Below are 56,824 nucleotides of genomic sequence, written 5' to 3' on the forward strand. Positions count from 1 at the left end.
TGAGTGATAAGCTGCTGCTGCGCCGACGAGCGGTCATTGAATCTGTAATTGACCAGCTTAAGAACATTTCTCAGATTGAGCATTCCCGCCATCGCTCCCCCGTCAACTGCCTGTTAAACTTAGTCTGTGGCTTGATCGCCTACTGCCACCAACCCAAGAAGCCCTCCCTGCTCATTGACACTGCTCTGCCTGCGTTTGCTTAAGCCGAATTGACGTTACTTTAAGCTCTTGGATATTCCACAGTCCCCAGCTCGGTAGACCTGTGTACTTTAGTCCCTGAATGCGATCGCGCACTGCCACGAGCGCAATTTCGTGTATCAGGTGAATTACGGGTAGCTGTTCTTGGACGATGCGCTGGAAGTTGCCGTAAATTTCCTGGCGCTTGGATTCGTCTAGTTCTCGTGCTCCAGCAGTAAAGAGGCGATCGATTTCCAGTTCCCAGTCGTTGGGTTGCCAACCTGTAATTTGGGGTTCACCCGGCTGTGGCCCAAGATTAAACATGTGCGATCCCCCTTTGCTCGTCCACAGGTTTGCACCGCTGTGGGGGTCAATTCCGCCTGTAAAGCCAATCATGAAACATTCCCAATCGCGGGTTGTAGTGACTCTGGTAATCAGCGTGTTGAAACTGATGGGGCGAAAATCAACCTGAATGCCGATCTGAGCCAAATCTGCACGGATTTGAGAACCGATCGCCTCTCGAATTTCGTTACCTGAATTGGTCAGAAATGAAAAGCGAACACGATTGCCGTCTGCATCAAAGAGCTGTCCCTCAGCGTTAAAGCTGAAGCCAACGGATTGAAGCAGTTGTCTGGCTTTGTCCAGGTCATAGTCGTAAACTTTCAGCCCTTGCTCTGGCGACAGGTAATAGGGACTTTGAACGGAAATAGGCGAGTCTTGCGGTTTGCTGATGCCGCGAAAGATGTTGTTGATCATGCGCGGGCGATTGATGGCGTGGGCGATCGCCTGCCGAAACTCCAGCGTGTTAAACCAGCGTGACTTAATCGGGTCAACCAAAGGCTGTCCCTGAGCATTCTTACCGCGATTCAGGTTGAAGGTGATGAACGTTGTGCCAGACCATTCGCCTCCCGTATAAACCGTGAACTTGCCTCGCTCTTCCTCACGTTTCAGCAACTCAAAATACTCAGGTCGCAGCGGTCGCACATCCCCAATCGCATCCAGATCGCCAGAGCGAAAGCTAAGCAGTTGCGTGTCGGTAGACTCCATAAACTGCCAGACAATTCGGTCGATGTAGGGCAACTGCTGCCCCGCTGCATCTTTTTCCCAGTAGTAGGGATTACGTTCAAAAGTCAGGCGTTCTCCAGGCGTGTAGCGCTCCATCTTGTAAGGGCCATTCACCACCACCTTAGTGGGGTCAGTATTAGTCGCCCAGGTTGAGGTAAACAAAGAATTGCCCTGCGAATCTAAGGTTTCGACCGATCCTTGCAGGGTGTGTTTTGGCAGAATTACAACCCCCGTTGGCGGTCCGTTCAATGCCCGCAGCAATGGTGCATACGGTTCTGGCAGCAAGAATTCAACCTGGCGATCGCTTAGCTTTTGCACCTGAGGAAATTCACCGTTTGCCCCAATTCTCAGGTCGTCTTTGTTGTCAGTTGGAATTTTCTCATTCAAGATCACATCCTGAATGGTAAACACCACATCGTCTGCCGTGAGCGGTTCACCGTCTGACCACCGCAGCCCTTCCCGCAGCGTGAATACGACCCGTCGTCCGTCTTCAGAAATTTCCCAGGACTCTGCCAGATCTGGCTTTACTTCCCCTGTTTCTCCATCTTCCGTAGTCAGCCCGCGAAAGCTAAACAGAAAAATACTGGGAAATTCCTGGTTTAGCATTGGGTTGAAGGTAGCTGGGTCTTGCAGCGAAGTCAGCACAATCTGAGAAAGGCTGCTGGCTTTAGTTTCGGCAATCAGACTGCGGCAGCCACTCAGCAGCAGAGCGATGAGCAGGACGAGGGGAAGCGATCGCCCCAGCCAATGCCGTACAGCGATCGTGAAGTGGAGAAGGAAAGAGTGGGGAAAACGCATACAACCGAGTAAATGACACTTGAAAGTAAAGCAGAGCAGTGAATTAAAGCAATTAATCAGGTTGCATTGCTTCTGCAAACCATCACATTGCTTTTGCACCTATTACACTACGTCTGTATGGCATCACACTGCTTCTGTGTAACATCGCCTTGCTTCTGTAAGTCATCACATTGCTTCTGCGAGCTTTACATTGCTTCTGTAAGTCATCACATTGCTTCTGTAGGCGATTGCATTAGGATTGCAGCGGCGATCGCCGCTTCTTTTGTTAGCTGTTCCCTGGGTATGGGCAGGTTGATGCTTTCGTTACCAAAAGTGCATCTTATGGTGTCGTCCCAGAATGTCCTGAGCTACCATCGGCATTAAGAGTACGTTGGATCGAATATGGCTGAACCTAATCTGACTCCAGAAGACGTGTCCACCGAAGAGTTAACCTTCGAGCAGGCGATCGCCCTTACTCAATCCCTTCTAACGCAAATGGAGCAGGGCAAACTGTCAGAGGCAGAAACTAGAGAGGCGATTGCCGCCCTAGTGGGCAGCATGAATGGGGCACGCGGATTCTTTGTCACCTATTTGTCAGATGAACGGGCGATCGCTGACCACCCTGCAGAAGCGGTGATGCAGGCATTGCAAACGTCGCCAGAGATCGTGGCAGACCTGCTGGTGAAAAATTTGGCAATGTCGTCCGCAATGGCGATTACTCATCGGCGTAACGGCAATGAGGAGATGGCGCAGGGGTCGGATCGGGTGCGATCGCGCACTGCTTACCTGATCGAGAAACTTCAGTTGGCGGCCATCATCGAGAAAGCGCAAAAGCTGCACGAAAGCGCCTCTACTGGGTTGGGCGAATACAAAGCCTTTTTGGATCGCTGGGGCTACGACGCTGAGCAGCGTCAGGTAATTCAGCAGAGCATGGAAGGGGCGATCGGCTTGGCGACGGATGATTCTGTCAGCGAGTAAATGCCCGCTAGAATGATCCAGTTCAGTACATTGATGCGGGCATCGTAAAACGTCACGTCAAACAGGGCAAAGGCAACGCAGCCCCAAAATGCAAATAGATAGCCGAGCATCAGGGGGCGATCGCTAGCCGCTAGTTGCTTTGTCACCAACAGGTGCACTGCCCGAAAACAAACGTAGCCAACTACAACCGTTAAACCAACCATCACCAACAATCCAGCTTCAGAAGCTAGCAATAACCAAAAGTTGTGTGGATGAAAGATTTTGTCAAAGACCGGATCAATAATGCGAGCGGGATAAAGGAATTTGTAATTTCCTAAGCCCCATCCCAACAGCGGACGTTCCCTAATCAATTCCAGCGCAATTTGCCAAACTCCGACTCTTGGATCATCCGTTAGCCCTTCCAGGGAAACAGCCCGACCGCCAATTCCCACAAGCGCAGCAGCGACCACCACTGCCAACAGGCTCAAAAGTCCGCTGATTAAAACCGTTCGATTCGCTTTGACAAAAAGGCTGAAGACTACAAGCTGAGAAATTGCAATCAGCATTCCGTTGCGTGAACCGGAACTAAAAATACCTAATAGATTCAGATAAACTGCCGCATAGACGAGCCAACCAGGTGGATAAAGCCGCTGCAATTTTCTGGAGCGATCGGCAACTCCTCTCTGTTGCACCGATTGCAGCAAAATCAATCCTAAACCCAGCCCTAAAATTAAAACTAAGTAGCTCGCTAAAGCATTGGGATGCTCAAACATAACCATCGCTCTGCCTTTATGTGGTGCAGAACGAAGCCAATCAATAAATTGCCATCGCTGAATAGAACCTGGAATATAGGGCGATTTGATCAGATATTCAACAAAAGCAACAATATTAACTGGAATAGAAGTAATTACTAAATCTATTGCAAGCTGCTCTAACTTTCCTGAACCCTTGAATAGAAAGGGAAGAAAAGCAAAAAAGACAAAAAAAGGCAAAAAGTTAGTCAGTTGTAGAAAAGCTTCCTCTCTACTAAAAGCAAATGCAGAACTTAAAATCATCAGCCCGCTAACAGCCAGCAAACTAATACAAATTGGGGATCTCAAAACGGTCTTGTAGAAATTTCTAATCAGAAAAACAAGAACGAAGAACAATCCCAAAAAACTCAGGTAACTGACATAGGGCAAACCAATAAAACTGAATCGCGCAACTTTTTGATAAAACCGAAAGGCTTGACTCTCGACCATTGACCCCTCAGTAGGCTCCTTCCCCAAATGCGACGACCCAAATTGTGCGAACTAAAATATAAACGTCTAGCCAGACCGACCAGTTTCGCACGTAATAGGCATCTAGATTGACTCGTTCTTCATAGGTGATGTTGTTGCGCCCGGAGACTTGCCAGAGTCCAGTCAGCCCAGGCGAAACCTTGGTGTAAAGAGCAAACTTGTCTCCATACCGCCAGATCTCTTCATCTACAATGGGGCGTGGCCCGACCAGACTCATTTCACCGCGCAAGATGTTCCAGAGTTGGGGCAGTTCATCCAGGCTAGTGCGCCGCAAAAAGCGACCGACTCGCGTAACCCTAGGATCATCCATCAGCTTGTGATTTTTTTCCCACGATTCTTTTAGCTCAGGATGCTGTTCTAAATGCTCTTGCAGCACTTTGTCAGCATTTTGTACCATCGAGCGAAACTTCCAGGCTTTGAAATAACGCCCTCCCTGCCCAATGCGAACCTGCCCATAGAAGATCGGTCCAGGCGAATCAAGTCGAATCAGCAGAGCAATTAGACCAATGAACGGCAAAATTAACAATCCGCCAATCAGAGTAGAAATCAGGTCCATCAAAAACTTGGCAAAGCGAGGACCAGGCAAGAGCAATTGCTGACGGACCTCTAGCCCCAATACGCCGCCCAGATCTTTGGCGGCAACCCAGAGACTAGAAAAGCCAAACAGGTCGGGAATGATCAGCAGATGGGCGAAGGTATGTCCGTAGCGTTCTAGCAGGTTCAACAGCCTGCCGCGTGGAACTCCAGGCATCGCCACGATCGCATAGGGAATTTGACGCGACTTAGCCAAAATGGGGGCTAACTCCAAGCCACCTACAACAGGCACATCGTGCAGCGATCCTTGCTTGTTAGGGTCGTCGTCCAGTACCAAAACAGGCTTTAGCCCAATTCCAGGACGACGCTTAAGCGTACGAATGACCAGATCTCCGGTTTTACCTGCCCCCAACACGAGAACAGGATAGCCCCACCATTTTTTGCCTGCAAAACAGTGGCGGACGAGAGCGCGATTTAACTGCACCAGCACCAGAGAAAGCGCCCAGGCCATTAGAAAAACGCCTCTAGAGTAAACTTCTCCTTCGCGAAACAGGAAAATAGCTGCCCCTAGTGCTAAATAGATCAGGGTAGTCGTCATGCTGGTCCAGCGCAGTTCGTCTACTGGACTGATAGCAACGCCAGGATAAAGCCCAACGGTGGCGTAAGCAAAAATAAATAAACCCAGGACGGGGTAAAGCTGAAGGTAGAGATTGGGGTGAAATCTGCCGTCAAAAAATAGCCGCAAGTAGATACTGAGCAGACCTGCAGCGCCTAGCGCCATCAGGTCTGAACTAATCATGAATAGGATGGTAGGCAACGAGCGCGTGGATATACTTAAAGCCGAAATAGTAGGCTGTAAGGTACGGTTAAGCTGCATTTCGATTTTTCTCCTCACGCTAATACTCTATGGCATCCCCCCGTCTAAATTTCGTCCATTTTTGGTCAATAAATTGAATGAGCTGTTGGCGAAAGCGTTCTGGAGAAAATCGCGCTGCATTTTGGCACAGTTCATCCGGGCTAAAGCAGTAAATTCCTGATTCAAATTTCTGAACGGCTTCAACTAAGCTGCCCACCGTCTGGTCAGGGAAAAAGATGCCAGTTTTGCCTGCAATCACGCTTTCAGTCACTCCTCCCTTGCCATAGGCAATGACGGGTGCTCCAGCGGCTTGTGCCTCGACGGGGGCGATGCCAAAGTCTTCAGCAGCGGCAAAAACAAAGGCTTTGCAGCGGGACATGTGGTCAGCGACGACAGTATCCGGCTGGTGTCCTAAAAGCTGAATGTTAGGGGTGACGAGGCGTTCAATTTTGGGGCGATCGCCCCCATCCCCAATTACTACCAGCGGCAGTCCTAATCGAGCAAACGCCTCTACAACTAGATCCACTCGTTTGTAAGGAACAAATCGGGACAAAATCAGGTAGAAATCATCGCGCTGATACTTGGGCTGAAACCGATCAACCGCAACAGGCGGATAGATCACCTCAGCCGGACGACGGTAAGTCTTCCAAACGCGACGGGCAACGTAGCGGGAGTTTGCCAGGAAATAATCAACCCGGTTAGCGGTCGCCAGATCCCATAGCCGCAGGTAGTGCAGCACCAAATGGGTAAAAAATGCACCTGCTCCGCGCTCTAGCTTGCTGCCTTTAAGGTACTGCTGCTGCAAATCCCATGCGTAGCGGATGGGGGTATGCACGTAGCTGATGTGAAGTTGGTCGGCGCGGGTCATCACGCCTTTAGCGACAGCATGACTGCTTGACAGCACTAAATCATAGTCTGACAGATCAAACTGTTCGATCGCCAGCGGCATGAACGGTAAATAACGGCGAAATTTCGTCTTGGCAAAAGGCAAACGTTGCAGGAAAGACGTTTGCACAGGTTTGTGGTGAATGAACGATCGCAACTCAGGCGGCAAAAACTCAACCAGGCTAAATAGATCTGCTTCCGGGTAGAGAGCCAGCATTTGTTCGACGACTCGCTCTGACCCAGCGTAAGTGACTAGCCACTCGTGAACGATCGCCGTTTTCATGGTTTATCGGATTTAATCTGAAGTCTTAGACTGCGTTCAGTTAGATTGAGTTGCAGTATATCGTGCGATCGCCCCTCCCCATTCCCGAACCCAAATCCAAAATCCAAAGTCCAAAATGGCATACCGCTTAAGTGCAGGATTTGGAGGATTTGAACGGAACATGGAATCGAAGCGATCGCTACCTGTTGTGGTCTACACTGCCGAGAGTAGCCTCGGACACCCCAAGCAGCTTCTCCACCTTTAGCGACGGCGATCGCCCGTCCCCTTTCCCATTCCACGACCCACCATGTTCGGCGCGACCACCCATTGCTGGTTCATCTACATTGAGAAGCCAGATTAAAAGGAATTAGTGTACGTGAACTGCTGCAAAAGTGCACCCAAAAGCGCATCGATCAATTACTGAAGCGTTAGAGCAGTCTCGTTCACTCTCGTTACTAGGCGCTGCCTGGTAATGCACATGAGGAAGCTCTGCCTCTCGCACTTCTCACGAATTTGATTTGCAGATGTTGCAGATATGGGTAAGGGCGCACCGCAATAGGGGCACACTGCAGTGTGCCCCTACAGAAATTGGTAGGTCGCGAAACCTGTCTAGATCAGTGTTAGAAATCCTACTTCTGTTCTAACTTAAGGGACTAGCACTATATAACTTCTGTCTTTTTGAGCGCAATTTTGCAATTTGAGCGAGCCGCCAAAAGGCATGGTCTACATAATCTGGCAGAACTTTCAACAGGCTGCGATAGCGAAAAGGTTGCGTCACACATTGATATCCCAACCGTTGCAGATTGCCCTGATTCAAGCTTTCTAGAGCTTCCAATTCCGTTAGGCTTAGCTCATTTTGCCAGCTATTCAAGCGCCCTTTACTGATGGGTTGAAATGTTTTGGCATTCCAACCGTTTTCACCCGTTGGCACCAACTTTTCCTTCGCGTTTTTCTCGTAATATCGCATCATAGATTCGTCAAAATCTACTCCAAGCCACGAACAAACTGCCCTAAGTTCCTGCTCTGGGTTCTCAATTAACCGCTCATATAGCACGGTGTGAAAACTTGGGTCATTCTTATGCTTCTCAGATAGATCAACCACTTTACGCCACTGCTTTGTGACTGAGAGAACGTTTGCTTGACAAGACCCTTGCCAGTTGTCGAAAGATTTTTCAGTTCGTTTGAGTGAACCATAAGTTCCTCGAACATCTCTAATGATCAGAAGCAGTTTTGCGTTTGGAAAGTATTTTTGAATTTGCTCGGTGTAATAGACGTGAACTGGGTTTTTGTCTCCCCAAAAGCGAGCATCAGAACCGATTTGCTCAAGATAAGTGCGATAAACGGTGGCAATAGCAGTTGCGTAATTTAATGCAGGAAACTGGCTTAAGTTTTGGCGCAGCAACTCTGGATCTAGCTTCCAATCAGCGAAGGATTCAACCTTATAAAGGTCAGCGAGAAACGAGTCGAGGCGATCGCTAATATCCTCTAAATGACCGTATTTCGGCTCTAATCTAACAAAAAACAGACATTCAGATGGAACACAGAATTGAGGATGAGCAGTCAACATCAGACGCAAAAGCGTCGTTCCAGAGCGTCCCATCCCAAAGATGAAAACAGGGCGTTCTTTCAAGAGTCCTATCTGCATGTGCTATTTCTCATGAAAATGAACAGCTTCGTCCAGAATGAGATAGCCCTTTGCTTAAAGCCCCTTTCTTTAGATAGAGACTCTTATTTAGATAGAGATTTCTCATGCTCTCTTTATCTCCCTCTATCTCTTGTTATCTTCCTCAATCTTGATAGAGATAATGGGAATTAGGCTATCCCTTGTTATCCCCCTCAATCTTGATAGAGATAGTAGGAATTAAGCCAATTGGATTTTCAAACATCCTCAAGCTTTTTAATTTCCACCATTTAACCTAAATACCTGAATAAATCCGATCGCCAATTGAATTAATGGCCAACCGACCAGACAAATCAGCGTTGCGCTACGAGTCTTAAGGTTCAATCCTTCGCGCACAGCAACAATCACAGCTAACAGACTCCAAACTGATAAAACCAATTCAATGGGTCGCCCTAACAGGGGAATCAGCGTCAAAAAGTTCAAGACTTGAGGTGCGTAAGCAAAGCCAATCGGGCTTAGCAATTCTCTATAGCCCGGTGTGTTGCGGTAAAACCAACGCCCTAATTTCCAGATTGTGAATGTCCAGAAATAGTAGCCCACCAAAATTGCAGCACCCTGAAGCAGCAAAATCAGTGCCATCAGCGGTAGCGTCGTGCGGCTAATTAGCAAAATGACCAAACTGCCTAGCAGTTGAGACAGCACAGCAAGCAGCACAACGGTGAGGGCTAGCCGATGGGCATGAGGAATGTGGTGAGCGTTGTCGTAGAACCCAGCCCTTAACGTCAAAGCTCTCCAAAGCGTTCTGCCTAACCCTGTTTTGGTGGTTTGGATACTCACAATCTGTTCTTATGGCAAGAGATAGATGTTATTGATGCAGTGCTGTAATTAAATAGCTACTGCTATGGCTGACCGAATTTCGGTGTGGTGGGCGATCGCCCTAATTTCCTGTATTTCATTAAAGGCTGAAAAGACTGAACATGCTTAAGCTGGTTGGGCAAATTTTGCTCTGGTTGCGAGGCGGAAGTCTAAAACTGTTGGTCATTGCTGGAATAATTCTGCTGGTGTGGGGAGTGTTTGCCCCAGTTGGCACATTGATTTGGTGGGTGCAGCAGGGAGCCAAGTTTGCAGGGCTTGGGAAAGATGTCCCTGCTTTGCCAGAAGGCGATCGCCCAACCCCTGAACCGTCTGCCGCTTCAACCAACTGCTACATCGTCTTTCTCACTGGGGTAGGAGACTTTTCAGCAAACCAGCTTACTCCTGGTGAAGAGCTATTTCTCGATCAGCTAGTTCAAGCGCACCCCAATTGCGTCGCCGTGCGAGATGTTTTTCCCTACTCAGCAGCTAACGAAAGCTTGGGTGGCAACCGATTGCTTGCACCCCTCTGGAGGTTTGCCCAGGAAGCAGACGGCTGGTTGGAAAACCTGAACATTCTGATCAAAATTCGCAACCTCTGGCGGTTTGCCATTTCTGTAGATGATCGCTACGGGATTGCCTACAACCAGGGAATCGCGTCGGCGATCGTAGAGCGAATGTCAGCCGAAAGCCCGATCTCTGCGTCATCAGAGCCAATCACCGTTATCCTAATCGGCACAAGTGGAGGCGCGCAGGTCGCGCTGGGAGCATCACAGTATTTAGACCAATGGTTAAACGCGGAAATTTCAATGGTTTCAATCGGAGGCGTTTTTTCTGGGACAGATGGCTTCAAATCCGTCGATCAAATGTATCACTTGTACGGTCAGCGCGACTGGATTGAAGATTTGGGCGCAATTCTCTTTGCCTCTCGCTGGCCCTCAACAGTCGGTTCTCCTTTTAATCAAGCCAAACGAGAAGGTGATTATGCTGCTCAAGTCATTGGCTCTCAAGCTCATGACGGCAACGAGGGCTATTTTGGCTTAGCGCCTCAGCCTGACGGCACGACTCCCCTTGATGCAACGATAGAAGCGGTGAACCAACTACCAATTTGGCCCTAGCCTTTGCTCTCAGGTTGTTTCTATACGTCCCGCAAAAAGACAACCCTTGAAACACTCTTAGCGTCGAGTCCGAGGGGAACGGCGTTTGCGCCCAAATAAACGGGGTCTAAAGCCATTTTGACGCTGATCCTGATTTTGTTGGTTGCCAACACCCAGACGGAACTGACTAAACCGCTCTCTAATCAATCGAGCAGACACGCTTTCCGAACCTTTGGGTTGTTCACCCGGTTTCCTTTCAGCTATTTCCTTGGATTGCAAACCCCAGGCAATAATGCCTGCGGCTAACCCTGCCAGCGCACCTAAAAAAATGCTGAGTATGACTGAATAGCCCAACAGAGCAAAGGTCAGCAAAAACAGCATCCAGACTTTTAGCCCAGTAGAAAATCCATCATTGGTGGTCGTTTTTGACATTGCCCCTCCTCTTATCGCCCTTGTCAACAGTATGACGGATGGGAATTGTGATGAGGCAGTTCTTTATCGAGTGCAACATATGGCGCAGGTTCCTCAAGTTGGGAGAAGAAAAGGGGTAGGGCTCAGCCTTACCCCTTTTCTTCTCCTAACCTATATGGCTACAGATATATATTGGTCATGGGATACAGGTCATTCGTCACTAGTTACTAGTCATGCGGCAACCTCGGCGAATTTTGGTTACTGGAGGGGCTGGGTTTATTGGGTCTAATTTTGTGCATTATTGGTGCAAAAAGTATCCAGGCGATCGCCTCCTCGTCCTTGATGCGCTCACCTATGCAGGTAATCGCCAAAACCTGGCTGATTTGGAAGGGGTGGCAAACCTGCGATTTGTCCAGGGTAATATTTGCGATCGCGCCCTGGTCGATCGATTGCTTCAGGAAGAGGCGATCGATACCATTACTCACTTTGCTGCTGAATCTCATGTCGATCGCTCCATTCTCGCACCCGCAAACTTCATTCAAACTAACCTGGTAGGCACATTCACCTTACTCGAAGCCTTTCGACAGCATTGGGAAACGAGGGGGAAACGGGAGGGCGATTACCCCGAGGGGGTAACTGCTTCGCATCGCTTCCTCCAAGTTTCAACCGACGAAGTGTATGGCAGTCTTGGTGCCAATGATCCGTCCTTTACTGAAACTACTGCCTACGCTCCTAATAGCCCCTACTCCGCTTCTAAAGCAGGCAGCGATCATCTGGTCAGAGCCTACTATCGCACCTATGGCTTACCTACCCTGACCACTCACTGTTCAAACAACTACGGCCCTTATCACTTTCCCGAAAAGTTAATCCCGTTGATGTGTATCCACATCCTGCTGGGTAAACCTCTCCCCGTCTATGGTGATGGCAGCAACATTCGAGACTGGCTGCATGTAGAGGATCACTGTCAGGCATTAGATCTCGTCCTTCATCAAGGACGTGTTGGCGAAACCTACAACATCGGAGGGGATAATCAAGTGAGCAACATTGACTTGGTGCAAACCCTTTGTGATGTGATGGATGAATTGGCTCCTGAACTGCCCGTTCGTCCGGCTCGCCGACTCATCACCTTTGTGAAAGATCGACCCGGACACGATCAGCGCTATGCCCTTGATATCCACAAAATCAAAAGTGAGTTGGGCTGGATACCCACCATAACTTTTACAGCAGGGCTGCGACAAACGGCCCAATGGTACTTAGACCATCCAGATTGGTGGCAACCTTTACTGTCAGCTAGAAAAACAGTAATTCAATAGTATTTCCCTACAAAGGGAGACAGTCCAAAAAATCAAGCCAAAACCCTGTAAATATAGATTTTGTGTACTCAAGCCAACCTGTCTGGTGACTACAAGCATTTAGAGCTAACTTTACCTATCAACCGCCGCAGATGACCTTTGAATTTCAACAAATAACTCCTCAATGGTCGGCGTGCATGGGCGTTGTTAGACTGCGATCGCTTACTTCAAGCATGAGCATGGTGCGTTTCCAGAAATCTATCGGTGGAGTAGCAGGAGTTGTATTAAGGAACGCACCCTACAAGATCGGCGATCGCACTAACGGCGACATTCACTGGCTGCCAAGATTCTCTTAATCCTATCCGACCGATCTCAACGGTCCGGTGCAATGAAGGGTTAGGGTGCGACAATTCACCAAGCTACATTTGGTCATACCCTGAGATGCCCCTTTTCTTACGAAACTGTACTGGATGCAGTAAGTATTCATATAACTCCGGATCTTCGTTAATGTCTGTAAAACCCTTAATAATTTTGATGTTTGGAAGTGCAGCAACAACAGCTTCGAGGACAGCGTTAGCCTCACGGTTGAAAGCATTGCATACCTGTTGCTGCCAAAGAGAAGGGAGCATCTGATACACAGGATTAAGGTATGAAGAGTACCAAATACCAAGGTTTGCAACTTTCTGTATAAGCTCCTCAGATAAACCGAGATTTTTCATGTCTTCAAGATTTAAATAATAATTCTGTTCTTTATCAATCAACTCACAAGAATAGTCATAGAGAGAAAACGTCAAGGTTTTGTGTTCTTTCATGCAGCTTCTGGTTCTAAATAGAGGTATCAAAGTTTTAATCCTCTAGACTATTCTTCTGATCAAGACACAGCAGCCTAACAGTGCGCTTGAGCGGCTGCAAACTGATTCTATAGAGCTAGTCCTAGAAGATTGGCTGCCGGACTAATCAATTCTCGGCAATCTCCAGCTCGTGAATGTTCCATAATGCGCCACCGAGAGCAGAGAATTTAACGTTTTGGATGCGATCGCGCACTGCTGTCAGCGTTAAAGGATTCACCAAATAGATAAACGGCAGATATTGCTGAGTGATAATCTGGCTCTCTGCATAAATGGCTCGACGCTCTGCTTCATCAACGGTTTGCGCTCCGCGAATATAAAGCTGCTCGATTTGCTTCTCCCAATCGGCTACGACTCGCCCTTCAATCGGGAGTTGTCCGGATTGGGCAGCCTGATTAAAACGGTGCGATCGCCCTTCTGTTAACCAAACATTTGCACCGCCGTTTGGCTCTACGCCACCTGTCAAACCTAGCAAGTAACATTCCCAGTTGAGGTCGCTGTTGAGTTTATTTAGCAGAGTGTTAAAGGCAAGCGGAGCAAAGTCTACCTGAATTCCAATGCGGCTGAGGTCTTGCTTAATCTGTGCTCCCATTGCTTCCCGCACTTTATTGCCAGAATTAGTAATCATCGTGAAGCGAACGCGATTTCCCTCAGCATCGAGTAACTGTCCCTCAGCGTTGTATTGAAATCCAGCGTTGAGCAACAGTTCTCTAGATTTGTCCAGGTTGTAATCGTAGACGGGTAGCCCTTCCTCAGATGAGATGAAGTAGGGACTTTGAACCGAGATCGGTGAGTCTTGAAGCTGCCCCAAGCCTTGAAAGGTGTTGTTGATCATCTTTTGGCGATCGATCGCATAGGCAATCGCCTGCCGAAACTCAACGGTGTTAAACCAGCGAGATTTGATTGGGTCAACCAGCGGAACTCCATTGCGTTTTCCCTGGTTGAGGTTAAAGGCAAAGAAGCTCGTTCCAGGAGCAGGGCCACCTTCATAAATCGTGAAGTCGCCTCGTCGTTCTTCTCGCTTGAGCAAAGAAAAGTAGTCGGGTTGAAGACCCAGCAGATCCAGCCCACCAGAACGAAACTGGACAAGCGAATTGTCGGTTGATTCAACAATCTGCCAGACGATACGCTCGATGTAAGGTTGCGGATTGCTCTGGCTGTCTCGTCGCCAATAGTTTGGGTTGCGTCGAAAGATGATGCGCTGGCTGGTGATGTAGCTGGCAATTTGATAAGGACCACTGCCCACAAGCTCAGCCAGCTCGGTATCCGTGCCCAAAGCAGAGATAAACAGCGGCTCCCCTTCAGAGTTTTTAGTGGTCACCAGTTCCCGTAGCGAGTGGGCAGGCAAGATATACAAACTCATACTGCGTAGCAGCGGCGCAAAAGGTTCGGGGGATGTGACTTCAACGCGCCGCTGGTCAAGCTTCTGTACAGTTGGCAAGACTCCTGCTTGTCCAATTCTCAACACATCTCGAATCGAGGTAGGAATGTCTTCGTTGAAGTAAAGTTCGTTGTAGGTGAATACTACGTCGTCAGCGGTGAGCGGTGCTCCATCTGACCATTGCAGCCCTTCGCGTAAGGTGAAGACAATGCGCTGAGCGTCTTCAGACACTTCCCAGCTTTCTGCCAATGCAGGCTCAATTTCACCCGTTAAACCGTTTTCGGTGATTAGTCCTTCGTAAATAAAGCCAAAAACGCTGGGAGATTCAGTGCTGATCAGGTAATTGAAGGTTTTAGGTTCGCTCAGCAGGCTAATCAGGAGTTGGGGAACCTGGGCTGCTTCGGTTCTAAAATGCGCTAGATCACAAGCGGTCAGGGCGATCGCCATTACCCCAACTAGCATTACTGTTAAAAACCTGTGGAACCAGGAACCTGTAAACTGCTTGAGGTTACTGATTCTGGTCATATTAACAACTCGCTCTTACTGCTACTTCATCTGTTATTCCAATACAGTAACAGGTGTACCAACACCGACCTGGTGAAATAGCTCCTTAAATATCTCAAAAATAAATTGGGGTGGTGGGAGCAACGTCCACACCACCCCAATTCATTACTTAAATCCCATCAGCAGAATGAGCCAAGCTCATCTGCTTAGATAGGGACTCAAACGTTTACCAAAGCGCCCTAATTCCACCATCGGTACCAGCACCACCACCCGAGCTAGTTCCATTGGTGTTGAAGTTTTGCTGAGTTGTGCCACCTGTCCCGCCAGTGCTATTGCCTGGAGTTGCACCACCCGCACCACCAGTTCCAGCGCCTGGAACTGTGCCACGACCAGTGCCACCAGTTCCAGTACCGCCCGTACCGCCCGTACCACCTGTGCCTGGAACAGTTGTGCCGCTACCCGCACCGCCACCAGTACCACCCGTGCCGCTGCCACCCGTGCCACCAGTACCACCGCCTGTGCCACCTGTGCCGCTACCTGAACCTGTGCCGCCCGTGCCGCCACCCGTGCCACCGCCTGGAGCAACCGTGCCAGTACCACCAGTACCCGTACCACCCGTGCCTGTGCCACCGCCCGTGCCCGTGCCACCACCAGTACCACCAGTACCACCCGTGCCGCCACCAGTACCACCCGTGCCACTGCCACCTGTGCCGCCACCAGTACCACCAGCACCGCCAGTACCACTACCTGGAACACTGGTGCCGCCACTATCAGTACCGCTGCCGCTGCCGCCGCTGCTACTACCACCGTCACTACCGCCGCTGCCACCTGTGCTGCCGCCGCTACCGCCGCCGCTGCTGCCGCCGCTACCGCCGCCGCTGCCACCACTGCTACCACCGCTGCCACCGCCGCTGCTACCACCACCGCTTTGGGATACTAGCTGCCCAGATGTCGAAGTAGGCTGGTTGGAGTCCATGGAGCTAGCTTGGATGAAAGCCAGAGCCGGAAGGCTAAACAAAGCGCTGGCAGTCACAATACCAGCGAAGCTAGCAAGCTTCACACCTAAATTTTTGTCGTTTCTAAAATTCATTGCTATTCCTTTATGGCAAATTGAAACAAAGACATCCATCCAATCCACGATTCGTTGGGTAGAAAGGCGAAGAAGAGAACACTGGTTAAATGAGAAGCCAGCTTGGGCTGGGCTGCACCAGCCTCAAATTTCAAACCGTATTTTCTCAATCTGTCTAATTAACGAATTTAACTTGACAAAGGAATTAGTTTCCCTATCCGAGGGGGAGGATTCATCTTCACGTAATTTTGTAAACCTGCATACAAAAAATGTAATAACAGCTCTTCACAGCAAAGCGTGAAGGATGGGGAGGATGCCCTTTCCTCCATCCCTCACGCTTTGCTGTGATTGAGAATTACTGTGTGACCTGATTCACGGCATGGCTGGCTTCTGATGATGAACTTCAATCACCGTATGGACGTTACCCCGTGGGGCAAAGTCGCCTTTGATCGTGGACTCCAGCGGATCGCAGGCAGCAACAAAGTCATCCAGGATTTGGTTAACTGATTCTTCGTGTGAAATGTAGCGATCGCGATAGCTATTGATATAAAGTTTGATTGCTTTTAGCTCCACAACCCGCTCATTCGGGACATAGTTGATGGCGATCGTGGCGAAGTCAGGATAACCAGAAAACGGACACTTGCAGGTAAATTCTGGCAGCGTAATTTGAATGGTGTATCGCCGTCCCAGACGCGGATTGGGAAATGTGATTAACTGACCTTCGGCAATGTGGCGTTCGCCATACTTCGTCTCTGCCGAAGCTTCAGTTAGTGACTCAGCAAAATTTTCAGACCCGCTAAGTGGGCTGGATTGGACGGATGGGTGATTCATGATCAATCAATTTATGGCAAATTTGTTGACGATTAGCGGTCAGATTGCTCAAAATTCCACTATTCTGGGGCATATATTCGGAGCAACTGTTCTATGGACACTAAGTTTGGCTCTCAAGAGCCAATCAGGAGTATTTCATAGAAGTCTAATAAAATAAATGCCTAAAAACCTGCCGTCGTTTCCACACAGTTTTCTCAATTCTTGCTCTGAATCTCTTGCTCTCAATTCGCCAAGTCGATGAACAACCTCAACCTTGAGCCTTCCATGAGAACTTCACCTGTTCCCGGACAAACCCCATCAGGAAATGCCTACGCCCCTTCGGTGCCCATTTCGGTTTATCGGCAACTGGCAGCCGAACTGCAATCGGCAAAAGCGACGGCAGAGTTGTTAAGCAACCAAAATCAGCAGTTGACTCGCCAAAACCAGCAGCTTCGGGAAGAAATTGACCGCGTTGTGCAAGTGGCTTCTCAGCTTCAGCAGATGGCAAACTCGTTCCCCGATTTGCCTCAACCTCCCCCAATTGAGCCATTTGAGATTCCACTGGAAATGGTTACGCCCATTCGTCAGGTAGCACCCCAACCCGTTGCAGCACCGCGCCCGGTTCGTACCAAACCAGCGCCAACTCCAGTGCAGATGATCGAAATGGGAGCGATCGCCCCCAAGGGGGACCTGCTTCGCACCGCCAAGCCTATGAATAGGCCGCAGTCGCCTGAGCCAATGGTTTTGTCAAATGAACTGTTTACGGAGCAGGAAGAACCGCGATCGCGCCGTCCTGCTCCACCGGAAGCTGCAAAAGACCTGAACGGAATCTGGCTCACGGTAATCATTGGCTTTATTGTAATCACCGCTTTTGGCGCAGGCTTTATGGTCGTGCGCCCACTGTTGCCAAACCGCTAAGTTGCCAACCTAATCCTGCTTCTGAAAAGGAGCACTATTGGGTGCAGGGGCGAAGCGTTCGATCACCATCCCTGCTACTAAGGGACAACTCTTTTGCCGAATGCTTCGCCCCTACCGCTACTGCTTTAGTCAGTGATCTGTGAGCGTCTTGTCAGGCGATCGCTCAACCCCTTAATCACGATATATAGAACTGGAACCACAAACAGACTCAAGAATGTGGAGACAACTAATCCACCAGTGGTTGCCGTTCCTAGTGATAGACGGCTACCTGCACCCGCTCCAGTTGCAAACAGCAGCGGAATGTTACCCGCCAAGGCTGCAAAAGAGGTCATGAGAATGGGGCGCAAACGTTGCTGTGATGCTTCGATCGCCGCCTTAGTGTTAGACAGTCCTGTTTCTCGTAGTTGGTTAGCAAACTCCACAATCAAAATGGAGTTCTTACTTGCTAGACCAATCAACATGACTAGACCAATTTGGCAATAAACGTCGTTGACCAGTCCCCGAAGAGACTGCAATCCAAGCGCTCCAAGCACCGCCAGGGGCACCGCTAGAAGAATAATGAGCGGATCAACGTAGTTCTCATACTGCGCTGCCAGCACTAGAAAAACAAAGACCAATCCCAAACCAAAAATGAGGGGTGCCTGTCCACCAGATTCGATCTCTTCTAACGCTGTGCCTGTCCACTCATAGCCAAAGCCTGCTGGCAGCACCTCTGCCGAGGCTCTCTCCATTGCATTGATTGCATCTCCGGAGCTTCTACCCGGAGCAGGACCACCATTGATTTCAACAGAGCGGAACAGATTGTAATGATTGATCGTTTGGGCTCCTGTCGTCTGCGTGAGCGTTACCAAATTGCTTAATGGAATCATCTGGTCTTGAGCAGAGCGAACATAGAGTTGACCCACATCTTCTGGCTCAGAGCGAAACTCTTGGTCTGCTTGAACATACACCCGGTAGTTGCGCTGACCCAGTTCAAAGTCATTGACATACTCTGACCCAATCGTGGTTTGCAGGATGTTAAACACATCCTCTACAGAAACTTGAAGGGCTTCTGCTGCATCCCGATTTACTTCAACCAACAGTTGAGGAGTACTAGCCGCATAGGTACTAAACACAGCTTGCAGTTCAGGCTGCTGGTTGGCCTGCCCAAGCAGCTGTCCCATTGCCTGAACCAGTGAGTTGATATCACTATTGCCGCGACGATCCTGCAACTGATATGTGAAGCCACCAAAGTTGCCTAAACCTTGAATAGGAGGTGGGTTAACCGGAAAAACTCTGGCATCTGTAATGCTGGAGAACGAGCCAAATAACCGACCAATAATGGCTTGCACAGATTGATCTCGACCTCTGCGCTCCTCCCAAGGCTTGAGCGTGGTAAATATAGCACCACTGTTAGCTGTGTTGCCGCTACCCAGGCTAAAGCCACCCACTGCAAACACTCCTAGCGCTTCAGGCAGATCGATCAGCTCTTGCTCAATCTGCTGCATGACGCGATCGGTATAGTTCAGCGATACTCCTTCGGGTGCCTGCACGATGGTGATGAAATAACCCTGGTCCTCTTCAGGAAGAAATCCAGTAGGAACGTTCACGTACAGTAAGGCTGTTAAACCTAGGGAGACAACAAATAGCGCAACCACGATCGCTTTAATGCGAACCATAAAACCGAGCGATCGCTGATAGCGCTGCCGAGTCCACTCAAAGCCCTGATTGAATTTATCAAAGAACCAACCTAACGGACCCATACTCTGTTGCCCTCGACGCAGCAGTAGGGCACACAGAGAAGGAGTCAGAGTGAGACCGAGGAGACTAGAAATAGCAATTGCAAAGGCAATTGTCAGCGCAAACTGTTGATAGATTGCTCCAGTTGTTCCTGGAAAGAACGCCACTGGAACAAATACAGCAATCAACACCAGCGAAGTAGCAACAATTGCACTGGCTAGCTCCCGCATCGAAGACATCGCAGCCTGACGAGGAGTCATACCCTCCTCTTGAATTTTGCGGCTGATATCCTCAACCACAATGATCGCATCATCGACCACTAGACCTGTTGCTAGCGTTAAACCAAACAGGGTAAGCGTGTTAAGAGTAAAACCAAAAAGTTTGACAAAGGCGAACGTTCCAATCAGCGTCGTGGGAATTGTAATGGTAGGAATTAGAGTATTACGCCAATCCTGCAAGAAAACAAAGATGACGAGAACAACTAAGCCAACCGAGATGATGAGCGTAACGACCAGTTCCTCCAGAGATACTTCCACAAAGAGGGTTGTATCAAAGGCAATTTGGTACTCCATTCCCGGTGGAAACATTTCACCGAGTCTCGTCATCTCTTCCTTCACTTGACGGGCAACATCTAGCGCGTTGCTACCGGGAAGTTGAGTGACTCCCAAGCCAACCGCCACATTACCTCTAAATCTGAGGAAGGAGTTGTAGTCTTCAGCGCCTAATTCGGCTCGACCCACATCCCTTAGCTTGATCAGCGTGCCGTCATCTTCGGCTCGAATCACAATGTCCTCAAACTCAGAAACTTCCGTCAGACGACTCTCTGCCCGCAAGTCAAGCTGGTAGAGCTGTTCGTCTGAAGAAGGCTGTTGTCCAATCCGCCCCACTCCAACCTGTAGATTTTGGGCGTCTAGCGCATCCACCACATCCTGAGGGGTGAGGTTGCGGCTGGCAAGGCGAGTGGGGTCTAGCCAGAGGCGCATAGCATACTGACGTTCGCCAAAAATGATGACGTCCCCTATTCCGTTGATTCGCTTGAGTGCGTCAACGATGTAGATGTCGGCGTAATTGCTCAGAAAGATGTTGCTGTACTGCTGATCTTCACTAAACAAACCGATCGCCATCAAAAAGTTGCTGGACTCCTTGTTAACAATGATTCCGGTTCGCTGAACGCTCTCAGGAAGCTGCGGCTCAGCGGTCGAAATCCGATTTTGCACATCAACCGCAGCAATATCGATATTTCGTGAAGGCTCAAACGTTGCTGTAATCGTGCTGGTACCACTGTTGCTGCTGCTTGAAGTCATATACCTCAAGCCTTGCACTCCGTTAATCTCTCGTTCCAGAATGCTGGTAACACCACTCTCCACCCGCTCAGCATCAGCTCCGGTGTAGATAGATGTCACCGTGACTTGGGGCGGAGCAATCTCAGGATATTGGGCGATTGGTAGAGTCGGAATGCTGATTGCTCCAAGGAGCAAAATGATCAGCGCGCAGACCGTGGAGAAGACGGGCCGCTTAATAAAAAAATCGATAAGCATGACAGTAGGGGGTGGGAGACAGCCGGGGCGAAGAGCAAGTGAAGGTGTTGAAGGTGGGCGATCGCCCCATTGGTCGAGCTATACGATTGGTCAGACCAGGTTGGGCTAGTAGAATCCTTTATCCCTGCTCCTGCCCGCCAGCACTTTGAGTTTCAGGCTGAGGCATGATAGGAACGCCATCAGAAAGGTTGAGTACGCCAGAGACAACAATCTGCTCACCAGGCTCTAGCCCTTCAATGACTTGATAGCTATTCCCCTCAATGTCACCCAACTCCACCTGTTTTTGGCGAGCGATTAGTTGAGGCGCTGCACCGGGTGCTTGCCCTTGGGGTGCTTGTTCTTGGGGTGCCTGCTCAGCTTGAGCCTGCCCTTCTTCAGCAGAGGGCGTTTCAGCAACAAAGACGAAAGTTTCCCCACCCAAGCGAGAGATGGCTGAAGTCGGAACTAAAACTCCAGGGCTTTCATCCCAAATCACACGGGCGCGAACGAACTGCCCCGCTCGTAAACGTCCATCCGGGTTGTCAAAGTTGGCTTTGACGAGAATGCTTTGGGCGGCTGTATTAACCTGGGGTGCAGTAAAGTTAATTCGACCAACGGTGAGGGGGGTTCCCTGAGCATCAATCAGTTCAACTCGCTGTCCGGTTCGCAAGTCGGGACCACGCTCCAGGGGAACGGAAATTTCTAGTTCCAGGGCTTGGTCTTGGGTAACGCTAGTAACAACATCCCCGGCATTCACAAAATCACCAACCTTGGCAGGAATGTCACCCATTGTTCCAGCGAAGGGCGCTTCGATGACGGTGTCTTGAAGCTGTGCGTTAGAGGCAGCGGCGTTGGCTTGTGCTTGCTGCAGAGCGGCTTCGGACTCAGCCAGGTCGGCGCGGGAAGCCTGAATCCGCTGGTCGGTGGCATTGAGGGTGGCGATCGCACTGCGGCGATCGCGTTCAACCTGATCTAGCTGATCTTGGGCTAAAGCTCCCTCCTGCACCAACTGAGAGGTGCGGCGGAAGTTTTCATTTTGTAGGTCAACTTCAGCTACCGCTGCAATCCGTTCTGCTTGAAGTGCCTGAAGTTCTGAAGCACTGCTGGCGCGAGTGGCACGGGCTGAGTTGACAGCAGCCAGCACACTAGCGTATTCTGCGGCTCTCTGATCGGGACTCAGCAGCACCAGCGGCTGACCCACTTCTACGGTGTCACCCGGTTGCACCAAAATCTCAGTCACCCGTCCATCAATTTCGGGACGCAAATCGACTGAACGGCGGGAGGTCAGAGTACCAACAAACTCAGAGGATTCCGAAACAGTTGAGGTTTCTACAGTTTGTAGCTGCACTGGGGCAGCTTGAGCCTGAGCCGCACCAGGGCCAGCAGGAGCAGCGGCATTGCGAGACTGCCACCAGCGCCAGCCAAAGCCGAGCCCTAGCAACACAATCAGGACACTGAGCACTGTCAACCAGGGGCGACCCTTACGAGGGGAAGGGGAAGGCTCACGCGAGACAGAAAAATCATCTACTTGGCGGTCGGCGGTCGCAGGTTGCCCTAAATCTGAAGGGTCATGCGGTTCGGGGGGTACCATACTTCTGCTCCAATCTGCGACTCAACCTGTGAAGAACTATCCAATAAAAAGCTGTTAAAAAACTTCACCCAAGTGGGTCATTGGTTGATTGACTAAAAATGGGGCTAGATTCCAGTTTCAAGCAGCAGGGCTACAAGAGCCCTGCGAAAGTAAGAATTGAAAAAGATTATATGCGTACTATTTTAGTGAATCAGGACAGTTTCTACAAAGTTGGGAAGCTAAAAGGACTGGAGAGCTAAAGGGGAAGCTAGAGCAAAGCGCTTTGAATTGATGGAGCTGCAGCAAGCTTCTCGGCACTCTCCTGCATCGCCTCAATCTCTGACGGTAGCCAGGAACGGGCCATCTGACAGTGATGAGCAACCAGTAGCCCCCACAGCCCAGAAGAATTAAGAATTGGAACGACGAGGTTGGCGCGAACTCTCATGCTGCGCAGAAATTCTCGGTGGCAGGGGTGAATCGGCTCTACCTCAATGTCGGCGATCGCCCTGACCCTGCCTGCCTCATACATCGCAGCATATTCGTCGTTAAAGCACTCATCTGGACCCGTCGAGCCAAAAATCGAAAACTTGCTGGAGCTAAGCGACTCAAAGGTTACTTGCCCTTTCCACTGGCGATAGAAGTAATACAAAACTACGCGATCGACCTGGAGCAAATTCCGCAATTGATTGGTTGTTTGCTGAATCAAAGTATCTCGCTCTAGCCGCTGAGAAAGCCGATTCACAACCTGCTCTAATCCAGGGTCGGAGTAGGTCTCTAAATTGGGGTTAGCCTTTGGTTCAAATTTTTTTCGCACGGGTCTTGTAGCTTTGGCAACCTAACAAAATTGCAATATGATTTTATCCAGAAATGCTGTTTTTCTAAAACTGTCAATGGGTTGAGACAGTTGAGACAAAAGTCAAACTGCGAACACCAAAACTGAAAAGTCACCCACCACAATCAAACAGAAGTTGTCAACGGAGGAAAATAATGAGACTCGGCATTGGAGTAGCCGCTTTTCTTTTGACTCTTTTTTGTTTTGCTCTACCGGCGCAAGCAGCAAATTCTGATGCGCTGAGTCATCTGCTAGAAAGTCGGAGTTGTCTGGGCTGTGACCTGAAAAATGCCGATTTACAAGACGCAGATTTGAGGGCAGTCAACCTTAAGGGAGCCGACCTGAGCGGCGCAAATTTAAGTGGCGCAAACCTGATGGCAGCAAATTTGCAGCAGGCAAATCTAAACAAGGCTAATTTGAGCAATTCCACTATGTTTGGAGTGAATTTATTCAACGCTAATCTGCGTCAGGCAAACATTAAGGGAGTGAGATTTGGTAGCGCCAGATTTTGTCACACGACCCTGCCTGATGGAAAAGTCTTCAACCAGGACTGCTGAGAGGATGCCTGAGCAGTAGCGAATGCCTTCGTAAGGGCAAAGCATTCATAAGACCTTCTGTGTGAAGGGTATGCGGCGGAGCACACTACCCTTCACGCAGAAAAAAGTGATTTACTCAGAAGTCCTATCGTGTCGTACTAGTAGGATGTGTTAGCGCTAGCGAACGCATCAGCTAATGGTTGCCGATCGCCATTCATCTACAACCATGCTTCAAACTGATTGGCGATCGCCCACTCCACCCACTACTCAGGAATGTGCGTTCTGACGGGCAGCGAGTCGGGAATTGAGTCAGGAATATGGCTCAGCGGAGGGGCAGCATCCATAGGTTGGTGCAGTTGAATGAGCTGCGCCAGGGTTCTCTTAAGCTGAGTTCGAGGCACGATCGCATCGACAAAGCCGTGGGCAAGCAGGTATTCGGCCGTTTGGAAGTCATCGGGCAGCTTCTCGCGTAGCGTTTGCTCGATCACTCGTCTGCCTGCAAAGCCAATTGTTGCTTGAGGTTCTGCCAAAATGATATCGCCCAGCATCGCAAAACTGGCTGTCACCCCACCCGTTGTCGGATGAGACAACACCGGAACATAAAGCAGACTAGCTTCCCGATGGCGTTCTAGAGCGGCTGAAATCTTAGCCATTTGCATCAGGCTCAAAAGCCCTTCTTGCATTCGCGCTCCGCCCGAAGCGCAAACAATTACAACCGGAATACGCTCCCAAGTTGCTCGTTCGATCAGGCGGGTGAGTTTCTCGCCTACAACCGATCCCATACTGCCGCCCATAAAGCGAAAATCCATTACGCCTAGCCCGACGGGTAAGCCTTCAAGCTGCCCTAATCCAGTCTGGACGGCATCGGTTAACCCGGTTTTTTCCTGGGTTTCACGAAGGCGATCGCCATAGGGCTTGCGATCGCGAAACTTCAGCGGATCGACCGGAGCCACATTCTCATCCAGCGGTTTCCAGGTGTTGGCATCAATTAACTGCTGCACCCGCTGATCACTAAAAATGCGGATATGGTGATCGCATTCGGGGCAGACCATCTGGTTTGCCCGCAGATCTTTGGTGTAGGTGAGCACACCACAGGCAGGGCACTTACTCCAGAGTCCATCAGCAATTTCCCGTTCTTGCCGTTCTTTGCTGATCGGGCTTGATTTACGACGATTTGCGAACCAGTCGAACAAAGACATTTCTTAAAACCAATTTAATTTAGCTGCTAATAGCAATTGAAGCGTAATAAGGCGAACTTTATTCTAAAACTTCGCTTGATGTAGCCGCATTTTCTTCGACGGGGCTGAGCAAAAGCAGGGCTGTCCATCGATCTTGAGCGAGGACTTGAAGGACGGCCGGAGTACCACAGCCAAAGTGAGGAGCGACTCCCTGGTTTAGCACACGAGCCGGGATCTGATGCGCTTCTAACATTTGCTGCATCAAATCGGCTTCCCAGCGGGTTGCTGTCGTTTTTAGGGTAATCCAAGACATTGGATGATTTTATCAGAGTCGTCGGGAATTGGGAGTTGGGGATTTAGACGACAGGGAAGAAGATTTGGCGGTAGGTGGATAGAATGGTTTCTCCTAAAAAGATGGCGATCAGGGCACCGAGTGCCAGGAATGGGCCGAAGGGCATGGGTTGACGGCGGCTGAGCAAGCCCAGGGCGATCGCCCCTCCCCCTACGAATGCCCCTACCGCACAGGCTAAAAAGCTTGCTAGTAAAAGAAGTTTCCAGCCCAACCAGGCTCCCATCATGGCAGCTAGTTTGGCATCGCCGCCGCCCATCGCCGTCTGACCAAACACCATTGAGCCCACAATTGTGATCAGGTCAAATAGCCACAACCCAATCACGGCTCCCAAAATTCCGGTCATCAGTTGGCGAGAGATGCCCGACAGCGTGGGATCATTCATCCAACCGACTCCCACCTGAAACATTAGCCCGACGATTAAGCCAGATTGCGTCAGTGAGTTAGGCAGCGTCATTGTATCCAGGTCAATCAGAGATAGCGCCAGCAGCCAGCTTAAAAATGCCCAGTAACCAAGAGCAGGCAGGGGCAGATTAAACGTCCAGAACACCCAAACAAACAGCAGCCCAGTTGCCGCTTCAACGAGTGGATAGCGAACTGAGATGCGCGTTTTGCAATAGCGGCAGCGTCCCTGTAGCCATAGCCAGCCCAAAACTGGGACATTATCGTAGTTTTTCAATCGGCGTAGACAGCTTGGGCAGCGAGACGGTGGAAACAGTAGCGATAGCCCAGCCGGAATTCGGTAGATTACAACATTCAGGAAGCTACCGATGCAGGCTCCCAAAATGAATACAACGAGGCTGGTTAACCCTGAGAATAGCCATTCCATGAAGGGGGTTGAGGTTAGGGATAAGGGAGGCGAATAGGTTGAGGAATTGCCAGTGAATCAGGAGGGACTGCCAGTGAATCAGGAGAAATTCGCGGGTAAAGGAAGGGTGGCACTGGCGTAGGTAGAGGTAATGTAGGAAAAAAGGGAAGAGTACCGCGTTCTTGGGCTAATGCTTGGGCTTGTTCGGTCTGCCCTAAGGTGGTGTAGATTCCGATCAAGTCGTCCAGAACAAAACCGTATCCAGCCTGGTCGCCCCTCTCCTGAAGCAAAACTCCCCGCTGTTGATAGGCAGCGATCGCCTCTTCATATCGCCCCAGTGCAGTATAAGACTCTCCCAAGGTAGCTAGAGCATTTGCTTTAGTGAGGCGATCGCCAATTTCCTCAGCTAACGCTAAAGCCTGCTGGACTATCTCAATGGCTTGAGCATATTCTCCTGAACCTGCGTGGATATACCCCAAGCGGCTCAGGCTTTCAGCTTCTCCGTAACGATTGCCCAGTTCTTGATAAAGACTGACCGCTTCTTGAGCGAGCAGCAGAGCAGCTTGAGGAGGAAAATCCGAGATGCTTTCCAGCAGAGCATTACCCTGGACAAGCCCAGCATACTGCTGAGTCAATTGCCTTACCTGCTGAGGCTGTTCCAACCTGTTGTACACATTGATTAACCCCTGTAGCGCCTTTGTCTCCTCATATCGGTCATGAATTGATTGAGAGAGGGTTAGGCTCTGACGATAAAACTCAATAGCCTCCTCATCGCGTTCTAGCTGTGAGTAAAGCGATGCTAATGCATTCAACGTCCCTGCTTCTTGATGGCGATTGACTTCTTCTCGCGCAAGGGTCAAGGTTTGTTGCTCCACCGCGATCGCCTGCTCAGGCTGTTCTAAAACGGTGTAAAGCTGACTCAAGAAGCTTAAGTGATATCGCTCCAGAGCAGGATCGCCCAATGCTTGAGCAACCGATATGGCTTCCTGGGCAGCGGCGATCGCCTGCTCATCTTGGCTTGAATAGTAATAAGCCTGACTCAGCGAACTCAGAGCCTCTGCTTGGCGGGAGCGATCGCCAATTTGTTGATAGAGGGCGATCGCCTGTTGCAGAAGTTGAATTGCCGCTTCGGGCTGTGATTCAGCCTGTCCTCGACCTAGCTGCAACAGCCCATCGGCTTCTGTCGCACGCTCATCTTCTGCCTCAAGCGGATCAATTGCCTGAGCCAAAGCGGGAGCATCTAACGTTGGGAAAATTACTTGGGAAAAGCTAACAGCCAGGAGAGTTGTAACCAGAAGAAAACCGACTTTAGAGAAACGCATTACCATTTCAAGCTCTGAAACAACGCGCTTTAGCAGCTTAAAACTCTATTCAACTTATGACTCTGCGATCAGCGCATCTCTGACTCAATTTGATTGAGCGGCACAAAGCATTCCTGTGGCAGTAGAACGGGCTTCCCGGTAAAAATCAGCTTGCCGCGATGGGTAAAACGGTCGATCGCCACTCCTAGCGGACGCTCTTGCTCCGGGTGAACTTCGTAAAAGGTGCAATAAATCTGTCGGGCTGCTTGCAACAGCGACGGATCAAGCAGCGCTGAAAAATCCATCGGTTCAATTTGATTTGGTGCTTGAGTGCCTGCACCTTGCTTAACCACACTTTGCGTGACAAAACTTTGCTGTGATGTGTACACCACCCACCTACCCTCACTTTCGTTAGCTAGACTCTAGTTGATTTGCACCCTTACAGCAAGAGTTCTGTAAACTCTTGCTGTAAAGGTATTCGATTAGGATTTAACCCAATGCCTTGACGATCGCTTCTCCCATTGCTCGACAGCCAAGCAGGTTCATTCCCGCTGACATGATATCGCCCGTGCGATCGCCCTGATCTAATACTTTCAACACTGCCTGCTCGATTCGATTCGCGGCTTCCGGTTCATTCAAGCCATAGCGCAACATCATCGCAGCGCTGAGCACCTGGGCGATCGGGTTTGCCTTATCCTGTCCAGCAATATCCGGCGCGGAACCGTGAACAGGCTCAAAGACCCCAGGTCCAGACGCTCCCAAACTAGCTGACGGTAGCATCCCAATACTTCCAGTTAGCATTGCCGCCGCATCTGAGAGAATATCGCCAAACAGATTGCCTGTGACAATCGTGTCGAACTGTTTGGGGTAGCGCAAAAGCTGCATGGCGGCATTGTCTACATATAAATGAGATAGCTCTACGTCGGGGTATTCCTGGGAAAGTTGAGTGATGCGATCGCGCCACAGTTGAGACACTTCCAGCACATTTGACTTGTCGACAGAGCAAAGCCTTTTGCTGCGCTTGCGAGCCGTTTCAAATGCCACCCGTCCAATTCGGTCAATCTCCGATTCAGAATAGACCATCGTATTCACGCCGCGCTTTTCGCCCGTTTCGGTAGCAAAAATTCCCCTCGGTTGCCCAAAGTAAATTCCACCCGTTAGCTCTCGCACAACCATGATGTCCACGCCTTCGACCACTTCGCGTTTTAGAGTCGAAGCATCAACCAACTGCGGCAAAATTTGAGCCGGACGCAAGTTTGCGAACAGTCCTAGTCCCGCCCGTAAACCCAACAGCCCACGTTCGGGGCGCTGATCGTTGGGTAAGGAATCCCATTTGGTGCCGCCGATCGCCGCTAGCAGAACGGCATCACTGTCGCGACAAGTTTCTAGCGTCTCGGGAGGCAGAGGGTTACCCGTTGCGTCGATCGCCGCTCCGCCCATTAGCGCTTCGCGAAACTCAAACTGAATCTCAAGCTGCTGCCCCACCCGCTTTAGCACGTCTACCGCGACTGCCATAATTTCGGGACCTATGCCATCGCCAGGAAGCAACGTAACGCGGTAGTGTGCCATGAATCGCTCTGAAGGTGAAGTAATTTAGGTGCTGTCGTCAGCGATTCAGTATTCTATCCCAAATTTGGAAGGCAAATTCTTTAGAGGATCTTTGTGTAACGGCAGATTCCCGGAAGGGCTTAGCATTCGGGCAAGAACTCTTGTCTGTTACAAGGTCTGTCTGCCGAATGCTAAGCCCCTGCATGCTTTTGAGCTCAATATCTCTAGCTTAGTCTTAGAAGCGATCGCTCCCACTTAAACTATTTGCTCTAGCCAAGATACCTCCAATTCAACCTCTTCAGGTGCGATCGCTTCAAACACAATCTCATACTGAGCCATCGGCAACAATCGCCGCAACACCTGCAAATAGCCATCCGCATCGCTGCGCCGATGAAAACGAGCCGCCACAAATCGTTGGGAATTGGGCAACAGCCGCACCACACACCAGGGATCGATCGCCACTCTTCGCCCTGAACCCTTTAACCCAGGCTCCGACATTGGTATCATAAGCAAATCCTTTCCCACGTCTGTGGGATACGTTGGATGGCGATCGCTCCCAAGTTTTCCAGGCTAGAAGGGCGATCGCTCTTAGTATGTACATGGAAGGTGGAATTCCACCTTCTCACTCATTAAAGGGTGGAATTCCACCCTTGTCAAGCTCAAGCATGGGTCTAGTCAGGCTAAAAATTCGAGAACTCGCTGCCGAAAAAGGTTGGACGATCAAGGAAGTCGCTAATCGTTCTGGAGTTAACTACAACACTGTGAAAAGCTATGCTCGCCACCCCGGCATGAATATGGTTGACCTTGCTGCTGTGCAAAAAATAGCTCGTGCTTTTGATATCAGCATTGAAGATCTAGTTGAGGTTTTGGAGGAGTAGGGGCGATCGCCCTTTTCTGTCGCTTAACATTTGGGTAGTTCAAGGTGAAAATTCCTGACGATGCCATTATTCCAGATAGCAAATTAATCCAATACCTGCTGATTTATAAAGTAAGAAACGATAAATCTAAATTTTTAGCGCAGGCTGGATTCACTCTGGATAACTCAGATAAGCTGCGGTCAGCTATCCAATCGCTTACTAAATCAGGCGAAGCAATTGAAGATGGAACCAACGAATACGGAATTTTTTACCGAGTTGAGGGAGAGTTGATTGGCGTTAACGGAATAAAACTGCCAGTTGTTATCATTTGGCTACAGCGACAGATCGACAACCAGTTTCAGTTTGTAACCCTTAAACCTCTCAAAAAGATTTCGTCATGACGTTTAAGCTTTATCAGGAAGTGACCCTCACTCGTGATTTGCCGGAGCACCAGCTTAAAGCAGGCGATATCACAACGCTGATTGATTTTGTTCCTCACCCTGAAGGTGGAAAAGAAGGTTGTATATTAGAGGTTTTTAATGCTATTGGGGAATCTATTGCTGTTGTAGTGGTACCGCTCTCCGCAATAGAAGCTTTACGTGCTGATGAAATTTTGACGGTTCGTTCAATGGCACAACCCAGTTAATCTTTTACTTGAGAATTTGATGGTTAGATGGCGATCGCCCCCACCCTTCAGAAGCGATCGCCATCAACACATATTCAACCGATGATTAAGCTCAGAAGGAAATAATTAAATAGCCGTCCTGAAACTTGGCTCCCGTCACTTGCTTACCCCGCAATTCTGGAGGCAGAGAAACGTTACGGCGTTGATCTCCGGCTTCTATGGTGACTTCTGGTCCGTATTGGGTGAGTTTCACCTGCTTTTTGTCAAATCCAGGTAAGAAGAGGGCAACTTTGCGATCGCTAACGTTAACCGCAATCGGTTTAGGTGCTTGGGTCGCGTCAGCAAAATTGGGCAAAGCATCCATTAGCGGTTGCCAGTTGTCGCCTGTCCGAGTTGGAATGGTAGATACAGGCAGTGGCGTAAATTCTTGGCGAATCCGCTCAGATGGAGTGGATTGGTTAAGCAGAACGCCTCCAACCGTCAGCCCCACCTGCTGAGCGCCGCCCCAAAGATAGCGGGCAGTGGCGATCGCCCCCTCATCTTCAGATGTCACTAGATAAGCTGCAACGCGACTTGGATTTGCTACTGCTTCCTTACCCCGATCGAGCAAGTTGTTAACTTGCCCCGCAGGTTGAGCAAACGCATCTCCTCCAGCTGACCAGTTGACGTTGAGAACGGCACCGGCGAGCGGTTGCAGGAAAGGCGATACAGTTTTGCCCAAATCTGAATCGGCAAAGACTTGACGAAAGCGACGAATATACCAGCTTGCAATTTCTGGCATTCCTAGCATTCGGAGGGTTGCTTGATCGCCTGTACCGTCATAGACAATCACATCATATTTGTCACTCGCGTCATATTCTCGAATGGCATTGAGTGCGAGAGCGCTATCCATCCCAGGCAACACCCCTAGCTCCTGCCCAAACACCGCCTTGAAGAAGGGCGTTCTCAAATATTGTGCTTCCTGCTGCTTCAGTTCTTCCCAGCTGCGCTCTAGCATAGTTGTGGCGCGAAACTGAACCGCCTGCAAATTGCTAGACAACTCCTGCGGATCAGCGGTTAGCGGTTTACCCACCAAAAGACCAAATGCAGGGCTAGAATCTTGCCCTGCTAACAAAACTCGCTTGCCTTGCTGGGCAAATTGCTTGGCAGCGGCGATCGCCATCGTCGTGCGACCCGTTCCGCCTTTACCGAGAAACGTCAAAATCAAAGCCATCCCAAATTCCTATCCCAGATACCTAATAGTTATTACCTGTGTTCTATCGTACCGATCGGGTCAGGTAGGATGCATATCTAATTAAGTTGAGATCAGTTCAGGCATTGCCTATTTGGGCGACTTTGGGTGAACAGAGCCACACCAAGAATCGCCCAAGCTGTTTGGCTCCTGGCATTATTGAACAGGTTTAATTTCGTCCTCAAAAAACCAGGTGGCAAATTTGTCCTCAAAGCGGACTATCAAGCCAACACCACTACCATCCACCATTTTGTAGCCTTCGATCGCTCCAGTTTGACCGAGCCGATCAATCACTGCTTGCGGGGCGCGATCGCGCAACCGAAACACACGCACTTTCTGACCTATTTCCATCGCCACTCCAACGGGTAAAACCATGAATTAGTGTATCAGTGTCTAGCCCCTTCCCTAATGCTTCCAAACTACTAAAACGACACCGCTCATAATCAACCCAACTCCAACCATGCGGCTGAGCGGCAATACCTCTTTGAAGAAAAGCACTCCAATCAGCACTGAGAAGACATAGCTTAAGGCGACAACAAGTAGGATGAACTCTTGCGGAGCACTCGAAAAAATCCTTAAATTTACAACGGGCTTGCTTTTAGCCTTTAAGTTTACAGCTAGTGTATGAAGCAGTGTGGGCGATGAACGTTAGAATCTGACCACGCTCAAGAAGCTTACTACTCAAGGGTTTTATGGCTAGTGCTGCTCATCTTTACACAAGCGAACAGATTTCAGTTTGGTTACGAGGGCTATTGACGATCGCCTGGGCAGACGGACACTTTGACCAGGAAGAAAAAGACCTGATTGCTAGCCTGACTCAGGATGAACTAGATCCCAAAACGGATCTAGGAGCGTTAGAACCGATCGCCGCTAATGAACTGGCTGCCATTTTAGGGAATGACGCTAAAACAGCAGAAAATTTCCTCCGAACAGCAGTGATGGTCGCGATCGCCGATGGCACCTATTCCAGCCCTGAAGACCAAACCTTGAGGCAGTTCTGCCAAGCTTTAGGGCAACCCACCGCCGTTTTAGAAACCCTCTGCCTGACGCTGCCCGAACGTCAGATAGAAGCACAGGCTAACGCTGCCAAAGCTACAACTGCACCAGGAGGCAGTGAGCAGGCAATCACTCCCTTGCGCCCAGTACGGGAATGGCTCGATCAGCTCGAAATTGCTGACCCCAGAGTGGCCCGCTTCCTGTGCAAGATGATCCCGTCTCAGTGCCCGTTTGAGCGAGACGTGAATGTATTTGGGCACAAAGTCGTTCACATTCCGCCATTGTGCAAGCTCAACCCGCTCTACGAACAGCTTGTCGGACTCCGCTTTCGGGCATTGTCCTATCTAGCAGACGATTGTGGCGAAGATGTCACTCCTTACTATTAGGGATACAACAAAATCTTCAGCGTCTCTGGGGTTGGGGCAACAGCCCGTTCTACCGCAGCGGCCAGATCTTTGAGTGGATAGCGATCGCTTACTAGCGCATCCACATCAATTCGACGGTTAAACACAATATCAGCCGCCAACGCCTGCACCCGATATGAGGAACTGTAGCTCCCCATCAGGTCAATCTCCCGTCGATAAAGCGTGTTGGGATTCAGCGGAATCTCCAGCTCATCAGGAAACTCGGCAAAAAATAGAATCTTGCCACCTTTGCGAGTGCAGTCTAATGCCTGAAAGAAAGCTTTTTCACTGGGGACTGCCAGCAGGGCTGTGTCAACGCCCATTCCCTGAGTTTGCGATTTTATTTTGGCGGCAAGGTTGGGATCACGCGCATCAAAGGCAGCTTCAGCGCCTACGCTCAAGGCTTTTTCGATGCGGCTCGGGAGCAGATCGGTGGCGATCGCCTTCGCCCCAAAATATTTCACCAGCATGATAAACATCAGCCCGATTGGTCCGGCTCCCGTCACCAAAACCGTTTGTCCAGGTGCAATCTGTGCCTTTTTCACCGCTTTCAGACAGCAGTTTGTTGGCTCTACAAAGCTAGCCTGCTCAAAACTGATGTCATCGGGAATGGGGATCAGCCCACCATGCTGCACAATGTGCCCTGGCACTTTAACGTATTCCGCAAAGCCACCTCCACTGGGCGTGAACCCCGCAGTCGTCGTTACATTCTTATAAACGTCACACATCGAAAAATTGTCATTGAGGCAATAGCCACAGTGCATACAGGGAATATGGTGCATCACCACAACCCGCTGCCCAACCTGCCACTCTTTTACCTCAGAGCCAACCGCAGCAATGATCCCTGCCGTTTCATGCCCAAAAATTCGAGGCGGCTCATACAGCGGATAGCGAATCTTTTTAATATCAGACTGACAAAGCCCCACCACACGCACCTGCACCAACACCTCATCCGAGGCAATTTCTGGCGTAGGCACCTCTTCATAACTGAGTTGATTAACCCCTCTAAAAACTTGCGCCTTCATCGTTAGTGCCCTCTGGTTCTGGGATAGACTTTAGCATTGTTGGCAGTCCCTCCCCCCTATGCAAACCCTCACCACAGATATTCTCGTAGTCGGCGGCGGCACGGGTGGAACAGCAGCAGCAATTCAGGCGGCAAGGCGAGGGGCACAAACGATTCTCGTGAGTGAGTTTCCCTGGCTAGGCGGAATGCTGACTTCGGCAGGCGTTTCGGCTCCAGATGGGAATGAGCTGGCGGCATTTCAAACCGGAATTTGGCGTGCATTTTTGCAGAAATTGCAGCGGCAGCCGGAGGGGTTAGACCATGCCTGGGTCAGCTTTTTTACCTACGATCCGCGTGTGGGTGCCGAGATCTTTGCAGACTGGGTGCAGGAGTTGCCCAACCTGCAATGGATTACGGGACGATCGCCCCTAGAAGTCCTCAAGCAAGGCGAGAGCGTCACAGGCGTTCGATTTAGCGATCTGACGGTTCAGGCACAAATAACCTTAGATGGAACGGAGCTAGGCGACCTGTTGCCCCTGGCAGAAGTGCCCCATCGCTGGGGATGGGAATATCAGTCAGAGTGGGGAGAGCCCAGTGCGCCGATCGAGCCTAACGACTTAACCCAGCGGTATCCAGTCCAGGCTCCTACCTGGATTGTGGTTATGCAGGACTTTGGTGAAGGCGCAGACGTACCGCTGATTTCGGCTCCGCCTATCCGTCGGGCAGAGCAATTTGAAGATGCCTGGACAAATTACGGCGCAGACAAATTTTTGAACTACGGGCGCTTACCGGGAAACCGCTTCATGATCAACTGGCCGCAAAACGGCAATGATTATGCAGAAGGCGTTGGACGATTGGTGCAATCTGCCCTGAGCAAACAAGCCTTTTTGTGGGAAGCTCGCTGGCACACTCAACGCTTTGCTCGATTCATTCAAACAAAATTGGGTAGGCGCTATGGACTGGCAGACGATATTTTTCCAAAAGATGGCAAAGAGCTAGCAGGTGGTGCCTTTGCGCTGCATCCTTACTATCGGGAGAGCCGTCGGCTACAGGGCTTAGCAACCGTTATAGAGCAAGACATTTTGCCGCTGCCAGACGGACAGGTTGCGCCACTGCCGATTAATGAGCAGGGGGAAGTGGAGGCGATCGCCCTCGGCAACTATGCCAACGACCACCATTATCCCGGTGTTGAATTTCCGCTGAAACCCAAATCGATCCGCTGGGGTGGACGCTGGACAGGTACGCCTTTCACCATTCCCTACCGCTGTCTAATTCCGGCAACGGCGGATGGACTGCTAGTCTGCGAAAAAAATATTTCTGTGTCTCACATTGCCAATGGAGCAACCCGACTGCAACCCGTTGTCTTGGGGATCGGGCAAGCCGCAGGCATGGCAGCTGCGCTTTGCGTTGAGCAAAACTGTCAGCCCAGAGATTTACCTGTCAAGGCTTTGCAGGAAGCGCTGCTAGATGACCCAACTGCTCCTGCCGGAGTGATCCCGCTGTTTAATCTGCCGCCCAGCTATCCTGAATGGCGCACCTGGCAGCAGCATTACCTTGAGCATCCAGATACTTATCCGGCTGATGGTAACTGTCCTCTGGCAGAGGCTTCAACCCATGCAGCGAGTCTGTCTGGACTAAGTAACTCTTCCCAGGATTTGTCTGGGCAGTTTGAGCGGAAGGATGAGCAAAACTATGCGTTTGTTGCGATCGCCCCTCTTTCTCTCGCGAATCAAACCTTCTCACTGGTCACACTGGAGCCGCAAGTCAATCAACAACTAGCTGCTTATACGAATGGACAATTTATTCGGATTAGAGGAAAAGTGAATCCAGCAGGCAATTGGATTTTAGTAGAAGAAAGTGAGGCAATCGCTAAAGGTAGCCCCTAGAGGTAACCTCAGCGACTTTTCCTGATTCACTCTAGAAACTTCCGTATCAAGAACTAGAAACTCTGAGACGGAAACTTCCCATGTCCATCCTCGCCTCTGTTATTTCAGCAAGTCTTCTGCTAGCTGTAGTGGCTGCCAGTTCCAAAGAAGATAACTGCGACTCCTCCCACATTATGCCATCTTTGGCTGCTCTAGAGAATCAATCTGTTACATCTGAGCGTCCTCAAGTCCAACTCTTTCATCGGGGCAGCGGACGCAGAGACACAGCTCAATGCGCTTAACACATGCTAACCAATTGTCAGTCAGCCTAGCATTTGTCCAAAAACTTCCTAAATAGTTCGTCGTTCTCCCTTAATCTAGGAATAAGTTTTGTCAGAGATGCGGAATTTATTGACGCAATTAATTTCTCTCTGTGAGATATTTGTCTCTGCCAAAACAACTCAGTTGAAATACCGTGAAAAGGGATACATCAATGTCTGCCAGGTCAGGGTCAAAAATTCTATCCTGTTAGAGAGCGACCTTAAACTGCCTTTCATTTACGCTAAGGGTGCCAGAGCAACTGATCTGCTGTAGATCCATCTTGCCTTAAATGCGAATTGGTTTTCTGCCCATTTCTGAGCAAAAAAAGCCAATTTAAGTGAGTAAGATCAGTGCCTAACGTTATCGGGATGATTTAAGCTAAGGATGCTTTGACGGTTAATCTGCCTAGCTACAGAGGCAGAAGTTAGCTTAAGTCAATCAATTCATTGTCCACACACTGCGCGATCGCCTTTAAGATGAGCAACGACATAGATCTGATCAAACGCCTCAGCCCTAGCGCCATGGATCAGATCATGCTTTACCTGGCATTTAGTGCCATGCGAACCAGTGGACATCGACATGGTGCTTTCCTGGACGCAGCCGCAACTGCCGCTAAGTGCGCTATCTACATGACCTATCTAGAGCAGGGGCAAAACCTGCGGATGACCGGTCATCTTCATCACATTGAGCCAAAACGGGTCAAGGTGATTGTTGAAGAAGTGCGGCAAGCATTGACCGAGGGCAAACTACTAAAAATGCTTGGCTCCCAAGAGCCACGCTACTTGATTCAACTGCCTTACGTTTGGCTAGAGCAATACCCCTGGCAGCCCGGACGGGCTAGAATCCCAGGAACTAGCCTCACGTCGGACGAAAAGCGTCAGATTGAAGAGAAACTACCAGACAATCTGCCTGACGCACAGTTGATTAACTCTTTCCAGTTCATGGACATCATCGAGTTTCTGCACACACGATCGCAAGAAGATGTGCCAGCAGACCGCGCGATGCCCTTGAGTGAAGCGTTGGCAGAGCACATCAAGCGACGGCTAATTTACTCTGGTACCGTCACTCGGATTGACTCACCCTGGGGAATGCCCTTCTACGCGCTGACCCGTTCCTCTTACTCTCCAGCAGATGAAGAAGAACGCACCTACATCATGGTGGAAGACACAGCCCGTTATTTCCGATTGATGAAGGACTGGGCAGATCGCCAGCCCAAGGTCGTGCGAATTTTAGAGGAATTAGACATTCCGCCTGAGCGCATCGACCAGGCACTCGAAGAATTAGATGAAGTGATTCGAGCCTGGGCAGACCGCTATCACCAGGCTGGTGGACACCCATTCATTCTGCAAATGGTGACGGGCCCGAAGGGAGAATAGAAACTCTCTAATCTACAACTCTCAAGTCCGAAGGTTGAAACGCTGGCTTGAAAGCTCAACCTTCAGGAAAGAAAAACACCTCTAAACATTCATGTGGAGCAGACCTCTTGTCTGCTCCACATTGACGTAGAAGCTTGGTTGAATCTAAAAAACTCGGTTGTCCGTACTCCATCCCTCTAGTACATCAGGAACGGGAGCGGAGCTCAGGATAGCCATCATTGAGAACAGCACTCAAATCGACCGTCCAAATTGAATCATCAAATTGTGCCTGAGACTCTAGAAACTGATCGTGCAAGTAGGCATGCTGAGCCATCTGGGACATATAACCCACGTAGTGACCCATCAAGAAATAGACAGCCATCATCGCAGCAGCAGCAGCAGAGACCAGAAAGCCAGCAAGCATCAAAGAAAACTCGCGGCTTTCGACTGCCTCTTGCATTAGATGCAAGGCCCAGGCGACTAGACCAATGACAACAATCAGAATAAAGAACATCTAAAGAACGTAAAGTGTAACGAAATGTAATACTTTACGTATTGTAACAGCTTCTCATGGAAGTGTCCTCCTTTTGACGGAAGACTTGTTAAGAAGCCGGTTCTGAAAATGCAGAACTTATGTTAGGCGGACAGGAACTTGATTAGCTTGCAGATGATGCTTAATCTCAGCGACGGTAAGCTGTCCATAGTGCAACAGTGAGGCTAGCAAAGCGGCTTCAGCTTTTCCTTCGGTGAGGGCGGCGTGAATGTGTTCGCAGTTGCCCGCTCCCCCTGACGCGATTACGGGAATTTGAACTTGGTTGGCGATCGCCTTGGTCAACTCCAAATCATAGCCAGCCTGCGTTCCGTCTGCGTCCATGCTGGTTACCAGCAGTTCTCCAGCACCCCGACGCGCGACCTCAGCAGCCCAAGCGATCGCATCCAATCCTGTATTTTCTCGCCCACCCCGGACAAACACATCCCAACCCGGATTAGCAGGATCGGTGCGACGACGGGCATCGATCGCCACCACAATGCATTGGTCGCCAAAGCGATCGCTGGCTCGGTCAATCAGCTCTGGGTCACGCACTGCCGCCGAATTAATGCTGACTTTGTCGGCTCCGGCTCTTAACAATTTTTTAATTGTTTCTAAGGATTGAACGCCACCCCCCACCGTCAGCGGAATAAAAACCTGTTCCGCAGTTCGGTAAACCACGTCATAGATGATGTCGCGATCCTCGTGGGTTGCAGTGATATCGAGAAACACTAGTTCATCTGCCCCCGCCTGGTTGTATGCCTGAGCTAGCTCCACTGGATCGCCTGCATCGCGCAAATCGACAAAATTAACGCCTTTAACTACCCGTCCGGCTTTGACATCCAAACAGGGCAAAATTCGCTTGGCTAGCATTCTTCTTCCTTAAGCAACAAATCAACAATCATCTTCTCAAATCAAAAGGGTTTCTGCATAAACCACTTCTTGAAGTGCAGCAGGTCTCAGTTACGCCAAAATCAACAAAATTGCTGAAGCACCTCAGCAGTCCGTTGCCCAGTTTTCTCCCAGCTAAATTGACTAGCTCTAGCTAAACCCGCCGAACGAAGTTGCGATCGCACTCCCGCATCCGAAACGACCGTTTGCATTGCTTCTGTGATTTCAGCCACTTCATAAGGATTCACCAGAATAGCTGCATCGCCTGCCACCTCTGGCAAAGAAGACACATTGGAAGTAATCACAGGTGTCCCGCAAGCCATTGCCTCTAAGACGGGTAGCCCAAATCCTTCCCACAGGCTGGGAAAAACGAGGGCGATCGCCTGATTAATCACCTTGGGCAATTCTGCATAGTCAACGTAGTTCAAAAACTTGACCTGAGCAGAGAGATTTAAGTGGTCGATTTGAGCAATGAGTTGAGGGGTGTAGCGCTTATCAGTTGGTCCTGCTAGCCACAGTTCGTAGTCCTTACAAGTTGGCAAGGCAGCAAATGCAGCAATTAAGCGCTGAAGGTTTTTATAGGAATCGCTGCGACCCAAGTAAAGGAAATAATTGCGGGTGGGTAAATCCAAGAACCGAAAGTGCTCAGCATTGTGGGCAAGGAGGATGGGCGTAATTTTTTTGGCTGGAATTTGAAAGAAGTGAGTTAAATCCTCAGCCGTCGCGACGGAATCACAGATTAAATGCTGTGCCTGCTGTAAAACCTGGGGCACGTAATAACGGTAATAGGGGATCAAGGGAGAAAATCGTTTAGGAAATCGAATCGGAATCAAATCGTGAACTGTGACGACAAAGCGACAGTTCGTAAATAAAGGAGCTTCTGGAATAGGGGAAAAGATCAGGGGCGATCGCCACTCCTGATAAATCTTGGGCAACTGCTGCTGAGTCCAAATTAGTCGCTTGAGATGCCCTCGAAACCCTTGCTCTGCAGTTTGCCCTGCTGGAATTGGATAGCACTCCTGCCCTTCGACTGTTTGAGCCGTAAGGAGTAAAGGATTGAGTGACTTTAAGTGAGACAAAAGGTTTAACGCATAAGTACTCGTACCTGTAGGACGAGACAGCAAAAACGCAAGATTGACTAATAGCTGGTGAGACATTTCTAAGAAATACTACGCCTTTGAAAAGGATCTCTTCGGGTGTTGGGTTTCATACCTCTACCCCAACCTACAACTTAGAGACATTCAGTTAACTGTAGGTTGGGTTTCGCTCTGCTCCACCCAACGCTTTAACCTTGCAGCGCTACTACAATTCAGAAACAGTTCAGTTAGGGAAACCAGGACAGAACTAACTGGATTTGGTATTTTAAAAGATCCGTAAATTAATCCAAAAAGCATTCTTCACTTGATTGAAGTAATTTGCTTGGTTTTCTTTTGCACAGAATAAACGAATATTATTTGGCTTGCCGCTCATATCATGAGGGTCATAATCGACCAATATTTCATCCACCATAAAGAAATCATATTGACGAAAACCAGTCAAAATTAAACTTTGACTAAAGTGCTGGCTAGTTAACATGCTCTATCGTACTGCTCGATGCATCACTAATGAGATAGCTGCAAATGTCTTCCTCCAATCGCCCCATTTCCTCTGGATTTGACCAACTGCATGAACGGGTGCAGCGCTGGATTTGGCAGCAACAGTGGATGGAGTTGCGCGATATTCAGGAACAGGCGATCGCCCCCATTCTCTCAGCCCAACGCGATGTAATTATCTCGGCTGCAACCGCAGGCGGTAAAACAGAAGCGGCATTTCTGCCCATCTTTTCTAAGTTAATGGATGAGACTGGCAGCGGAATTCAGGTTCTCTACATTAGTCCGCTAAAAGCCCTGATCAACGACCAATATCGTCGCCTTTCTGCAATGGGAGAACTGTTGGAGATTCCGATTCACCCCTGGCACGGAGATATTGATGCAGGGCGAAAGCAGCGGGCACTCAAGCATCCATCTGGTGTGGTGCTGATTACACCAGAATCTTTAGAAGCGCTTTTTGTGCGGCGCGGATACGAACTGGCGGGAATCTTTCAGGCACTGCGCTATCTCGTAATTGATGAACTGCACTCTTTTATTGGTGCAGAGCGAGGCAAACAACTGCAAAGCCTGATGCATCGAGTGGAGCAAGTTGCAGGACATGCCGTTCCTCGCATTGGCTTGAGTGCGACGCTAGGCGATATGGGGCTGGCAGCAGAGTTTATCCGTTCTGGTGAAGGTGAGAAGGTCTTGCTGATTCAACCGGAGGACGATGAAGGACAGGAACTCAAGATTCAGGTGCGCGGCTATCGCGAACTTGCCCCCGATCTCTTTGACTTGGAGGATGAGGAAGAAACTGAAGTCGATACAGAAGCAACTAAAACTGCTGAATCCAGAGATAAGTCAGACATTGCAGCCCATTTGTTTAAGGTGTTGCGCGGTACAAACAATCTCATTTTTATTAATCGTCGGGCTGATGTGGAAGCATATGCCGATCGCCTGCGTCGATTATGTGAACAGCAAAAACTCCCCAATGAGTTTTTACCCCATCACGGCAGTCTCTCTAAAGATTTACGGGAAGAGGCAGAGCAAGCGTTGAAGGGCGATCGCCCCACTACCGTTGTTTGCACCACCACGTTGGAAATGGGAATCGACATCGGTTCTATGACCTCGATTGCTCAAGTGGGTGCGCCTTTTTCGGTCACCAGTACTCGTCAGCGGTTGGGGCGATCGGGACGGCGAGAAGGCGATGCGGCAATCATGCGCTTCTACATTTCAGAGCCAGAAGTGACACCTTACACTTCTCCTCAAGACTCACTGCACCCTGAACTGATGCAGGCGATCGCCATTGTCAATCTGCTGCTAGAGCGCTGGTGTGAACCACCTATCGTGAGTAAACTGCATCTCTCAACCCTGATTCAACAGGTTTTATCACTCATTGCTGAAAGAGGAGGTGTGAGAGCAAAACAGGCATGGGAAACACTTTGCCAGAAGGGAGCTTTTACCGCTGTTGATCAGGCTTTATTTATTCAACTGTTGCGCTGTTTGGGAGCGCAAGATCTGATTCAGCAGACTCAGGAAGGGTTACTTCTTCTGGGTTTGAAAGGGGAAAAACTAGTGAATCACTACAGTTTTTTCACTGCCTTTCAAACGCCCGAAGAATACCGCATCGTGACTCACGGTAAAACATTAGGCACCTTGCCCGTTGAATATCCTTTAACTGAAGGACTTTACCTAATTTTTGCTGGACACCGCTGGCGCGTTTTGGCAGTCGATCAGGAACGTCGCATTGTCGATGTAGAACGCGCTGCTGCTGGGCGGGTTCCCAGTTTTAGTGGCAATCGCGGCTGGATTCACAATCGCATTCGAGAGGAGATGTACAGGCTCTATGTTTCCAAAGAAGCGCCTATCTTTTTAGATGCAATCGCCCACGATCTGCTCAGCGAAGCTAGAACTAACTTCCATCGCTTTCACCTTGCGAATACACCTTTGTTATCCAACGGGCAGCAAACACTATTGTTTTGCTGGAAAGGCGACCTGGTGATGAATACAATCCTGGTGCAGCTCCAAGCAAAGGGGTTGCGGGTGGGAAGGGATGCGATCGCCCTCACTATTGAAGAGACAACGCCTGCGAAGGTGTTGAAGGAATTGAGGGCGATCGCCGCTAAACCTCCCGTTAATCCTGTTGCGCTAGCTGCAACTGTGAGAAACAAGATTAACGAGAAATACGACCCGTTTTTAAGTGAAGAACTGCTCTGCCAAAACTATGCATCCAGTTACCTCGACACGCGAGGAGCGTGGGCTACGATTTCGGAGTTGGTTTCAAACTAAGAATTCAGCTAACTTGTAAGGGCTTGGCAGTGCCAAGCCCTTACTTCATACGTTAATTGCCTTAAAGGGAAGGTTGGCGAAGCGATCGCAGGCTTTCCCGAATCAGCGGCAATGCTCCAAGTGCAATCAGCCCAGCGGTAATTAGACTGATTACTTCATCTGCCCAATCCCAATGCAGCAGCCAGATTAATAGTGCTGCTAAAATCACGCCCACCGAACTAACCGTGTCTGCCAATACGTGCAGAAACGCACCTCGGATATTTAAATCAGCGTGGCTGTGGTTGTGCAACAGCGAAGCCGTGACCAGATTGAAGCCCAACCCGACGATCGCCGTCAGCAGCATCATTTCACTAATAATTGCGGGATGCTCACTCTGAAACCGAATGATCGCTTCCCAGGCAACCCAGACTGCCAACACCACCAGCCCAATTCCGTTTGCCAATGCAGCCAGTAGTTCTGCTCGTTGGGAGCCAAGCGTCATTTGCCGACTGGCAGCAAACCGGGCTAACCAGGTTGCCCCCAGAGACAGCGCCATCGCCAGACAGTCCGAGAACATGTGCCCCGAGTCAACCACCAACGCCAAACTGTGGCTCAACCAGCTCATGCCGTATTCTGCCAGGGCAAAGCCACCTGTTAGCAACAGCCCAAGTCCCAACAGCCGCAGTTTGTTGGATGGCGGTTGTGGAGTAGGGTCAGGCAACTTTCCCTGAAGCGGATCACACGTTGTACATTCACACCACTGCATAGCACCAAACCATTAATGATCCTGATCCCGATTGTCCAGACGCGATAAATTGCGTCTCTGTTCATATTTCCTTGAAAGACTTGATTAATCGCGTCTTTGCAGGATTGTGCGTCTTCCTCTGGAAAGACGTGATTCACCCCATCTCTCCAAGATTATGCACCATGAACGCCTTGTTGCCAGCATTGAACACCGCAGCCTGAATCAAGCGCCGCAATCATCTGATCGATAATACGCGCATCCAGGCTGTTTTGTCCTAGATGGGCGTGTTCAAGTTTCTCGATTTCTTCCTGATAGAGATCTCGTGCTATTTGAAGAGATTGCTTGGCATGGGGAACGTCATTCAGCCGAGCGTAGGTGATGCCCAAGTTCAAATGAGCATCTGCGTAGTCAGGCTGAAGGGCGATCGCTTGTTTCAAATTCTCAATCTCTCCCTGGCGATCGCCCCGTCGCCCTAGCGAAATTCCTAAGTCGTAGTAGGTCAGCGCAGTTGGCGCAACGGCAACAGAATGCTGGAGATATTCAATTCCCTCGTCGACACTGCCCAGCGTCACTAAGATGCTGCCTAGCCGATAAGCAGAAGCGGCATGGTCTGGATCTTGGGCAAGCGCTTCGCGATAGTGGGCGATCGCATCTTCTACCTGACTCAGTTGAAACTCAGCTTGTCCCAATTCATAAAGAACAGGAACCGCTTGGGGAGAGGCGATCGCTGCATGCTCCAGGTAATTCAACGCTCCGATTAAGTCACCCTGCTGCCGCAATTGCATTGCCTGATGATAGGTTGCTGGCAATCCATTTCCAACAGGCAGATGGAGCTGCGACAGTGACGGAATTTGCAGAGGCGTAACCCAGATTCCAACACAAATCAGCGTGACCACAACCATCACCGCAGTTGCTACTGTCCCTGCTTTGAATAATGTCGATTTAATTTCGGCGATCGGGGACTCCAGAGCGGGAACGGTAAACGACGAAAAAGCCATTTTCATGAAGATCTCTCCTAACACATCAACTAACACCGACTTAAAAGTAGGTTGGGTGAAGCAAAGCGGAACCCAACACCCACATCGATTCCATTACGCCACCCCATCTTGAGCCTGATTCTGCTTAGCTCATAGGTTAAATGAATTAGCGCAAAGCCCAATGCCCGCATGGGTTGCGCTTCGCTCCACCCATCCTACGTATTCCTTTATTTCACAGTTCAAAGTTGCTCTATGGCTGCTCCGTTTGAACCATTCCCTGCAACTGGGCGATCGGGGTGTAGTTGGTAAAAATCGACTTGGGCACCAGCGCGTGAACGCCCCGGTTGATATCCACCACCTGCGTGATATTCAAATCCATTGCCAGGCTAGACAAAGAATAGGACTGCAACCGAGTCAAACCCGTACTCTTGACCAACAAATCCACCATGTCACGAGTCGCAATCTTCATCGCCTTATCCACATCTGGGTCAAAGCCCATCGTCATGAAGTGAGTTGGCGTTTCAGCGATCGGGCGAATTAAATCCAGGTCTTTGTGGACGACAAACTGCACCGTCACACTTCGCATTGCCGTTTCGGACGCAGTCAAGCCAACTTCACCATTGCCCTGATTGACGTGACCATCTCCGGTTGAGAACAGCGCCCCCGAATTAAACACCGGGACAAACAGAGAAGTGCCAGCCGTCAACTCTTTATTGTCCATGTTGCCGCCCCACAGGTCAGGCGGAACGCTGGAGACGCGGCGCAATCCATCTAATGTGTCAATCCGTTCGGGGCGAATTTCCCAGGCATCGCCTGCTTCTGGATTGCTGGCAGAAAAATCTGGAGGCGGCGCAATGCCCATGATTCCCATGAAAGGTTTAACGGGAAGGGTTACATTCTCAGCAAAACTAGTTGTTTCATTTGCCAAATCCACATAAAGGTGGCTGATGGTACCCTGCGGAAATTCTTCGGGCAATAGCCCCAGGCTGCGATCGCCTGGAAACACGATTTGCCCCGCATAAATTGAAGGCACGACCTCTTTAACTTTGATCTCCAGCACATCGCCCGGTTCAGCCCCTTCCACGTAAACCGGACCGGTGAGGGAGTGGGGTCCGATCAGCTTGCGCTCGTTTGCTAACGCATCAGCGGATGCCACCAATTCCTCAATCGATCGCCCCGGTCGTGCCTCTTCTCCCACGTTGGGGAAAGTGGAGAATGTTACTGTGTCGCCCGATTTCACCCGCAGCACAGGCGGCAAATCGACGCTAAAAAATCCTAAGTGAGTCGTTTCTGGCGTTGCTAACAACACATAAGACGATTCACCGCTGCCATTCGTGGGAACTGGTCCTTGAGCTAGAGATTTGATTCCCCAGGTTCCGACAATCAACAGGGCACTTAGGCAAGCAAAGCCTATTTGTTTAGAACGATTCCACCACCGCTGGCGAGTTCCTTTTCGCTGCACTTTCATCGCAAAGTCCTTTTCAGGGAAACACAGGTAAATCAACACACAAAGGCTGACAGAATGCCAGAATTTGCATCCCAAATTAGACAGCATTGCTGTCCGGGTTAGATCCTTTTGGAGGAGGTTTGAAAAGTAGTAAGTAACCTTTTGTGGAGGTATAGCGTATTCCCTATAGGGCGTAGCATTCGAGCAGAAACTTTTGGGCTGTACTAGATTTTATCTACCGAATGCTGCGACCCTACGTGCGTTTAGGCTATGGACTCGTCTTTTCAAACATTCCTCAAATCAATTGCTTTTAGATATGAGTGAAAAAGAGTCTAAAGATAGATAGCTTGAACATTCATTCAGTGAGCTGAAGCTCAGCTTTTTGAATACTCAAGCTATCGGATGTTAACCCTTTTACAAACCCAATCCATGCAAGATTTGCTATCAAGAAAAATATGAGCTTTTGAACATATATCCTTGAGTAGCAGCAATATTACGGGTACTCAATCGGATGATTCTGTATTTTTAAAAACAAAATCGTTTTTGAGAGGAATACGGGTTCTGGACTTCTCCCAAAAACGATCGCAGGTTAAGAAATTTCTAGTAAACCATATGTCTGTAAGGGCAGGTTTAGCATTAAATCTGTTGCTCAACTGCAAAGATTCTGGCAAAACCTGCCCCTACCCAAGGGTTAAACCTTTTCTTGGCGATCGCCTTATTTGCCTTACCTTCGAGCAAGATCACAAATCCCTAAACGGCTTCCAAATCCACTGTCGCTACTTTCGCTTTACGCACGGGGCGCTTACGTTCGCTCTTGCGGGTGCCGCCTGCCATCTCATACTCAACGCTGTTTTTGCCGTACTTAACGGCAACGCCCAACAGCATGTGCTCAGACAAATTTCGCAGCGATCGCTCTACTTCCTCCACTTTGCTGTGGGCTGCATCAACCGCAGAAAGAGCCATATTGTAAGCTTCTAGCTTGTCTTGCATATCCTGGATTAACTCGCTGAAGGTTTCGATCGTTAACCCGTTACCCAAATCGAGAGAAGAACTAATGGATTTCAGTGCGGCGGCTCGACGTTCGGCTTTATCTAAAACAGTGGAACTGCGCTTTAAGCGTGGCATGATTAACACCCCGAATAGTTGGTTGACATTGCCAAGGTAAGAGAGGCGATCGCCCTTTGACACTGGTGATTTACCCGAAAATTTCTGCTAATTTTGTCTCTCTCGTAGAAAATAACCGTAAAACTGCGGTCGTCACTTTCCTTGATCAAGAACGTAGCCTACTCAAATTCAATAAACGGGTTTGCAAATTCAATAAATGGGTTAGTGAATTCAATAAACGGGTTTGCAAATTCAACGAGTGGGTATAGAAATTTAATGAGCAGATACACGAATTCAATAAATAGGTTTGCAAATTCAATAAATGGGTTAGTGAATTCGATGTATGAGTATAGGAATTCAACGAGCGGGTAGGCAAATTGCTTTTTTATGATTACAAACCGTTACTACTTTTCTAGCATTAGGGATTTGAGGTAACTAGCCTCATCCTAGAGGCGATCGCTTATCCTAGACACAACTTCATTATTTCCTCTACTGGTATGGCTGACCCTTTATCAACTGTTGTTCTAACCGCTGCTGCCAACAAATTAACAACGCTTGTAATTGAAACAGGTTGGAAGGGTGGAAGTGGTCTGTTTGGTTGGATTGGCAAAAATGTAGATGCAGGAATTCGTCAGAAAATTTTTAATGCGTCGCAGAAATATATTGAAAACTACAGAGAGCGGCATTGCTTATTGAAAGTATCAGGGATGCGAAAACCTGTAGATTTAGAAACTGTCTACACTGCCGTTCGCTTCTTGGATGAGAAAGAAATTCGTCAGTTTGCTTCAGTAGAAGCACTAGAAGCTGCGTATCGCGAAAAGCAGCGACGACGTTTTCAACCCGAATCTGAAAACAAGCGTGAAGGAGTAAAAGTTGCTAGCACTGAATCTTGTCTCATGGTGTTGGGTGGGCCGGGTGCAGGTAAGTCTACTTTTTTGCGACGAATGGGTTTAGAAGCATTGAAGGGCAAAGGGAGCGAATTTCAACATCGTTGTATTCCAGTATTTATTGAACTAAAGCGGCTCACCTCCAGTGAAATTGATTTAGAAGAAATCATTGCTGAAGAGTTTCAGACTTGCGGCTTTCCAGATGCAAAAGGATTTACCCGCAAGGCTTTGGATCATGGACGATTGCTGATTCTACTGGACGGGCTAGATGAAGTACCCGTGAACAATTTGAACCAAGCAGTTGCTAAAATTCAAGATTTTGTCGATCGCTATGACCAAAATCGCTACATTGCCTCATGCCGCACTGCTGCATACCACGGTGGGTTTCGCCGCTTTACAGATGTAGCGATGGCAGACTTTGAGGATGACCAGATTCAGCAGTTTATTCAAAACTGGTTTCAAACGGAGGAAGATTGTAAGGCAAAAACATCCGAGAAATGTTGGGAAGCTTTGCAGAAGCCAGAAAATCAGGGTGCTAAAGAGCTAGCCCACACGCCACTTTTGCTAACTTTTCTCTGTCTAGTCTATGACCGCTCTCAGAGTTTCCCCAGTAATCGCAGTGTGCTGTATCGAAAAGCATTGCGAATTTTATTAGAGGAATGGGCCGCAGAGAAACGACTGGAGAACCAACAGAAAATTTATGAAGGATTGAGCATTGAGCTAGAAGAAATCTTGCTCTCCGAAATTGCCTGCCAGGGTTTTGAATCTGATCGCCTATTCTTCTCCCAGCGAGACATTGTTGGCAAAATTAAGACTTTTCTAGCCAGTAACCTGAATGCTCCACAACATCTAGATGGGGAAGCAGTTTTAGACGCGATCGCGGTGCAGCAGGGAATTTTAGTGGAACGGGCAGAAGATGCTTACTCCTTCTCCCACCTAACGCTACAGGAATATCTCACTGCACAATACATTGATGACCATCGAAGAATTGAGCCACTGGTTCAGCAGCACCTCACCGATGAACGTTGGCGAGAAGTCTTTTTACTAGTGGCTGGACTCATGCGAGGCGGAGCAGATGACCTGCTTCTACTGATGGAAAAACAGGCAAAAACTTACGTCAATATACACAAGCTACAAGCTTTACTGAGATGGGCAGAGGGGGTAACGGAAGGTTCTGAAGGAGATTACAAGCCAGCAGCTAAAAGAGCAGTAGCAATCTATCTCGCCCGTGCCCGCGACCTCGCCTGCGACTCCGACCTCTCCCGCGATCCCGCCCGCGACCCCGACCTCCCTCGCGGCCTCGCCTATGCCCTCCCCGGCGACCTCGCCCGCGCCCGCGACCTCGCCCGTGCCCTCCCCGGCGACCTCGCCCGCGCCCGCGACCTCGCCTATGCCCTCCCCCGCGACCTCGCCCGCGCCCTTGAGTTTAAAGAAATAAAAGTCTTTAAGTCCGTCGATTTTACAACTTTGACCAACGAACTAGAAGTGCTTAGGTTAAAAGTTCCAGATAACGATCAGCCCCATAAAGTACGACGAAATTTTACTGACCAAATCTCGCGACTTTGGTTTAGAACACTGCACCTTGATTCAGAAACAACAAAACTCACTCAAGATGAAGTAAAAGCCCTAAATGATTACTTCTATGCCAACGAACTAATAGTGAGGTGTAAAGAGGCAGCAGTGCGGGTGTTACCGGAGATTTGGGCAGGCATTGAGGAAAGAATGATGACGGTGAGGATGAGAGATGAGGGATGAAGAGTGAGGATGAAGGGGGCGAGCGCTTCTCTCAACAAGTTATAGAAAAAAGTATTGGGCGATCGTTAGCTCCTTATTTACCAGAAAACCTTTTCAGCGATCACTTCTCCAAATGAGTCGTAGACAGTATTGGGCAATGTGAAGACGCAATTCATCGCCTCTCTCTATAACTGCATAGGGCGTAGCATTCGGGCACAAGTCTCTAGTTGGTTTCCAGGGTTGATCTGCTGAATGCTGCGCCCCTACAGGGGATACTTGCTACCGCTCAAACATCCTCTATCTCACTGAAGAGAATCAAACCTTACTCTACTACATCCCCGATCGCCACATAGCGCAGCAAAATTCTCAACACTTCACCGTGGTTAAGCGTGATCGTGGTTTCGGCGTTGGGGAGGGCGATCGCCGGACTCCATAGACCTGCTTCGGCGTAGTGCAAGTTGTGGAGCTGGTGAATCGTGTGTTGCACCAGCGCGGGTGAGCCAATTAGCAAATGTCGAATTGGTTCGCGACAGGGCTGCCCAGCCGCAGCAGGTTGCAGTCGTGGCGCGACGGATAGGGGAATGGGCTGTAGCGTCCCAGTGAACGCTACTGGCTGGGTAATTAAGTTGGAATGCATAGGGTTTTCCTTGAAATAAACAACGGCAGGAAAACCCAAAAATTCAGCCGCCCCGATGCGTTTCCATTGCAAGCTGGGGCGGCTGAAAATAGGGATAAAATACCTTCAGCCCCCAGACTGCCGTGACAGTCGAAAGGGTTAGCTATCGGAAGTTGTTGACGCAACTTTCGGTAGCGCGACTAAATTTTTGGGTCTGCAACTGATGAGAACTCTCTCTGTCAAAGTCGCATTGCAGAATTAAATCTTATCTCCGGGTATTTAGTCAATCTTCATCGCACAAAAAATGGAAACAATTAAGCTAACCCGTGAAGGTCAAGTGATTATCCCTCAAGCTTGACGAGAGGCTCATTGGTAAGAAGCAAGACAGAAATTGCTGGCGATCGCCAGAGATAGAATTCTCTTAAAGCAAAAAAAAGCTTTTTCAGAAACTACAGAAACCACCTTAGAGGACGTAGCAGTCCACCTCAAATTCAACCAAGTCCTAAAAGCTTAGAAGGTATGAAAATATGACCTGTAAAGCTATTAAAAAGCAATAGAAGGATCACAGCCGAAGTTGAGATCCTTTCTCAAAACTCTTCAAAATCGTTATACAAGATTGAGCTATTTACTAACACGTATTCTCTCGTTTTATCCTCAAGAGATTTTATTCAAAGCAGCTTTAAGAAAATCCAAAGATGCAGAATATGTGTAAAGTTTCGATGAACTTGCTACAAGTTAGGATTGCCAAACCTCGTGATTCTGGCATTTAATGCTCCATAGCCTGTGCATCAGTGCAACTACAGAGAAGACTAAATCACTGAATTAACGATCCAAATACGAAGTAGAAATTGCTCATATTATGGCGATCGCAAATTGTCCTGACGCTTAGGAGTTAAAGCTTTGTTTTGGACTATCAGCCATCTCATTATCTTGAGCAATGATTTGATAAAAGGCGTGTTTTAAGGTCTGCTCATCAACTAATTCATACTTGAAGACATCAAACGAATACCTTTAACTTGATAAAACTGCATCTTTTATTTCAGGGGAGAATTTCTTGCATATTTGATCACACTAGATAGGGGGCAATTTAGTTTGCAAGAGATTTATAGATAAGTCGTGAAATTCGATGATTCTCTTCAACTCAAATTGAGCAGAATTGGCTAGCAAACATGTCACCTTTGCAATCTTCTGTCGTGTCTAATCCTTGTCCTCTGCTTTTTTTAGAGCAAAATCCGTCGCTGTCCGACTCTCTTTGTGCAGACTGCGACTTCAATATTGACCAAGTTGCAACGCTGATTAGACCCGTTTTACAGGCTCAACAACGCTGTCAGCTTTCATCTTGCTACATTCAGGCAGTCGCCATAGGGCGAACATCTTTTCTGATTACCAACTTGATGCAGTCTGAAATTAGCCACAACACGGCGATCGCCTCTAGCTGGCTAATCGGCAGAAGTTTAACCTGTGCGATTACAGTTCAAGATCCCTCTGCGTCTCGCTGTCATGCCGTAATTAGCCACCATCGCAATGAAGGATTTAGCATTACTGATATTGGCAGCAGCAACGGCACCTTGGTCAATCGACGGCGCATTCCGGTGATGGAGCGGCGATCGCTTCAAGACGGTGACCTGATTCAAATTGGTAGCCTGAAGATTGAATTTTTTGTGACAACTCGCAGTCAACCTGCTGTCAATGCTGGTGAAGCAACCTATTATTAAGTGGTATTTTTAGAACACCATAGATATCAGTAGATATCAATTAGATATCAGTCCTACAATTTAGTTGTCATACCGTTTCTACATGAAGCTGCATATTTTGGATCGTGCCCCGCTCCAAAATATGCAGCCTTAAAGGGAACTTAAAGAGAATTGGTATCAGAAATTAGTTGTCAGACGAGCGGGTTGTGAGAGGCGCACCCCCTGAGATGCGCCTCTCACAACCCACTTAGAATTGCTACATATCCAGTTGAGTTTGCAGCGTGGGTAGTGATAGAAAAGTAAGGGCTTGATCAATTAGCAGGCTCCTCAGCCGGATTCACTTTATACCTATGGGCAAACAGCGCGTTCTTTCTGGAATTCAACCCACTGGCGATCTCCATTTGGGGAATTACCTTGGCGCAATTCGCAACTGGGTAGAGATCCAGCGCGACTACGACAGTTTTTTGTTCATGGCTGATCTGCACGCCATGACCGTCCCTCACGATCCGGCAGCTTTAGCTGAAAGCACCTACAAAGTGGCAGCAACCTACTTAGCCTGTGGGATTGACTTGGACTGCGCCACGATTTTTGTGCAGTCACATGTCCCTGCTCACACCGAATTGTCATGGCTGCTGACCTGCATCACGCCGCTCAACTGGCTCTACGACATGGTGCAGTATCGTGAGAAAGCGATCAAACAAGGCGAAAATGTAGGGGCAGGGCTGCTGTGCTATCCGGTACTGCAAGCGGCAGACATTTTGCTCTACGAGCCAGACAAGGTGCCCGTCGGTGAAGACCAAAAGCAACACCTAGAACTAACGCGAGACATTGCGGCGAGACTCAACTATCAGTTTGGTAAGGAAAACCAGCCGATTCTAAAATTGCCCGATCCGATGATTCGTAAGGAAGGGGCACGGGTAATGAGTCTGACAGACGGCACCCGGAAGATGTCAAAGTCTGACCCGTCGGAGCTAAGCCGGATTAACCTGCTAGATTCGCCAGAGGAAATTCAGCACAAAATTAAGCGCTGCAAAACTGACCCCATTCGCGGGCTGACCTTTGATGATCCAGAGCGTCCCGAGTGCAACAATCTACTGACGCTTTACACGATTCTTTCCAACCAAACAAAGGAAGCCGTCGCAGAAGAATGCCGGGAAATGGGCTGGGGGCAGTTCAAACCGCTGTTGACTGAGACAGCGATCGCCGCCCTAAAGCCGATTCAGGACAAATATCATGCAATCATGGCAGATAAGGGGTATCTGGAGTCGGTATTGCGTCAGGGGCGAGAACAGGCAGAGGCGATCGCCAATGTTACCCTGGCAAAAGTCAAGTCTGCTCTAGGCTACTCTACCCCCTTGTAGGCGACCGATTTTAGCGTAAAACTACAAATCTTCGCCTCTCTCCCCTGCTCCCTACCCCTCTGACTGCCGCAATGTCCGATTGCCCACACCCTAACCCCCAATCCTCAACCCCTAGCTCTCGACTTCGCACTGCTGCTCAAGCCAAAGAATTTCTGATTACGGCTGAGGTGATGCCGCCCAAGGGGGGAAATCCGGCACACATGATTGAGATGGCCAAGCTACTACGCGATCGCGTTCATGCCGTCAATATCACCGATGGTAGTCGGGCAGTTTTGCGAATGTCGTCGCTGGCTTCGTCGGTGGTTTTACTCCAGCAGGGGATTGAGCCAGTTTGTCAGATGGCCTGCCGCGATCGCAACTGCATTGCCCTTCAAGCAGATCTGATGGGCGCACAGGCTCTCGGTATTCGCAACGTTTTGGCGCTGACGGGCGACCCGATCAAAGCGGGCGATCACCCCACGGCAAAAGGTGTGTTTGACTTGGAATCGGTGCGTTTGTTGAAGCTGATTGATAAGCTCAACCAGGGATTGGATTTTAATGAGAAACCGCTGCCTGATGGCGCGACGGAGCTGTTTGCAGGAGCGGCGATCGACCCTCAGTGTGGCAGTTGGTCAGGGCTACAGCGGCGGTTTGAGCGCAAGCTAGAGTCAGGGGCACAGTTTTTCCAGAGCCAGTTGATTTCAGATTTCGATCGCCTGGAAAAGTTTATGGATCAGGTTGCAGTGAGCTGCAACAAACCAGTTTTAGCGGGCATTTTCCTGCTGAAATCAGCCAAGAATGCTCGATTTATCAACCGCAACGTACCAGGCGTACAGATTCCCGACGCAGTTATTGATCGATTGGAGCGAGCGACTGATCCGCTGCAAGAAGGTGTGGCGATCGCCGCAGAGCAAGTAAAGCTTGCTCGTCAGCTTTGTCAAGGCGTCCACATGATGGCCGTCAAACGCGAAGATTTGATTCCACAAATTCTAGATCTGGCAGGAATTGCTCCACTAGCGGTGAAAGCGAACGGGTAACAGTGGTCAGCGAGTTGGGCGATCGAGTGCAATCATTCGCTTCAGCAAATCTCCAATCGTCAATGGATGAAAGCCTGCCGCGATTGTTTTGCTTATTGTCCTATGACAGCCACAACGAAGCCAATTAGAGATTTGCCCATTACCCTTAGAAGTTGAGGCGATCTGCTATTGGCTAGAACCGCTTGGATTTCCCTCCGCAAAAGCACTGACTCTTAACTAAGTCTATACATATCGCTGGTAAAACTTGAGTATTTTGGCGGTCTATTATTCCCTCTTCTACAAGCTATCTTCCTATAAAAAGCCATTTTCAGGCCCTCGTGTCTTGAAAGTGATTCATAAAGCGGGCAGCTTCACTTGCCATTAAAATTTGAACTTCAGGTAACGTTATGCGATCGCCCCTTTCCCCCAGTTTCAACCTGATTCTAGAGCAGGTAGACAATGCGATCGCTTTATTTGATTCATCTAGCACGCTAACGCTATTTAACTCAAAGCTGACCCAGCTTTGGAAAATTTCCGATAGCTGGTTGCAAACTCAGCCCCAGTGTCAACAGCTTCTCTCTGAGCTAGCGGTTCAGGGAAACTGGTCTTTAGAAGACTGCCAGCAGTTTGAGCAAGCTGTGCAAGCAACTTCTGAAGTCGTTTTAACCGTTAGACAACAGGACAACAACACCGTTGAGATTCACATTAGCTCTACCACAGATGCAGAAAGGTTGTGCATTTTTCGAGTCTCTGAGGAGCCGCCAGCCCGATTGTCTGAAAGGTTGTGTCTAGATTCATCCGAATCAGTTGATCACAGTTCCACTATTGAAGCAATCCAGATTGAGATTGCCGAAAAGCTAGGATTTGTCCCGCCTTTTTTTTTCCCTGCTCAAAACGATTCCCAGGTTTTGTCAACTCTTTGGCAGCAAACCTTAGTGTTCTACCTGGACAATCCCCTGCCTGTTTTGTTCAAGGAAAAATTGTTTGCTTACCTGTCGCGCTACTGCATCGTGCCCTACTGCATGGTCTGTCACAGTTGCGCCTTGCGACTCTTGGGCTGGCAAGCGCAGCAGATTCTAGAACTGCTAGCCTCTCCAATTCCAACTGAGGCTGAAATCAACCAGCATTTAGAGTTCTTGTTAGCCCAGCCGAAACTGTCAAACTTTCCAGAATCTAATTCTGCTTTGGAGAAGGGTGTGCTCTGGTGTTCGGTCACAATTTTCTTAAAACGGGACCAAGCAGCCCTTTGTTACAGCACATTGCGTCACCTTTTGAGAGCAGGGGACTACCAAAACTTAATTACATTCATTGCGTATGTAAAAACATGTCACCTCTGGATGGAGGCACATCCTGAAGTTAGTTACGAAATGGATAAGCGAGCGCAGGACCATCTCGATGTTTTGTTAACAGAAGCTCCAGGTTTAGGTAATTTTTTCTCAATCTACACCCAACAAATTCAGCAACAGCAACACGATTTAGTTCAATATCCGGCAGCGATCGCCGAACGCAGACAGGCGATCGCCGCTCTGCAACAAAGCGAGGAAAAGTTTCGGAATCTGGTCGAGCAAACCAGCGATTGGGTATGGGAAGTTGACCTCAACCAGTGCTTTGTTTATATCAACCCTAAAGTCAACCAGGTGTTGGGCTACGAGCCAGAAGAACTGCTCGGCAAAACAGCCTTTGATCTGATGCAACCAGATGAAGCGAAACGATTTGCCACTCTGATCAACTTTTACGTTACCAGGCAGGAGCCGTTTACCAACCTGGAGGAGAGGCTCTTACACAGAGCTGGACAATCCGTTGTGTTAGAAACCAGCGGTTCGCCGATCTTTAACGCGCAGGGAAAGTTACAGGGCTATCGGGGAATTAGCCGAGATATCACTGCCCGCAAGCAAGTAGAGCAAGAAATTCGCAAAGCGCTAACCCGAGAACGGGAACTCAACGAACTCAAATCTCGCTTTATTTCCATGACATCTCATGAGTTTCGCACTCCAATGAGTACGATTTTGCTGTCTGCTGAGATGTTAGAAAACTACAGCCAATTCTTAACTGAAGAAAAGAAGCAAAAGCACTTTCGCCGCCTCAAAACGGCGATCGCTCACATTGTTTACCTATTGGATGATGTGTCCCTATTAGGACAAGTCGAGGGTGGAAAAGCCAAGCTAAGTTTAGAGCTGATTCATTTAGAGGAGTTTTGTCGCGACCTGATCGAAGAAGTTCAGGGCAGCATTGGTGCTGGGCGAGCTATTGAGTTCACCTGCCAGGGTTTGCCTGCCTCTATCGGGTTAGACAAAAAGCTGTTTCGCTCAGTCTTAAGCAACCTGCTGTCCAATGCGCTCAAGTACTCCTCGTCAGACAGCACAGTTCAAGTCAGGCTAACTTATCAGGAGACGGAAG

At 49.3% G+C, this 56,824-nt stretch carries 54 protein-coding genes (1 of these 54 cut by a window edge); 20 read left to right on the forward strand and 34 right to left on the reverse strand.

The window, feature by feature from the left end; all coding sequences use genetic code 11:
- Window positions 1-203 (forward strand): transposase (locus tag H6F88_RS12120; protein ID WP_242050514.1); only part of this gene is annotated, 203 nt, incomplete at its 5' end.
- Here the strand turns inward: H6F88_RS12120 and H6F88_RS12125 are convergent.
- Window positions 172-2,040 carry an ABC transporter substrate-binding protein gene (locus H6F88_RS12125; RefSeq protein WP_190643006.1) on the reverse strand — a complete coding sequence of 623 codons (1,869 nt, stop codon included), beginning with the start codon at window positions 2,038-2,040 and terminating at the stop codon, window positions 172-174. The genes H6F88_RS12120 and H6F88_RS12125 overlap by 32 nt on opposite strands.
- 381 nt (window positions 2,041-2,421) lie before the next feature.
- Here H6F88_RS12125 and H6F88_RS12130 point away from each other — a divergent pair, with 381 nt between their 5' ends.
- Complete coding sequence (locus H6F88_RS12130; protein WP_190643007.1) at window positions 2,422-2,997, forward strand: hypothetical protein; 576 nt, start codon at window positions 2,422-2,424, stop codon at window positions 2,995-2,997.
- Here H6F88_RS12130 and H6F88_RS32905 read toward each other — a convergent pair.
- The 6 genes from H6F88_RS32905 to H6F88_RS12160 form a co-directional block, all read right to left on the reverse strand.
- Window positions 2,940-3,755 carry an O-antigen ligase family protein gene (locus H6F88_RS32905; RefSeq protein WP_206756440.1) on the reverse strand — a complete coding sequence of 272 codons (816 nt, stop codon included), beginning with the start codon at window positions 3,753-3,755 and terminating at the stop codon, window positions 2,940-2,942. The two genes, H6F88_RS12130 and H6F88_RS32905, sit on opposite strands and share 58 nt — an antisense overlap.
- A gap of 469 nt (window positions 3,756-4,224) precedes the next feature.
- Entirely contained in the window at window positions 4,225-5,667 is a 1,443-nt protein-coding gene (gene wbaP / locus H6F88_RS12140; protein ID WP_190643009.1) for an undecaprenyl-phosphate galactose phosphotransferase WbaP, read from the reverse strand.
- 19 nt (window positions 5,668-5,686) lie between these two features.
- The gene (locus H6F88_RS12145) at window positions 5,687-6,814 is read right to left on the reverse strand and encodes a glycosyltransferase family 4 protein (RefSeq protein ID WP_190643010.1); all 1,128 of its coding nucleotides are present in this window, start codon (window positions 6,812-6,814) and stop codon (window positions 5,687-5,689) included.
- Window positions 6,811-7,092, reverse strand: a complete 282-nt coding sequence (locus H6F88_RS12150) for a hypothetical protein (RefSeq protein WP_190643011.1) — start codon at window positions 7,090-7,092, stop codon at window positions 6,811-6,813. The genes H6F88_RS12145 and H6F88_RS12150 overlap by 4 nt, the downstream gene beginning before the upstream one ends.
- 341 nt (window positions 7,093-7,433) lie before the next feature.
- Window positions 7,434-8,438, reverse strand: coding sequence for a sulfotransferase (locus H6F88_RS12155; RefSeq protein WP_190643012.1), 1,005 nt, complete (start codon window positions 8,436-8,438; stop codon window positions 7,434-7,436).
- Between the two features lie 252 nt (window positions 8,439-8,690).
- Entirely contained in the window at window positions 8,691-9,251 is a 561-nt protein-coding gene (locus H6F88_RS12160; RefSeq protein WP_190643013.1) for a YIP1 family protein, read from the reverse strand.
- Window positions 9,252-9,391: 140 nt separating this feature from the next.
- Here H6F88_RS12160 and H6F88_RS12165 point away from each other — a divergent pair, with 140 nt between their 5' ends.
- Window positions 9,392-10,384, forward strand: coding sequence for a hypothetical protein (locus H6F88_RS12165; protein WP_190643014.1), 993 nt, complete (start codon window positions 9,392-9,394; stop codon window positions 10,382-10,384).
- A 57-nt stretch (window positions 10,385-10,441) separates the two neighbouring features.
- Here H6F88_RS12165 and H6F88_RS12170 read toward each other — a convergent pair whose 3' ends face one another.
- Window positions 10,442-10,795 carry a hypothetical protein gene (locus tag H6F88_RS12170; protein ID WP_190643015.1) on the reverse strand — a complete coding sequence of 118 codons (354 nt, stop codon included), beginning with the start codon at window positions 10,793-10,795 and terminating at the stop codon, window positions 10,442-10,444.
- 212 nt (window positions 10,796-11,007) lie between these two features.
- Between H6F88_RS12170 and rfbB the strand changes: the two genes are divergently transcribed.
- Window positions 11,008-12,087, forward strand: a complete 1,080-nt coding sequence (rfbB, locus tag H6F88_RS12175) for a dTDP-glucose 4,6-dehydratase (protein WP_190643016.1) — start codon at window positions 11,008-11,010, stop codon at window positions 12,085-12,087.
- Window positions 12,088-12,218: 131 nt separating this feature from the next.
- On the forward strand, window positions 12,219-12,422 hold the full coding sequence (locus H6F88_RS12180; protein ID WP_190643164.1) for a hypothetical protein: 204 nt from the start codon (window positions 12,219-12,221) through the stop codon (window positions 12,420-12,422).
- Between the two features lie 63 nt (window positions 12,423-12,485).
- Here H6F88_RS12180 and H6F88_RS12185 read toward each other — a convergent pair whose 3' ends face one another.
- The 4 genes from H6F88_RS12185 to queF all read right to left on the reverse strand — a co-directional run bounded on the left by H6F88_RS12185 (window position 12,486) and on the right by queF (window position 16,699).
- Complete coding sequence (locus tag H6F88_RS12185; protein WP_190643017.1) at window positions 12,486-12,878, reverse strand: hypothetical protein; 393 nt, start codon at window positions 12,876-12,878, stop codon at window positions 12,486-12,488.
- Between the two features lie 145 nt (window positions 12,879-13,023).
- On the reverse strand, window positions 13,024-14,820 hold the full coding sequence (locus tag H6F88_RS12190) for an ABC transporter substrate-binding protein (RefSeq protein ID WP_190643018.1): 1,797 nt from the start codon (window positions 14,818-14,820) through the stop codon (window positions 13,024-13,026).
- Window positions 14,821-15,025: 205 nt separating this feature from the next.
- Window positions 15,026-15,889 (reverse strand): hypothetical protein, encoded by an 864-nt coding sequence (locus tag H6F88_RS12195; RefSeq protein WP_190643019.1) that lies wholly within the window; start codon window positions 15,887-15,889, stop codon window positions 15,026-15,028.
- A gap of 351 nt (window positions 15,890-16,240) precedes the next feature.
- Window positions 16,241-16,699 carry a preQ(1) synthase gene (gene queF / locus H6F88_RS12200; protein ID WP_190643020.1) on the reverse strand — a complete coding sequence of 153 codons (459 nt, stop codon included), beginning with the start codon at window positions 16,697-16,699 and terminating at the stop codon, window positions 16,241-16,243.
- Between the two features lie 264 nt (window positions 16,700-16,963).
- On the opposite strand from queF, the gene H6F88_RS12205 reads away from it, so the two are divergent.
- Window positions 16,964-17,596, forward strand: coding sequence for a cell division protein ZapB (locus tag H6F88_RS12205; RefSeq protein WP_190643021.1), 633 nt, complete (start codon window positions 16,964-16,966; stop codon window positions 17,594-17,596).
- 125 nt (window positions 17,597-17,721) lie between these two features.
- On the opposite strand, the gene H6F88_RS12210 is transcribed toward H6F88_RS12205, so the two are convergent.
- The 3 genes from H6F88_RS12210 to H6F88_RS12220 form a co-directional block, all read right to left on the reverse strand.
- Window positions 17,722-20,853: an efflux RND transporter permease subunit gene (locus H6F88_RS12210; protein WP_190643022.1), complete on the reverse strand. Its 3,132-nt coding sequence runs from the start codon at window positions 20,851-20,853 to the stop codon at window positions 17,722-17,724.
- 118 nt (window positions 20,854-20,971) lie between these two features.
- Window positions 20,972-22,423, reverse strand: coding sequence for an efflux RND transporter periplasmic adaptor subunit (locus H6F88_RS12215; protein ID WP_190643023.1), 1,452 nt, complete (start codon window positions 22,421-22,423; stop codon window positions 20,972-20,974).
- Window positions 22,424-22,670: 247 nt separating this feature from the next.
- Window positions 22,671-23,216, reverse strand: coding sequence for a GAF domain-containing protein (locus tag H6F88_RS12220; protein ID WP_190643024.1), 546 nt, complete (start codon window positions 23,214-23,216; stop codon window positions 22,671-22,673).
- Window positions 23,217-23,389: 173 nt separating this feature from the next.
- Between H6F88_RS12220 and H6F88_RS12225 the strand changes: the two genes are divergently transcribed.
- Complete coding sequence (locus H6F88_RS12225) at window positions 23,390-23,791, forward strand: pentapeptide repeat-containing protein (protein ID WP_190643025.1); 402 nt, start codon at window positions 23,390-23,392, stop codon at window positions 23,789-23,791.
- A gap of 242 nt (window positions 23,792-24,033) precedes the next feature.
- Here the strand turns inward: H6F88_RS12225 and accD are convergent, their stop codons facing one another.
- The 7 genes from accD to H6F88_RS12260 all read right to left on the reverse strand — a co-directional run bounded on the left by accD (window position 24,034) and on the right by H6F88_RS12260 (window position 29,461).
- The gene (accD, locus tag H6F88_RS12230) at window positions 24,034-24,969 is read right to left on the reverse strand and encodes an acetyl-CoA carboxylase, carboxyltransferase subunit beta (protein WP_190643026.1); all 936 of its coding nucleotides are present in this window, start codon (window positions 24,967-24,969) and stop codon (window positions 24,034-24,036) included.
- Between the two features lie 58 nt (window positions 24,970-25,027).
- Window positions 25,028-25,261: a hypothetical protein gene (locus tag H6F88_RS12235; protein ID WP_190643027.1), complete on the reverse strand. Its 234-nt coding sequence runs from the start codon at window positions 25,259-25,261 to the stop codon at window positions 25,028-25,030.
- Window positions 25,262-25,304: 43 nt separating this feature from the next.
- Window positions 25,305-26,126 carry an A24 family peptidase gene (locus H6F88_RS12240; protein ID WP_190643028.1) on the reverse strand — a complete coding sequence of 274 codons (822 nt, stop codon included), beginning with the start codon at window positions 26,124-26,126 and terminating at the stop codon, window positions 25,305-25,307.
- Window positions 26,127-26,140: 14 nt separating this feature from the next.
- Window positions 26,141-27,427, reverse strand: a complete 1,287-nt coding sequence (locus tag H6F88_RS12245; RefSeq protein WP_190643029.1) for a tetratricopeptide repeat protein — start codon at window positions 27,425-27,427, stop codon at window positions 26,141-26,143.
- A 68-nt stretch (window positions 27,428-27,495) separates the two neighbouring features.
- On the reverse strand, window positions 27,496-27,711 hold the full coding sequence (locus H6F88_RS12250) for a hypothetical protein (RefSeq protein WP_190643144.1): 216 nt from the start codon (window positions 27,709-27,711) through the stop codon (window positions 27,496-27,498).
- A 184-nt stretch (window positions 27,712-27,895) separates the two neighbouring features.
- Window positions 27,896-28,975 carry a 3-isopropylmalate dehydrogenase gene (gene leuB / locus H6F88_RS12255; protein ID WP_190643030.1) on the reverse strand — a complete coding sequence of 360 codons (1,080 nt, stop codon included), beginning with the start codon at window positions 28,973-28,975 and terminating at the stop codon, window positions 27,896-27,898.
- A gap of 234 nt (window positions 28,976-29,209) precedes the next feature.
- Entirely contained in the window at window positions 29,210-29,461 is a 252-nt protein-coding gene (locus tag H6F88_RS12260) for a hypothetical protein (RefSeq protein ID WP_199333571.1), read from the reverse strand.
- A gap of 158 nt (window positions 29,462-29,619) precedes the next feature.
- Between H6F88_RS12260 and H6F88_RS34440 the strand changes: the two genes are divergently transcribed.
- The 3 genes from H6F88_RS34440 to H6F88_RS12275 are packed head-to-tail and all read left to right on the forward strand — an operon-like array spanning window position 29,620 to window position 30,457.
- Window positions 29,620-29,832, forward strand: coding sequence for a helix-turn-helix transcriptional regulator (locus tag H6F88_RS34440; protein WP_190643146.1), 213 nt, complete (start codon window positions 29,620-29,622; stop codon window positions 29,830-29,832).
- A 44-nt stretch (window positions 29,833-29,876) separates the two neighbouring features.
- Window positions 29,877-30,212, forward strand: coding sequence for a DUF6883 domain-containing protein (locus tag H6F88_RS12270; RefSeq protein WP_190643031.1), 336 nt, complete (start codon window positions 29,877-29,879; stop codon window positions 30,210-30,212).
- Window positions 30,209-30,457, forward strand: coding sequence for a DUF4926 domain-containing protein (locus H6F88_RS12275; protein ID WP_190643032.1), 249 nt, complete (start codon window positions 30,209-30,211; stop codon window positions 30,455-30,457). Before H6F88_RS12270 ends, H6F88_RS12275 begins: the two co-directional genes overlap by 4 nt.
- A 91-nt stretch (window positions 30,458-30,548) precedes the next feature.
- On the opposite strand, the gene H6F88_RS12280 is transcribed toward H6F88_RS12275, so the two are convergent.
- Together H6F88_RS12280 and H6F88_RS12285 are read right to left on the reverse strand one after the other, a co-directional pair.
- On the reverse strand, window positions 30,549-31,649 hold the full coding sequence (locus tag H6F88_RS12280) for an ArsA family ATPase (protein WP_190643033.1): 1,101 nt from the start codon (window positions 31,647-31,649) through the stop codon (window positions 30,549-30,551).
- A 174-nt stretch (window positions 31,650-31,823) separates the two neighbouring features.
- Complete coding sequence (locus H6F88_RS12285; protein WP_190643147.1) at window positions 31,824-32,018, reverse strand: DUF2862 domain-containing protein; 195 nt, start codon at window positions 32,016-32,018, stop codon at window positions 31,824-31,826.
- Window positions 32,019-32,359: 341 nt separating this feature from the next.
- Between H6F88_RS12285 and H6F88_RS12290 the strand changes: the two genes are divergently transcribed.
- The gene (locus tag H6F88_RS12290) at window positions 32,360-33,049 is read left to right on the forward strand and encodes a Mo-dependent nitrogenase C-terminal domain-containing protein (RefSeq protein ID WP_190643034.1); all 690 of its coding nucleotides are present in this window, start codon (window positions 32,360-32,362) and stop codon (window positions 33,047-33,049) included.
- Here the strand turns inward: H6F88_RS12290 and H6F88_RS12295 are convergent.
- Complete coding sequence (locus H6F88_RS12295; protein WP_190643035.1) at window positions 33,046-34,092, reverse strand: zinc-dependent dehydrogenase; 1,047 nt, start codon at window positions 34,090-34,092, stop codon at window positions 33,046-33,048. The two genes, H6F88_RS12290 and H6F88_RS12295, sit on opposite strands and share 4 nt — an antisense overlap.
- 58 nt (window positions 34,093-34,150) lie before the next feature.
- Between H6F88_RS12295 and H6F88_RS12300 the strand changes: the two genes are divergently transcribed.
- The 3 genes from H6F88_RS12300 (at window position 34,151) to hetR (ending at window position 37,632) form a co-directional block, all read left to right on the forward strand.
- Entirely contained in the window at window positions 34,151-35,956 is a 1,806-nt protein-coding gene (locus tag H6F88_RS12300) for an FAD-dependent oxidoreductase (RefSeq protein ID WP_190643036.1), read from the forward strand.
- Between the two features lie 80 nt (window positions 35,957-36,036).
- Window positions 36,037-36,237, forward strand: coding sequence for a hypothetical protein (locus tag H6F88_RS12305; protein ID WP_190643037.1), 201 nt, complete (start codon window positions 36,037-36,039; stop codon window positions 36,235-36,237).
- Window positions 36,238-36,732: 495 nt separating this feature from the next.
- The gene (hetR, locus tag H6F88_RS12310) at window positions 36,733-37,632 is read left to right on the forward strand and encodes a heterocyst differentiation master regulator HetR (RefSeq protein WP_190643148.1); all 900 of its coding nucleotides are present in this window, start codon (window positions 36,733-36,735) and stop codon (window positions 37,630-37,632) included.
- A gap of 184 nt (window positions 37,633-37,816) precedes the next feature.
- On the opposite strand, the gene H6F88_RS33335 is transcribed toward hetR, so the two are convergent.
- The 4 genes from H6F88_RS33335 to H6F88_RS12330 all read right to left on the reverse strand — a co-directional run bounded on the left by H6F88_RS33335 (window position 37,817) and on the right by H6F88_RS12330 (window position 40,606).
- Window positions 37,817-38,125 carry a hypothetical protein gene (locus tag H6F88_RS33335; protein WP_242050515.1) on the reverse strand — a complete coding sequence of 103 codons (309 nt, stop codon included), beginning with the start codon at window positions 38,123-38,125 and terminating at the stop codon, window positions 37,817-37,819.
- Between the two features lie 117 nt (window positions 38,126-38,242).
- Window positions 38,243-39,013: an imidazole glycerol phosphate synthase subunit HisF gene (hisF, locus tag H6F88_RS12320; RefSeq protein WP_190643038.1), complete on the reverse strand. Its 771-nt coding sequence runs from the start codon at window positions 39,011-39,013 to the stop codon at window positions 38,243-38,245.
- 101 nt (window positions 39,014-39,114) lie between these two features.
- Entirely contained in the window at window positions 39,115-40,188 is a 1,074-nt protein-coding gene (locus H6F88_RS12325; RefSeq protein ID WP_190643039.1) for a glycosyltransferase family 1 protein, read from the reverse strand.
- A gap of 205 nt (window positions 40,189-40,393) precedes the next feature.
- Complete coding sequence (locus H6F88_RS12330; RefSeq protein WP_190643040.1) at window positions 40,394-40,606, reverse strand: hypothetical protein; 213 nt, start codon at window positions 40,604-40,606, stop codon at window positions 40,394-40,396.
- Between the two features lie 44 nt (window positions 40,607-40,650).
- On the opposite strand from H6F88_RS12330, the gene H6F88_RS12335 reads away from it, so the two are divergent.
- The gene (locus H6F88_RS12335) at window positions 40,651-42,888 is read left to right on the forward strand and encodes a DEAD/DEAH box helicase (RefSeq protein WP_190643041.1); all 2,238 of its coding nucleotides are present in this window, start codon (window positions 40,651-40,653) and stop codon (window positions 42,886-42,888) included.
- Between the two features lie 61 nt (window positions 42,889-42,949).
- Here H6F88_RS12335 and H6F88_RS12340 read toward each other — a convergent pair whose 3' ends face one another.
- From H6F88_RS12340 to H6F88_RS12355, 4 genes are all read right to left on the reverse strand, one after another.
- The gene (locus H6F88_RS12340) at window positions 42,950-43,633 is read right to left on the reverse strand and encodes a cation diffusion facilitator family transporter (RefSeq protein ID WP_190643042.1); all 684 of its coding nucleotides are present in this window, start codon (window positions 43,631-43,633) and stop codon (window positions 42,950-42,952) included.
- Between the two features lie 152 nt (window positions 43,634-43,785).
- Window positions 43,786-44,616 carry a tetratricopeptide repeat protein gene (locus H6F88_RS12345; protein WP_190643043.1) on the reverse strand — a complete coding sequence of 277 codons (831 nt, stop codon included), beginning with the start codon at window positions 44,614-44,616 and terminating at the stop codon, window positions 43,786-43,788.
- A 223-nt stretch (window positions 44,617-44,839) separates the two neighbouring features.
- Complete coding sequence (locus H6F88_RS12350) at window positions 44,840-46,057, reverse strand: acetamidase/formamidase family protein (protein ID WP_190643044.1); 1,218 nt, start codon at window positions 46,055-46,057, stop codon at window positions 44,840-44,842.
- 729 nt (window positions 46,058-46,786) lie between these two features.
- Window positions 46,787-47,224, reverse strand: coding sequence for a hypothetical protein (locus H6F88_RS12355; RefSeq protein ID WP_199333572.1), 438 nt, complete (start codon window positions 47,222-47,224; stop codon window positions 46,787-46,789).
- 413 nt (window positions 47,225-47,637) lie between these two features.
- Here H6F88_RS12355 and H6F88_RS12360 point away from each other — a divergent pair, with 413 nt between their 5' ends.
- A complete protein-coding gene (locus tag H6F88_RS12360) occupies window positions 47,638-49,782 on the forward strand; it encodes an NACHT domain-containing protein (RefSeq protein ID WP_190643045.1) in 2,145 nt (714 codons plus the stop codon).
- A gap of 301 nt (window positions 49,783-50,083) precedes the next feature.
- On the opposite strand, the gene H6F88_RS12365 is transcribed toward H6F88_RS12360, so the two are convergent.
- Entirely contained in the window at window positions 50,084-50,398 is a 315-nt protein-coding gene (locus H6F88_RS12365) for a hypothetical protein (protein WP_242050516.1), read from the reverse strand.
- A gap of 1,148 nt (window positions 50,399-51,546) precedes the next feature.
- Between H6F88_RS12365 and H6F88_RS12370 the strand changes: the two genes are divergently transcribed.
- The 4 genes from H6F88_RS12370 to H6F88_RS12385 all read left to right on the forward strand — a co-directional run.
- On the forward strand, window positions 51,547-52,092 hold the full coding sequence (locus tag H6F88_RS12370) for an FHA domain-containing protein (RefSeq protein WP_190643046.1): 546 nt from the start codon (window positions 51,547-51,549) through the stop codon (window positions 52,090-52,092).
- A 329-nt stretch (window positions 52,093-52,421) separates the two neighbouring features.
- Complete coding sequence (gene trpS, locus H6F88_RS12375; protein ID WP_190643047.1) at window positions 52,422-53,432, forward strand: tryptophan--tRNA ligase; 1,011 nt, start codon at window positions 52,422-52,424, stop codon at window positions 53,430-53,432.
- 71 nt (window positions 53,433-53,503) lie between these two features.
- Window positions 53,504-54,448, forward strand: a complete 945-nt coding sequence (locus tag H6F88_RS12380) for a methylenetetrahydrofolate reductase (protein ID WP_190643048.1) — start codon at window positions 53,504-53,506, stop codon at window positions 54,446-54,448.
- A 386-nt stretch (window positions 54,449-54,834) separates the two neighbouring features.
- Window positions 54,835-56,824 carry the 5' portion of an ATP-binding protein gene (locus H6F88_RS12385; RefSeq protein WP_190643049.1) on the forward strand. Its footprint extends 218 nt past the window's final position, so 1,990 of the gene's 2,208 nt are visible here — the first part of the coding sequence; its start codon is at window positions 54,835-54,837; its stop codon lies off the right edge, out of view.

Origin of the sequence: Oculatella sp. FACHB-28 (genome assembly GCF_014696015.1) — a bacterium.
Taxonomy (GTDB): domain Bacteria; phylum Cyanobacteriota; class Cyanobacteriia; order Elainellales; family Elainellaceae; genus JAAUTN01.

What these genes read in the sequence shown, in the direction of transcription:
- trpS (WP_190643047.1), top strand. Translation starts at nt 52,422, where the DNA reads ATGGGCAAACAGCGCGTTCTTTCTGGAATTCAACCCACTGGCGATCTC.
- H6F88_RS12350 (WP_190643044.1), bottom strand. Translation starts at nt 46,057, where the DNA reads ATGAAAGTGCAGCGAAAAGGAACTCGCCAGCGGTGGTGGAATCGTTCT.
- H6F88_RS12300 (WP_190643036.1), top strand. Translation starts at nt 34,151, where the DNA reads ATGCAAACCCTCACCACAGATATTCTCGTAGTCGGCGGCGGCACGGGT.
- H6F88_RS12155 (WP_190643012.1), bottom strand. Translation starts at nt 8,438, where the DNA reads ATGCAGATAGGACTCTTGAAAGAACGCCCTGTTTTCATCTTTGGGATG.
- H6F88_RS34440 (WP_190643146.1), top strand. Translation starts at nt 29,620, where the DNA reads ATGGGTCTAGTCAGGCTAAAAATTCGAGAACTCGCTGCCGAAAAAGGT.
- H6F88_RS12250 (WP_190643144.1), bottom strand. Translation starts at nt 27,711, where the DNA reads ATGGATTTTTCAGCGCTGCTTGATCCGTCGCTGTTGCAAGCAGCCCGA.
- H6F88_RS12335 (WP_190643041.1), top strand. Translation starts at nt 40,651, where the DNA reads ATGTCTTCCTCCAATCGCCCCATTTCCTCTGGATTTGACCAACTGCAT.
- H6F88_RS12290 (WP_190643034.1), top strand. Translation starts at nt 32,360, where the DNA reads ATGGCTAGTGCTGCTCATCTTTACACAAGCGAACAGATTTCAGTTTGG.
- H6F88_RS12275 (WP_190643032.1), top strand. Translation starts at nt 30,209, where the DNA reads ATGACGTTTAAGCTTTATCAGGAAGTGACCCTCACTCGTGATTTGCCG.
- H6F88_RS32905 (WP_206756440.1), bottom strand. Translation starts at nt 3,755, where the DNA reads ATGGTTATGTTTGAGCATCCCAATGCTTTAGCGAGCTACTTAGTTTTA.
- H6F88_RS12360 (WP_190643045.1), top strand. Translation starts at nt 47,638, where the DNA reads ATGGCTGACCCTTTATCAACTGTTGTTCTAACCGCTGCTGCCAACAAA.
- hetR (WP_190643148.1), top strand. Translation starts at nt 36,733, where the DNA reads ATGAGCAACGACATAGATCTGATCAAACGCCTCAGCCCTAGCGCCATG.
- H6F88_RS12285 (WP_190643147.1), bottom strand. Translation starts at nt 32,018, where the DNA reads ATGGAAATAGGTCAGAAAGTGCGTGTGTTTCGGTTGCGCGATCGCGCC.
- H6F88_RS12330 (WP_190643040.1), bottom strand. Translation starts at nt 40,606, where the DNA reads ATGTTAACTAGCCAGCACTTTAGTCAAAGTTTAATTTTGACTGGTTTT.
- H6F88_RS12215 (WP_190643023.1), bottom strand. Translation starts at nt 22,423, where the DNA reads ATGGTACCCCCCGAACCGCATGACCCTTCAGATTTAGGGCAACCTGCG.
- H6F88_RS12305 (WP_190643037.1), top strand. Translation starts at nt 36,037, where the DNA reads ATGTCCATCCTCGCCTCTGTTATTTCAGCAAGTCTTCTGCTAGCTGTA.
- rfbB (WP_190643016.1), top strand. Translation starts at nt 11,008, where the DNA reads ATGCGGCAACCTCGGCGAATTTTGGTTACTGGAGGGGCTGGGTTTATT.
- H6F88_RS12130 (WP_190643007.1), top strand. Translation starts at nt 2,422, where the DNA reads ATGGCTGAACCTAATCTGACTCCAGAAGACGTGTCCACCGAAGAGTTA.
- H6F88_RS12380 (WP_190643048.1), top strand. Translation starts at nt 53,504, where the DNA reads ATGTCCGATTGCCCACACCCTAACCCCCAATCCTCAACCCCTAGCTCT.
- queF (WP_190643020.1), bottom strand. Translation starts at nt 16,699, where the DNA reads ATGAATCACCCATCCGTCCAATCCAGCCCACTTAGCGGGTCTGAAAAT.
- H6F88_RS12325 (WP_190643039.1), bottom strand. Translation starts at nt 40,188, where the DNA reads ATGTCTCACCAGCTATTAGTCAATCTTGCGTTTTTGCTGTCTCGTCCT.
- H6F88_RS12235 (WP_190643027.1), bottom strand. Translation starts at nt 25,261, where the DNA reads ATGTCTTGGATTACCCTAAAAACGACAGCAACCCGCTGGGAAGCCGAT.
- H6F88_RS12185 (WP_190643017.1), bottom strand. Translation starts at nt 12,878, where the DNA reads ATGAAAGAACACAAAACCTTGACGTTTTCTCTCTATGACTATTCTTGT.
- wbaP (WP_190643009.1), bottom strand. Translation starts at nt 5,667, where the DNA reads ATGCAGCTTAACCGTACCTTACAGCCTACTATTTCGGCTTTAAGTATA.
- H6F88_RS12295 (WP_190643035.1), bottom strand. Translation starts at nt 34,092, where the DNA reads ATGAAGGCGCAAGTTTTTAGAGGGGTTAATCAACTCAGTTATGAAGAG.
- H6F88_RS12345 (WP_190643043.1), bottom strand. Translation starts at nt 44,616, where the DNA reads ATGAAAATGGCTTTTTCGTCGTTTACCGTTCCCGCTCTGGAGTCCCCG.
- H6F88_RS12340 (WP_190643042.1), bottom strand. Translation starts at nt 43,633, where the DNA reads ATGCAGTGGTGTGAATGTACAACGTGTGATCCGCTTCAGGGAAAGTTG.
- H6F88_RS33335 (WP_242050515.1), bottom strand. Translation starts at nt 38,125, where the DNA reads ATGTTCTTTATTCTGATTGTTGTCATTGGTCTAGTCGCCTGGGCCTTG.
- leuB (WP_190643030.1), bottom strand. Translation starts at nt 28,975, where the DNA reads ATGGCACACTACCGCGTTACGTTGCTTCCTGGCGATGGCATAGGTCCC.
- H6F88_RS12210 (WP_190643022.1), bottom strand. Translation starts at nt 20,853, where the DNA reads ATGCTTATCGATTTTTTTATTAAGCGGCCCGTCTTCTCCACGGTCTGC.
- H6F88_RS12260 (WP_199333571.1), bottom strand. Translation starts at nt 29,461, where the DNA reads ATGATACCAATGTCGGAGCCTGGGTTAAAGGGTTCAGGGCGAAGAGTG.
- H6F88_RS12190 (WP_190643018.1), bottom strand. Translation starts at nt 14,820, where the DNA reads ATGACCAGAATCAGTAACCTCAAGCAGTTTACAGGTTCCTGGTTCCAC.
- H6F88_RS12180 (WP_190643164.1), top strand. Translation starts at nt 12,219, where the DNA reads ATGACCTTTGAATTTCAACAAATAACTCCTCAATGGTCGGCGTGCATG.
- H6F88_RS12240 (WP_190643028.1), bottom strand. Translation starts at nt 26,126, where the DNA reads ATGGAATGGCTATTCTCAGGGTTAACCAGCCTCGTTGTATTCATTTTG.
- H6F88_RS12225 (WP_190643025.1), top strand. Translation starts at nt 23,390, where the DNA reads ATGAGACTCGGCATTGGAGTAGCCGCTTTTCTTTTGACTCTTTTTTGT.
- hisF (WP_190643038.1), bottom strand. Translation starts at nt 39,013, where the DNA reads ATGCTAGCCAAGCGAATTTTGCCCTGTTTGGATGTCAAAGCCGGACGG.
- H6F88_RS12145 (WP_190643010.1), bottom strand. Translation starts at nt 6,814, where the DNA reads ATGAAAACGGCGATCGTTCACGAGTGGCTAGTCACTTACGCTGGGTCA.
- H6F88_RS12205 (WP_190643021.1), top strand. Translation starts at nt 16,964, where the DNA reads ATGAGAACTTCACCTGTTCCCGGACAAACCCCATCAGGAAATGCCTAC.
- H6F88_RS12125 (WP_190643006.1), bottom strand. Translation starts at nt 2,040, where the DNA reads ATGCGTTTTCCCCACTCTTTCCTTCTCCACTTCACGATCGCTGTACGG.
- H6F88_RS12245 (WP_190643029.1), bottom strand. Translation starts at nt 27,427, where the DNA reads ATGCGTTTCTCTAAAGTCGGTTTTCTTCTGGTTACAACTCTCCTGGCT.
- H6F88_RS12165 (WP_190643014.1), top strand. Translation starts at nt 9,392, where the DNA reads ATGCTTAAGCTGGTTGGGCAAATTTTGCTCTGGTTGCGAGGCGGAAGT.
- H6F88_RS12365 (WP_242050516.1), bottom strand. Translation starts at nt 50,398, where the DNA reads ATGCATTCCAACTTAATTACCCAGCCAGTAGCGTTCACTGGGACGCTA.
- H6F88_RS12170 (WP_190643015.1), bottom strand. Translation starts at nt 10,795, where the DNA reads ATGTCAAAAACGACCACCAATGATGGATTTTCTACTGGGCTAAAAGTC.
- H6F88_RS12280 (WP_190643033.1), bottom strand. Translation starts at nt 31,649, where the DNA reads ATGGCTTTGATTTTGACGTTTCTCGGTAAAGGCGGAACGGGTCGCACG.
- H6F88_RS12195 (WP_190643019.1), bottom strand. Translation starts at nt 15,889, where the DNA reads ATGAATTTTAGAAACGACAAAAATTTAGGTGTGAAGCTTGCTAGCTTC.
- H6F88_RS12370 (WP_190643046.1), top strand. Translation starts at nt 51,547, where the DNA reads ATGTCACCTTTGCAATCTTCTGTCGTGTCTAATCCTTGTCCTCTGCTT.
- accD (WP_190643026.1), bottom strand. Translation starts at nt 24,969, where the DNA reads ATGTCTTTGTTCGACTGGTTCGCAAATCGTCGTAAATCAAGCCCGATC.